This window comes from Pseudomonas sp. W5-01 (assembly GCF_046540435.1).
In the GTDB taxonomy this organism is placed as follows: Bacteria; Pseudomonadota; Gammaproteobacteria; order Pseudomonadales; family Pseudomonadaceae; genus Aquipseudomonas; species Aquipseudomonas graminis_B.
This window is the reverse complement of the sequence record NZ_JAXCIP010000001.1, coordinates 1-57,671: the sequence shown is the minus strand read 5'-3', so window position 1 is coordinate 57,671 and position 57,671 is coordinate 1. Positions and strand designations below refer to the sequence as shown.

Genomic DNA, 57,671 nt, shown 5'->3' with positions numbered 1-57,671 from the left:
GCAGATAATCGCCACTGAACCAGTCCGGCGCCGGCGTGCCGTCCCTGTGCACGACGTGCAGCGCACCGGCCGGCTCGCCGGAAAGGTTTTCCAGCGCAAACTCGGCAAGGCTCATGCGTACGGGCTCGACCAGGCCTGAGGCGACCACTTGACCACCGCTGGGAATGGCAGCGGCGATCACTTTGCGGATAACTACGTCCAGATCGGCGATCAGCAGATCCGCGGCCTCCGGGTGATCGGCGAGCATTTCACGCTGCAGTTGCTGGCTGGCGTAATCCAGCAATGGCGGAAGGTCTTGGTTAAACGTGCCGGGTGCCCCCGACGCAGCGCTCGCCACGGCAATCATTCGACGGCTGAGATCCATTCGGTCGGCAACATTGGCGTTGCGCAACCAGTCCGGAAGCGTCTCGGGGCTTTGCATCCCGGGGACGGCCGGGAGCAGAAAAGGCGTGATGTCGGTGGCAGCGGCCATACGGCGATCGAGATCAGCAAAATCTTCCGCGTCGGCGGCGTCCAGCCGGGCGATCTGCTGCAGTTGATGGGCCAGTATCGACTGAGCCAGCGCGCAGAACAGATCACCCTCAACCTCGCGCAGCGCCCAGGCCTGGGGATGGGCGACGGACTGAGGAATATCGATGCTGGCTATCAGCTCAGTCAGCGAGCCATGCCTGACCAGGAGGCCCGGCGACTGCCAGGTGAAGAACATCTCCGTGCCGCCCCAGACACCGGTCGCCGCCAGCACGGGCAGCACTGACGCCGGTGACGAGGCGTCCACTGCCTGGGGGATGCAGGCGCGAATGACATCGTCCGGATGGGCCTTGTCCAGACTCACCATGAAATTGCGCTGGGTCTGATCGGAAAAAGAAGCGAGGGGACGCAGGAAATCCCCCTCGTTTTCGGGCAACCCCGGGGTGTCGTCCAGCGCCTTCAGATAACCCTTCTTCAACGCATCGGCGAGGCGTGCCCAGAGGGTTTGCCCGTCTGCCGCCGACGCGCCCCAGAATTCCACCGTCGCTCGCTGAAACTGGTCGTTCAGGTCCAGAGCAACTGTATCGACCAGGATATTCAGTTGGTCAAGATCGATTGGCGTCGCAGTCGCGTCCCGGACGGCGGGATCGATGACAAATGTGTTGGCGCCGGCGCGCCAGCGTGGGGTTTTCCTTGTCAGAAATGCCTGCTGAAGATTTTTGAGCAGGGTTTCCGCGCGCTGAATGCCGTCGGGTCCCGTACGGGTGATGACGGAAATCTCGGGATCGATTTCAAGGTTCGGGAATTGTTGTTGCACTGCGCAATGCAGCTGCTTGATCGCGACGTCATTCAGGGTCGGTCGCCGGGAAGCCGCAGCAATCAGGTCAAATTTCGGGCTCATTTGCCGGTTAACTCGTGCAAGGGATTGAGGATCTCTCAGGGGCCTGTCAGGCACTGAGAGAATTTGCGGGGAGTTAAACCGGGAATGAGCCCATCGATGGGATACATAAATATTGTTTTCGCGTGGGCGCAGCGGGAGGTCCGTGGTCGATGGGCGGGGCGTTCTGATTGCCAACCGCCAGCTTTACACATATCGTTACAAATCTGGGGCGCCCGAGGCCAAGCGCGGGCGCCGCAGCAGAGGACGCATAAATACAACGGATCCCCCCAGCTAGACAGCTTAAGTGAGTAATTCCAGATGGCCTCGAACACGGGCAAAGGCAAGGCGATATTTCGCGTTGTGAGCGGCAACTTCCTTGAAATGTTTGACTTCATGGTCTATGGCTTTTACGCCACGGCCATCGCCAAAACCTTCTTCCCCGCCGACAGTGAATTCGCATCGTTGATGCTGTCGCTGGCGACCTTTGGCGCCGGCTTTCTCATGCGCCCGCTGGGTGCCATTTTCCTCGGCGCCTACATCGACCATCACGGCCGGAAAAAAGGCCTGGTGATTACGCTGGCGATGATGGCCATGGGTACGGTGCTGATTGCCTGCGTGCCGGGTTACGCGACCCTGGGCGTTGCTGCACCGATCCTGGTGTTGATTGGCCGCCTGCTGCAAGGCTTCTCGGCCGGGGTTGAACTGGGCGGCGTCTCGGTTTATCTGGCGGAGATTTCCACGCCGGGCCGCAAGGGCTTCTTCGTCAGCTGGCAGTCGGCTAGCCAACAGGCCGCGGTGGTTTTCGCCGGTCTGCTGGGCGTCGGCCTGAACCACTGGCTGAGCCCGGAAGACATGGGCCAATGGGGCTGGCGCGTGCCGTTCCTGATTGGCTGCCTGATCGTTCCGGCGATCTTCGTGATCCGCCGTTCCCTCGAAGAAACCCCTGAGTTCGAAGCCCGCGCGCAACACCACCGCCCAAGCCTGGGCGAAGTGGTCAAGTCGATTGGTCAGAACTTCGGTCTGGTCATCGCCGGCATGGCGCTGGTGGTCATGACCACCGTGTCGTTCTACCTGATCACCGCCTATACCCCGACGTTCGGCAAAAACGAGCTGCACCTGTCTGATCTGGACAGCTTGCTGGTGACCGTCTGCGTCGGTATCTCGAACTTCATCTGGCTGCCGGTTATGGGTGCGCTGTCGGACCGGATCGGCCGCAAGCCCCTGCTGCTGGCGGCGACCATTCTGGCGATCATCACGGCGTACCCTGCCCTGTCCTGGCTGACCGCCAACCCGAGCTTCGGCAACCTGCTGATGGTCGAGCTGTGGCTGTCCTTCCTGTACGGCTCGTACAACGGCGCGATGGTGGTTTCCCTGACCGAAATCATGCCGGTCGAAGTACGCACCACCGGCTTCTCCCTGGCCTACAGCCTGGCGACTGCGACGTTCGGCGGCTTCACGCCGGCGGCCTGTACTTACCTGATTCACGTGCTGGACAATAAAGCCGCACCGGGCATCTGGCTGAGCGGTGCGGCGGTGCTGGGCCTGATCGCCACGCTGGTGCTGTTCCGCAAGGGTCAGACGCGGATTCAGGGTGTGACAGCGGTCGGCTGATCGCCGAGAGCTATAAGCGACAAGCGGCAAGCGGCAAGCTTCAAGCAGCAAGTAAAAACAAAAACGCCCCGAACCAGTCGGGGCGTTTTTTTACTTCGCAGTTCAGCTTGCAGCTTGCAGCTTGCAGCTTGCGGCTTAGCGCTTGCCGCTGCTTTCAACCTACTTCGGGAACGCTGGCGGGTTGACCCCGGTCATTTCTTCCATCACGCGGACCACTTGGCAGCTGTAGCCGAATTCGTTGTCGTACCAGACGTACAGCACAACGCGGTTATCCATGGCGATGGTCGCTTCGGCATCCACCACACCGGCGTAACGCGAGCCGACGAAGTCGGTGGAGACCACTTCCAGGGAGTTCACGAAGTCGATCTGTTTGTGCAGATCCGAATACAGCGCAGTGTGGCGCAGGTACTCGTTCATCTCTTCGCGGGTGGTCGCAGTGCCCAGATTCAGGTTGAGGATGGCCATGGACACGTTTGGCGTTGGAACGCGGATCGCGTTGCCGGTCAGCTTGCCGGCCAGCTCGGGCAGGGCCTTGGCTGCAGCGGTGGCCGCACCGGTTTCGGTGATGACCATGTTCAGCGCAGCGCTGCGGCCACGGCGATCGCCCTTGTGGAAGTTGTCGATCAGGTTCTGGTCGTTGGTGTACGAGTGAACCGTTTCGACGTGACCGTTGACGATGCCGAACTTGTCGTTGACTGCCTTGAGCACCGGCACGATGGCGTTGGTGGTGCAGGACGCCGCCGAGATGATCTTGTCATCAGCGGTGATCTGCTGATGGTTGATGCCGTGCACGATGTTCTTCAGTTTGCCCTTGCCCGGCGCAGTCAGAACCACGCGGTCGATGCCCGGGCATTGCAGGTGCTGGCCCAGGCCCTCGGCATCGCGCCACACACCGGTGTTGTCGACCAGCAGCGCGTCCTTGATACCGTACTGGGTGTAATCCACCTCGGCCGGGTTCTTGGCGTAGATCACCTGAATCAGGTTGCCGTTGGCGCAAATGGTGTTGTTGGCTTCATCGATGGTGATGGTGCCGTCGAAAGGACCGTGGACCGAGTCGCGGCGCAGCAGGCTCGCGCGCTTGACCAGATCGTTTTCAGCGCCCTTGCGGACCACGATGGCGCGCAGACGCAGGCCGTCGCCGCCACCGGTTTTTTCGATCAGGATGCGTGCCAGCAGACGACCGATGCGGCCGAAGCCGTACAGTACGACGTCAGTGCCCTTGCGCTCACCGGAATTCTGCTGACCGATGACCTCGGCCATTTCTTCGCGGATGAACTCTTCAGGGGTGCGGCCATTGGCCTCGGCCTTGTACTTCACCGCCAGCTTGCCCAGGTCCACGGAAGCGGCGCCCAGCTTGAGCTCGCTCATGGCTTTGACGAGGGGGAACGTCTCGTGTACGGACAACTCGCTGGCGTCAGCCTGGCGGTGACGCGCAAAGCGGTGTGCTTTGAGAATCGCGATGACTGAACGGTTGATCAGGCTGCGGCCATAGATCGAACTCACCACATTATTATTGCGGTAGAGCTGACCGATAAGCGGGATCATCGCCTCGGCGAGGGCTTCACGATCGATCCATTCACCAAGACACTGGTCGGGCTTCTGAGTCACGGGAACCTTCCACATGTAGGGGCTGAAAAAAGGGACTACATTATGCACAGGCCTTTGTTTATGAGCAATCCAGACTTTTCACGACCTGGAGCACTACATAATTCCCGGCGCACAAAACTGACAGCGTCTCTGCGGATTAGTTACACTCCCCGGCTTTGCCGCAACGCCTGGAGCTTTAACTTCCGTGCCCGTTCTGCGCCTTCCGATTCTGCCTGCTGCAGCAGGCAAACAACATTGGGGTAACCTCCCCGGTGCCGCCCTGAGTCTCGCCATCGCCGAGGCTGCCAGCGCCGCGAAACGCTTCACCCTGCTGCTCACCGCAGACAGCCAGAGCGCCGAGCGACTGGAACAGGAACTGAAGTTTTTTGCCCCTGATCTCCCGGTCTTGCATTTCCCCGATTGGGAAACCCTGCCCTACGACCTGTTCTCGCCCCATCAGGACATCATCTCCCAGCGCATTGCCAGCCTGTACCGGCTGCCGGAGCTGGTGCACGGCGTGCTGGTGGTGCCGATCACCACGGCCCTGCACCGTCTGGCGCCGACCAGTTTCCTGCTCGGCAGCAGCCTGGTGCTCGACGTCGGCCAGAAGCTCGACGTCGATGCCATGCGCACCCGCCTTGAAGCCAGCGGCTATCGCTACGTCGACACGGTGTATGAGCATGGCGAGTTCACCGTCCGTGGCGCGCTGATCGACCTGTTCCCGATGGGCAGCAAACTGCCTTACCGCATCGACCTGTTCGATGACGAGATCGAAACCCTGCGCACCTTCGAGCCGGAAACCCAGCGCTCCATCGACAAGGTCGATTCGGTGCGTCTGTTGCCGGCGAAGGAATTCCCGCTGCAGAAGGAAGCCGTGACCCGCTTCAAGGCGCGCTTCCGCGAACGCTTCGACGTCGACTTCCGCCGCAGCCCGATCTTCCAGGACTTGAACAGCGGCATCACCCCCGCCGGTATCGAGTACTACATCCCGCTGTTCTTCGAAGAAACCTCCACGCTGTTCGACTACCTGCCCCAGGACACCCAGGTGTTCTCGATGCCGGGGATCGAAGCGGCGGCCGAGACGTTCTGGAAGGACGTGCGCAACCGTTACGAAGAACGCCGTGTCGATCCTGAGCGCCCGTTGCTGCCACCGGCCGAGCTGTTCCTGCCGGTGGACGACTGTTTCGCCCGCCTGAAAAACTGGCCGCGTGTGGTCGCCAGTCAGGACGACGTCGAAAGCGGCGTTGGCCGCGAGCGTTTTCCGGCGCAGGTCCTGCCTGATCTGGCGATCGAAGCCAAGGCAAGTCAACCGCTGGCGGCGCTGTCGAAGTTCCTCGGCGAGTTCCCGGGACGCGTGCTGTTTACGGCCGAATCCGCCGGTCGCCGTGAAGTGTTGCTGGAGCTGCTCGAACGCCTGAAGCTGCGCCCGAAAACCCTGGACAGCTGGCAGGAGTTCGTCGACAGCAAGGAGCGTCTGGCGATCACCATCGCGCCGCTGGACGAAGGCCTGGTGCTGGAGGAGCCGGCGCTGGCGCTGGTGGCAGAAAGCCCGTTGTTCGGTCAGCGGGTCATGCAGCGTCGTCGGCGCGACAAGCGCGCCGACAGCCACGCCAGCGACGCGGTGATCAAAAACCTCGCCGAGCTGCGTGAAGGCGCGCCGGTGGTGCACATCGATCACGGGGTCGGCCGTTATCTGGGGCTGGCAACGCTGGAGGTCGAGAATCAGGTCGCCGAGTTCCTGATGCTGGCCTACGCCGAAGAGGCCAAGCTGTACGTGCCGGTGGCCAACCTGCACCTGATCGCCCGCTACACCGGCAGCGATGACGAGCTTGCGCCTTTGCACCGTCTGGGTTCGGAAGCCTGGCAGAAAGCCAAGCGCAAGGCCGCCGAACAGGTCCGCGACGTGGCCGCCGAGCTGCTCGACATCTATGCCCGCCGCGCAGCCCGCGAAGGGTATGCCTTCGCCGATCCGAAGCTGGACTACGACACCTTCAGCGCCGGCTTCCCGTTCGAAGAAACCCCGGATCAGCAGACCACCATCGAGGCCGTGCGCGCCGACATGCTCGCGCCCAAGCCCATGGACCGGCTGGTCTGTGGCGACGTCGGCTTCGGCAAGACCGAAGTGGCCATGCGCGCGGCGTTCATTGCCGTGCACGGCGGCCGCCAGGTGGCGATTCTGGTGCCGACCACCCTCCTCGCCCAGCAGCACTACAACAGTTTCCGCGATCGTTTCGCTGACTGGCCGGTGACGGTTGAAGTGATGAGCCGCTTCAAGTCGGCGAAAGAGATCAACGCCGCCGTGGCCGATCTGGCCGAGGGCAAGATCGACATCGTTATCGGCACCCACAAGTTGCTCCAGGACGACGTCAAGATCAAAAACCTCGGGCTGGTGATCATCGACGAAGAGCACCGCTTCGGTGTGCGTCAGAAGGAACAGCTCAAGGCCCTGCGCAGTGAGGTCGACATTCTGACCCTCACCGCCACGCCGATCCCGCGGACCCTGAACATGGCCGTGGCCGGCATGCGTGACCTGTCGATCATCGCCACGCCGCCGGCCCGTCGTCTGTCGGTGCGCACCTTCGTGATGGAGCAGAACAAGCCGACCGTGAAAGAGGCGTTGCTGCGTGAGTTGCTGCGCGGCGGTCAGGTGTACTACCTGCACAACGATGTGAAGACCATCGAGAAATGCGCCGCAGACCTGGCCGAACTGGTGCCGGAAGCGCGCATCGGCATCGGCCACGGCCAGATGCACGAACGTGATCTCGAACAGGTGATGAGCGACTTCTACCACAAGCGCTTCAACGTGCTGATCGCCTCGACCATCATCGAGACCGGCATCGACGTGCCGAGCGCCAACACCATCATCATCGAACGTGCCGACAAATTCGGTCTGGCCCAGCTGCATCAGTTGCGCGGCCGGGTCGGGCGCAGTCACCACCAGGCCTACGCCTACCTGCTGACGCCGCCGCGCAAGCAGATCACCCCGGATGCCGAGAAGCGTCTGGAGGCGATCGCCAACACCCAAGACCTCGGCGCAGGCTTCGTGCTCGCCACCAACGACCTGGAAATCCGTGGCGCCGGCGAACTGCTCGGCGACGGCCAGAGCGGGCAGATTCAAGCGGTGGGTTTCACCCTGTACATGGAAATGCTCGAACGCGCGGTGAAGTCGATCCGCAAGGGCGAGCAGCCGAACCTCGACCAGCCGCTGGGTGGCGGTCCCGAGGTCAATCTGCGGGTGCCGGGGCTGATTCCGGAAGCCTATTTGCCGGACGTCCATACGCGCCTGATTCTGTACAAGCGCATCGCCAACGCCGCCGATGAAGAGGGCCTCAAGGACCTGCAGGTCGAGATGATCGACCGCTTCGGTCTGTTGCCGGAACCCACCAAAAACCTGGTGCGGCTGACGTCCCTCAAGCTGAAGGCAGAGCAACTGGGCATCAAGAAGGTCGACGCCGGGCCCCAGGGTGGACGCATCGAGTTCGCGGCCGAGACCCCGGTCGACCCGCTGACGCTGATCAAGCTGATCCAGAGCCAGCCCAAACGCTACAAGTTCGAAGGCGCCACGCTGTTCAAATTCATGGTGCCGATGGAGCGCCCCGAAGAACGCTTTGCCACGCTGGAGGCGCTGTTCGAACGCCTGACCCCACCGCCTTCCAAAAAATCGGCTTAAGGATTCACCATGGGTTTGATCCGCTCCTTCACCCTGCTGCTGGTGCTGTTTGCCCCGGCGGCCTTCGCCGATGGCGCCTATCAGGTGGAACTGATCCTGTTCCGCCAGAACGGCGAGCCGGCGGCGACCAATCAACCCGCGCCGGAAAACTGGGCCGATGGGGCGCAGCGGCTGGGCACGGACAGCCAGACGCCCACAGCGCTGGACACCCTGGTGAACAAGCTGGAATCAAGCGACGGCTATAAAGTGCTGCTGCACACCGCCTGGCAACAGGACCTCAGCGCCACGCCGAGCAAGGTGGCGATCAGTGACGGTCAGGAGCAGTTCGGGCACTTCCCCATCGAGGGGACGGTGAGCCTGGGTCTGGCGCGCTTCACTGACATCGACGCGAATTTCTGGGTCAACCAGGTGGACAGTCATGGCGTGTTGGTGACCAGCGAACGCATGCGTCAGGCCACCCGGGTCAGAAACGGAGAACTTACTTACATGGACAACGGAAGCCTCGCCATGCTGATCAAGGTTTCTCCTGTCCAGCCACCCCGCTGACGCAGGCCTAGACGTGGCGTCCAACCTGGAAAAAGCCCTCGCCCTGCCGTGGGAACCCCTGTTCAAAACCCAGTCAGTCGAGCGGGGTCTGGAGTACGCGCGGCAGAAGCGCGTCATGCTCGACCACCTGAGCGGCGATGTCGTGCGCACAGTGTGCCGGGGTTCAAGCCTGGAGAACTACACCCAGACGCTGTTGTTCAAGGACCCGGAGCGCACGCGCAATTTCATCGTCGGCAAATGCACCTGCCCGGTCAGAAACAACTGCAAACACTGTGCGGCGGCGCTGTTCTTTTTGCAGGCCCCGGAAAACAGCCCCGGGATTCTGGCAGCGGTCGATGGCGAAGCGGTTGCGCGCAGGCCGAACGTCGTCGAGCAAAAACCCAAGTTGCCCGAGCGCCTGGAAAAGAACATCAAGCCCGAGCCGCGGTTGATTCTCGCCAGCTTCGAGTACAGCGCCTACGAGCCGCGCAACGGCAAGATGCAGCGGCACATCCAGCACCGCGCCGCCCTGGCGTTTCGCTATCGCGAATCCTATGTGTCCGGCGTGCCTGCCCCGGGCCGTGGCGGCGACATCCTCTGGCATTTGCCGGACGAGACGCTGCGCATGCGCCGGCATCCGGAGCGTGAAGGCGTGTACCGCAAACAGCTCCAGGAGCTGGGCTTTCGCATTGCCACCCGGCAGAGCAAGGCGCTACCGGACAGTGCTGGCGAAATGTTCGAGCTGCCGAACGACAAGGCTTGGCTGAGCTTCATTCTCGACGAGTTGCCCCGGTTGCGCGCCGAAGGCTGGCAGGTCGAGATGAGCGAAGACTTCGGCTTCGACGTGACCCCGGTGGACGACTGGTACGCCGTGGTCGACGACGAGCCGGAGCGCGACTGGTTCGATCTGGAGCTGGGGATCATCGTCAACGGCGAGCGGCTGAGCCTGCTGCCGATCCTGATCAACCTGCTGCGCACCCACCCGGAATTGATGACCGCCAGCGGCATCGCCAAGCGTCGGGACGACGAGCAGTTGCTGGTTCAGCTCAACCATTTCACTCAGCGTGGGGGCGTGCCGATTCAGGTGGCGCTGCCTTATGGCCGATTGAAACCGGTGCTGGCGACCCTCGGCGATTTCTACTGGCGCGAGGATGGCAACAACGCCATTCGCCTGAATACTGCGGACGCCGCGCGGCTCCGTCAGCTCGATGACTTGCCGCTGGTGTGGCAGGGCGGCGACCGGCTGCGGCAGTTCTCCGAACGACTGGTGAACATCAAGGATGTGCGCGGCGAGGTGCCGGAAGGCCTGAATGCGACGTTGCGGCCTTATCAGCTGGAGGGCCTGAGCTGGATGCAGGCGTTGCGCGAGCTGGAAGTCGGTGGCGTGCTCGCTGATGACATGGGCCTGGGCAAGACCCTGCAAACCCTGGCGCACCTGCTGCTGGAGAAACAGGCCGGGCGTCTCGATCGGCCGGCGCTGGTGGTGATGCCCACCAGCCTGATCCCCAACTGGATGGACGAGGCGAAGCACTTCACGCCGCAACTCAGGGTGCTGGCGCTGTTCGGCACCCAGCGCCATCAGGATTTCAAGCGCCTGCAGGATGTCGACCTGATCCTGACCACCTATGCCCTGCTTCCGCGCGACGTCGAAGTGCTCAGCCAGCAACTGTTTCATGTGTTGGTGCTTGATGAAGCGCAATACATCAAGAATCCCAATAGCAAAGCGGCGCAGGCGGCGCGTGAGTTGAATGCGCGGCAGCGTCTGTGCCTGAGCGGTACGCCGCTGGAAAACCACTTGGGCGAGTTGTGGTCGCTTTTCCATTTCCTGATGCCCGGCTGGCTGGGGGATGCCAAGCAGTTCAACAGCAATTACCGCACGCCGATCGAAAAGCTCGGCAACGAGGAGCGCCTGGAGCACCTCAATGCGCGGATCAAGCCATTCCTGCTGCGCCGGACCAAGGAGCAGGTGGCGACCGAGCTGCCGCCGAAGACCGAGATCGTGCATTGGGTCGAGCTCAATGACACCCAGCGCGATGTGTACGAAACCATGCGTCTGGCGATGGACAAGAAGGTCCGCGACGAGATCACCCGCAAGGGCGTCGGGCGCAGCCAGATCATTATCCTTGAAGCGTTGCTCAAGCTGCGTCAGGTCTGCTGTGACCTGCGGCTGGTCAACAGTGCGCCGGTCAATCCGCGGCAGTCGAGTTCGGGCAAGCTGGACAGCCTGATGGAGATGCTGGAGGAGTTGTTTGCGGAGAATCGCAAGATTCTGTTGTTTTCGCAGTTTACGTCGATGCTGGAGTTGATTGAGGCGGAGTTGAAGCAGCGCGGGATCGCGTATTCGCTGCTGACCGGGAAGACCAAGGACCGGCGGGTGCCGGTGCAGGATTTCCAGAGCGGCAAGCATTCGATTTTTCTGATCAGTCTGAAGGCGGGGGGCACGGGGCTGAATCTGACGGCGGCCGATACGGTGATTCACTATGATCCGTGGTGGAACCCTGCGGCGGAGAATCAGGCGACGGATCGGGCGTATCGGATTGGTCAGGATAAGCCGGTGTTCGTTTACAAGATGATTGCGCGGGGGACGGTGGAGGAGAAGATTCAGCATTTGCAGCAGGAGAAGGCGGCGCTGGCGGCGGGTGTGCTGGATGGGCGCAAGGCCGGGGACTGGAAGTTGCAGGATGAGGATATTGCGGCGTTGTTTGCGCCGTTGCCGGTGGTGGCCAAAAAGGTGAAGCGCTAAGGCAGCTTATTTTTTGGATCAAGAGCGTCTGCCTGGGGGCAGACTGTTTCGCCTTCGGCGAGTTACTTGGAAAAGCACCCCAAGTAACCAAGGGTGCTTGCTCCTGGTTGGGCCCTTCCTTCGTCAGGGTACCCTCACTCCGACGACGCTCCGTGGGCCCGCGCCGAACGGACATCCATGTCCTGACGGCGCTCTCGCCGCATCCATGCGGCTCGACCCACTCCGCGTCGTCTGCGTTCGGCCTGCACCCAAGTCGCGATTGGCGGTGTCTGAACTTTTTGCGTATGAAGATCAAAAACGGTTAGTAGGACCGGCTTTGGTTTAAAGGGGACTGATTTATTTACAGCGCTTCACCGTAAATTAATCTGTCCCCGTGTCAGACAATCACAGTTCACCCCACCGCCCGCACTTCTTCTTCCGCCCATTTCACATAGTGTTTAAAGGGGACTGATTTATTTACAGCGCTTCACCGTAAATTAATCTGTCCCCGCGTCAGCCAATCCCAGCTCACCCCACCGCCCGCACTTCTTCTTCCGCCCATTTCACATAGCACACCACCACCGGCATGTCGTGTTCGGCGCAGAAGTCGATCCAGCGCAGTTGGTTGTCTTGCAGGCGGTCGCCGGGGCCTTTGACTTCGATCATTCGGTAGCGGCGTTGTTCGGGGTAGAACTGGATGAGGTCGGGCATGCCGGTGCGGTTGGCTTTGATGTCTTGCAGCAGGCGGCGGAACCAGCGTTTGAGGTGTTGCGCCGGCAGGCAATGCAGCGCTTGATCCAGCAGTTCGGGGGTCAGCGCGCCCCAGAACACGAAGGGCGATTGCAGGCCGAATTTGCTGAGGTAGGTGTCGCGGATCACTGCTTCGTAACGCTGGTCGTCGAGCTGCGCCAGGCATTCGTCGAACAGGGCTGCGCGGCGTTGGTAAAAGTCCGGGCTGTAGAGGTCACTCGGTGCGCTGTGAAACGGGTGGAAAAAAGCCCCCGGCAGTGGCGCGAAGATCGCCCGCCAACAGAGCAAACCGAACAGCGAATTGACCAGCGCATTCTCGACGTAGTGCACCTCGCTGCCCTCTTCCGCCAGGTGCTGCTGGATCAGCCGTTCGACGCTGTGATCGGGCAGCGGCAGCACGCTCAAATCAAGCCGAGTGACCGTTCGTTTCAACCGTTTCTGCACGCTGCCCTCGCCCAGCTTGCGTTTCAGACGCGGCTGTATGCGCAGCAGGTGTTGGGTTTCTTCGTCGTTCTCCGGCGCCAACTGGGCTTCCAGCAGCAACGTCATCGCGTCGAGAAATTGCTCGCTGCGTTCGAGCACGCGAATCCTGCGCACGCGGGCGCCGGGGTAGCTGGACTGCGCGTAGACGCTGAGCGCCAGCGGCCAGTCCTGTTCGCGTTCGGCCTGCTGACCGATCTTGAACAACAGCTTGGCGCGACGCATGGCCAGCCAGGGGTTGTCGGTCGTGACCGCCAGCGCTTGCGGCGCCAGGTCGGTCAATGCCATGCCGTCGTCCAGCGCCTGTCGGCAGCTGTGCAGGTGCACGCAGGTGTCGATGTCGGCGCGCTGGTTGATGCCACGGGATTCGACGGAAAACTCGACTTTCTCGTAGCGATAGATGCCCAGGTCCGCCAGGACAAACTCCGACCATTCCTGGTACAGATTGCCGAAGTACAGCAGGCGAAGCCGGTCGCACAGGGGCATGACCTGGAGGGCGAAGATCACTTCTTCAAACCCGGCAAACCAGTGCTCCAGGCGCTGGGGCGATTCGTAGATCGGCAGCAGGCGCTGCAGCAGGTCGGATTTTTTCTCGGCGCTTTTGACGCCGTGGGCTTTGAAACACTGGCCCAGCTCATCTTTGCGCAGCAGCGCGAACAGAGCGTGAATGTCCAGATGAGGCTGACCGTCGACCCAGCCGGATTCCAGCAGTGGCGCGGCGGCCAACCGGACATCGCCGATCTCGGCGTAATCCAGCTTGCTGGCGCGGAACAGCGTGCCTTTGCGCATGACCATGCGCACCAGCAAGGCCTGTGCCGGCTGCGGCAGCTGGGCAAAATCGTCGATGAAGCGACGCTCGTCTTCATCGAGCAGGTCGTCGTAGCGCTGGGCGATCCAGTTCAGGACCTGGCGGAAGTTCTCCAGGTAATAAAACGGATTGTCGAGGGGGGAAAGGCTCACGGCGAGGTCACGTAAAGGCTGACGGAAGAGCGTCAGGATACTGGTTATCCGTACAGATTCCAGCCCTGACTGCTGTAGGATGGCGCCCGCCCGATCAACGGCGCGGACCAAAGAGCGCTGCCCACCCGCTACACTCCCTTCACGCATTTTTCAGGAGATCGTCATGGCTTCCGCTGACAAACACCTCGTTTATCTCGCGGGCTTCGACGTGTTTCGCGCCGACGCCATCGAGCACGGCCGCGCGTTGAAAGCCCTCTGCGCTCGGCACGGTCTTGAGGGTTTGTACCCTTTTGATAACAAAGTGCCTGAGGGGCCGTCGCCTGAAGAGGCCGCCGCGGTCATTTGCAACGCCAATATCGCGATGATCAAAGGCTGCGACGCGGTGCTGGCCAACCTCGACCCGTTTCGCGGCGCCGAGCCGGATTCAGGCACGGCGTTCGAAGTGGGGATGGCCGTGGCGCTGGGCAAACCGGTCTGGGCGTATTTCGCAGCGAATGGCTCGTTGCGCGAGCAAATTGCCCATGACGCGGCAGGCTTCGACGCGCAGGGGTTTCAGGTGGAGGATTTCGGTTTGCCGCGTAATTTGATGCTGGCGTGTACCTGGGCTGGCAGTAGCGAGACGGCGGAGCAGGCGGTTGAGGCATTGGCTGCGCATCTGGCTGGCTGAACCCAACACTGTAGGAGTGAGCTTGCTCGCGAAGTGGTGGGTACATCCGCTGAATATCTGGCGGATGTACTGCCGTCTTCGCGAGCAAGCTCGCTCCCACAGATCCTCAGATGGCAGATCCATCTGCGGTGTCGTCATGAATTTGATACGAGCACCAACGCCCTCGTCTATTCCAGGTTCGACGAACTGATGTCCAGCTTGTCAGCGTCGGCGAACTCGTCCAGATCCAGTTCGCTCAAATCCAGTTCGCCCTCCGGGTCGCGGTCTTCGTCGGAATCGGCGTCGTTGAGGGGCGACTGATCGCCGCCGAAATGCTCGCCATCGTGGGCCAGATAGGCGATGGCGTGGGCGCCCGGCTGGCGGGTCTGTGGCTGGATCTGTACCTGCATCGTTGACGCTCCGGAAGTTGAATGTCTGTGTGCAGGCTAACCCACCCGGCGGGTTAAAAGCACCGGTCAGGACAAACTGAGGAAGGATCCGCCGTCGTCGCGCAGCATCCGCACCATGGCGTGGGCGGCAGGCGACAGATAGCCTTCGCGGCGCAGCATGACGCACAGGGTGCGTTCCATGGTGGTTTGTTCCAGCTGCACCTCGCGCAGGTCCTGCATGTTCTTGCCGAACTCCAGCGTCTCCCGGGCAATGAAACTCAGCAGACTGGTCTGGGCGATCAGTCGGGGCAGCAGGGAAATCGAGTTGGATTCGATTTGCACGTCCGGCAGTGGCAGGTCGTGGCGGGCGAAGGCGTCGTCGACCCAGATGCGCGACGAAACCCCGGACGGCGGTAACACCCAGCGATAGCGACACAGGTCGCGCATCTCGAACGGCGCCTTAAAGATCGGGTGATTACGACTGGCGATCACCACCGCTTCGTCAGTCAGGATCGGGTAGAAGGTGAACTCCTCTTCGGCGCCGCGCTGGGCGCAGATGATCATGTCGAGGTGCCCGGAGCGCAGCTGTTCGCGCAGCATGTCGTCCTGACCGATCACCAGTTTCAGGGTCACTTGAGGCGAGCGTTTGAGCAACGCATTGGTCAGCTCGGGCAGCAGGTACTCGGCCATGGTCGCCGCACAGCCCAGACGGATATCCCCTACCGCGCCACTGGCGAAATCGCGCACCTCGCGCTGGGTCTGGGCGATGCTTTGCTGCAGCACCTTGCCCCGCGCCTGCAGCAGTTCCCCCACCGGCGTGAGCTTGATTCGGCGACCGTCGCGCTGGAACAGCTTGGTGCCGAAGGACTCCTCCAGCCGCTGGATGCTTTTGGTCAACGCCGGCTGGCTGCGATTGAGTTTTTCCGCCGCCCGGCCCAGGTGACCGAGCTCGGCGATGGTTTCGAAATAGGTCAGGTCACGCAGGTCCATATATCAACCAAAGTTATCAATTCATGATTATTAGAAAATAGACTTGATCGATTGCGCTGTCGATACTGGGCGTCATTGGAAAACACCTACCAGGAATCACCAATGCTCTGGAGATCCGCGTTGCAACGCCCCGCCTCGTTCGCCCTCGCCCACCAGCACCCGCTGACCCAATGGTTGCTGCTCATCCTCATGGCCGGTAGCGCCGGCCAACTGTTCAAATACTTCCACGTCCCCGCCGCGCTGTTTCTTGGGCCCATGCTGGTGGCGATCGGCTTCGGCGTTGCCGGGGCCAGTGTTCGCCTCAACAAGCACGTGTTCCGCCTGGGTCAGGGCACCGTCGGCGTGCTGGTCGCCCACTCCATGACCGTTGGCGTTTTGCTGGCGGCGATGCAGTCGTGGCATGTGATGGTCTTCGCCACCTTGCTCACCGTCGCGTTGAGCGCGGTGGTCGGCATCGCCATGGCGCGCTGGGGCGGCATTCAGAGCAGCACCGCGGCGTGGGGGACTTCACCGGGGGCGGCGTCGGCGATGGTCGCGATGTCCGAGGATTACGGCGCCGACTCCCGGGTGGTCGCCACCATGCAATACGTGCGGGTGGTCTGCGTGGTCATGGTCGGCGCGCTGGTGAGCCGGCTGATCGGCGCCGATGCTGGCGGTTCGGACACCCACAGCAGCGACGCGCTGCTGCACGGGATGAACCTGCTCAATCTGGGGCTGAGCCTGCTGGTGATCGGGGTTGGCGTGATGCTCGGCAGTCGGTTGCCGGCCGGGGCGTTGCTGGTGCCCTTGCTGCTCGGCGGCGCGTTGCAATTGAGCGGCGTGCTGCAGATCACCCTGCCCACCTGGGTCCTGGCGGTCGCCTACGGCGCGATCGGCAGTTACATCGGCCTGCGCTTCGACCGCGTGACCATCAGCTATGTCTGGCGGCGGCTGCCCGCGATGATCGCCGGCGCGCTGGTGCTGATCCTGCTCTGCGCCCTGTCAGCCTGGGGCATCGCTGAAATCATGGGCAAGGACTTTCTCTCGGTGTACCTGGCGACCAGCCCCGGCGGCCTTGATGCCATGGCGATCATTGCCATCGACACCCATTCGGACGTCGGCTTCGTGCTGGCGATGCAGACGCTGCGGCTGTTCGCTGTGATTGTGACCGGCGCGTACATCGCCCGGCAGGTGATTCGCGTGTCGCACCGCTTTGCGTGAATCCGCTCGGCCGGGTTCGCGCCCACAGTCTCGCCCGCGCAGTCTGACGGAATCTTCATCGCTCCTGCGACCTCCAACCCTTCACACTCACTGGAGGCGGACGCCATGGCCACGCTGAAAATCGCCACGTTCAACATCAACGGCATCCGCGCGCGTTTGCCCATTCTGTTGCAATGGCTGGAAAAGGAAGCGCCCGACATCGTCTGTCTGCAGGAACTGAAGGCCGCCGATGCAGCCTTTCCCGCCGACGACATCCGCAATGCCGGCTACGGCGTGATCTGGCAGGGCGAGCCGTCGTGGAACGGCGTGGCGATTCTGTCCCGCGACAGTGAGCCGCTGGAGATTCGCCGGGGTTTGCCGGGCAATGAGAAGGACAAGCACAGCCGCTATCTGGAGGCGGCTGTTCAGGGCGTGATCGTCGGCTGCCTTTACCTGCCCAATGGCAACCCGCAGCCGGGGCCGAAGTTCGAGTACAAACTGGACTGGTTCGAGCATTTCATCAAACACGCCGACTCGCTGTTCAACAGCGAGCATCCGGTGGTGCTGGCCGGGGACTACAACGTCATCCCCACCGACAACGATATCCACAACACCCGCTCATGGCTGAAGGATGCCTTGCTGCAACCGGAAAGCCGCGCCTGCTTCGAGCGCCTGTTGGACCAGGGCTGGACCGACGCCCTGCGCGCGAAATTTCCGGACGAGCGGATTTACACGTTCTGGGATTATTTCCGCAACCACTGGAAGACCAACTCCGGCCTGCGCATTGACCACCTGCTGTTGAGCAAGGACCTGGCGCCCAAACTTAAAAATGCGGGCGTGGATCGCTGGGTCAGGGACCTGCCCCACGCCAGTGACCATGCACCGACGTGGATTGAGTTGAAGGTTTGAGCGAGATGCACCGTTCCTCAAACAACACATCACCTGTAGGAGTGTTGGCCTTGAGACTGCGCAGGATCCAGCGGACTAGGCCCGGCTCGCCAATGCCGTCGCCAGGCTTTGCTCCAGCGGCAACACCGGCAGCAGCGTCGCCTGATAGGCGTGGTACAGGTCCGGTTTGCCGGCCCAGATGTCGGCGCTGGGCTGGTTTTGCGAGTTGAGCTCGTGGCGCCAGCTGCCGTTTTCGTAGTCGATGAACAGCGTCTCGCTGAATTCCCAGAACGTCCGGTACCAGTCTTCGTATGGCTGCTCGTGGGTCCGTTGCAGCAGTGCGGCTGCGGCGGCGGCCGCTTCGGCGTGGGTCCAGTGCAGGCGATGGCGGACCACCGGGCAGTTTTCCCAGTCGAGGGTGTAGACGATCCCCGGCGCGCCATCGACGTCCCAGCCATAACGGCAGGCGTTTTCGAATAATCCCCGCGCGTCTTCCAGCAGCCAGGCCGGCGTTTCCAGCCCGGCTTTGCGCCGCGCCGCCTCCAGGTGCAGCACCAGCCTCGCCCACTCGAAGGCATGGCCGGGCGTCGTGCCGTAGGGGCGAAAACCGTCGTCGGGCTTGTCGACGTTGTAGTCGAGCATCGGCTGCCACTGCAGGGTGAAATGCTCGATCACTTGATGATTGTTGCCGGCGGCGTGCTGATGGATGACCCGCTCGACGATGCTCAGCGCCCGTTCCAGCCAGCGCGCATCGCCAGTGACGTCGGCCAGGGCGAGAAACGCCTCGGTGCTGTGCATGTTGCTGTTGGCGCCGCGATAGGCTTCTTCGTTGCTCCAGTCGCGGTCGAAGGATTCGCGCATCGCGCCCTCTTCCTCGCTCCAGAAGTGCCCGGTGATCACCTGAATCGCTTGTTCCAGCAGCGCCTGCGCGCCGGGGCGACGGGCAACCACTGCAGAGCTGGCGGCCAGGGCAACGAAGGCGTGCAGGTAGGCGTTCTTGCCGGTGTCGTCGCTGTGTTCCAGAGGCTTGGCGAACCAGCCACCGTGCTCAGCGTCGCGCAACGGCCCGGCCAGTGCGGCGATGCCGTGATCGACCAGCGCGGCGCAACCGGGAATACCGTTGATGTGGGCCATGGCGAAACTGTGGGTCATGCGGGCGGTGTTCATGGTTTCGGCCACGGCATCGGCGGGGAGCCGGCCGAAATCGTCCAGATTGCCGAAGCCTTGGGGCAGCTTCGAGGCCTTGGCAAACGCCAGCAGCCGATTGCCCTCCTGCATCAGCCAGGCCGTGTGACCCGGGGAGCGCAGCCAACTGCTGAAATCGCGATTCACGTCATCCATTGCCCTTCACCTATCTTGTCGGCAGGTTCGGCCCGCCAGGAATTATTAGTCGGGGCGAATCATGCAAGCCGAGGGCAGCGACAGGCAAGTGAATGAGGTGAAAGGCGCGGACTGTGGGACGTCTGTAGGACCGGCTTTAGCCGGGAAGACGTCATTCGCTACACCGAAAAACTGAGAGTGCTCAAACCAGCCCCTTCCCGGCTGAAGCCGGTCCTACTTGCGTGTGCAGCCTGTAGGACCGGCTTTAGCCGGGAAGCCTTTGAGGGCTTTGAACTCCGCAATCAAACCCGGAAACGCGTCACCACCTGATTCAACTCCGCCGCCAGCCGGGACAGTTCATTGCTCGACGCGCTGATCTGGTTGGCACCGGACGACGATTGCATGGACAGGTCGCGGATGTTGACGATATTGCGGTCCACTTCCCGGGCAACTTGGGCCTGCTCTTCGGCAGCGCTGGCGATAACCAGGTTGCGCTCGGAAATTTCGTTGATCGAGGTGGTGATCCGGTTCAGCGACTCGCCCGCACCCTGGGCCAGCCCCAGTGTTTCTGTGGCGCGGGTGCGGCTCACCGACATCGATTCCAGCGCTTCGGTGGAACCGCTGCGCATGGTGGTGACCATCTTGTCGATTTCCAGGGTCGACTGCTGAGTGCGGTGGGCCAGTGCGCGCACCTCATCGGCGACCACGGCAAACCCGCGTCCGGACTCGCCCGCCCGTGCGGCTTCGATGGCGGCGTTCAGCGCCAGCAGGTTGGTCTGCTCGGCGATGGAACGGATCACGTCCAGCACCTTGCCGATGTCCTTGGACTGCTCGGCCAGGGTCTGCACCAGGTCCGAGGTGTGCTGGACGTTGCCGGACAGGGTCTGGATCGAATTGACCGTGTCAATGACCCGGCTCTGGCCGTCGCGGGCCGCGGTGTTCGATTCGCTCGAGGCCTGGGACGTCGACACCGCGTTGCGCGCGACTTCCTCGACCGCCGAGGTCATCTCGTTCACCGCCGTGGCGGCCTGTTCGATTTCGGCGTTCTGCTGGTGCAGGCCGCGATGGCTGTCTTCGGTCACCGAATTCAGCTCCGTGGCGGCCGACGCCAACTGGCTCGCCGAGTTGCCGATCAGGCTCAGGGTCGAGCGCAGGTTGGTCTGCATCTGCTGCAACGCGCTCTGCAATCGGGTGACTTCGTCATTGCCTTCGACGCGAATGTCGTGGGTCAGATCGCCCTTCGCCACATATTCGGCGGCATCAACGGCTTGCTGCAACGGCCGCACGATGCTGCGGGTCAGCCACACCGCGAGCACCACGGTGGCCAGCGCCGCGATCAGCACGAACACCAGCACCACGTTGCGCGACTTGCCGTATTGCGCTTCGGCGGCCGCACCTTCGAGCTCAACCTGATGGGAGTAGAAATCACCCAGATCGCCCAATTGCGCGCCGGAGTTGTCGACGGCAGTCTTCATGTCCACCAGCAGCAGCTTGTTCAGTGCCTTTAGCTCTCCGCTTTCGGCAAGGGCGAATGACTGGGTCAAACCGCGCTGATACTCAACCAGGGTCGCGCGGAATTTGCCGTACAGCGCCTTCTCCTCCGGCGTGTCGATAAAGGCGTCGAGGCTGGTGAGTTTTTCATCGAGGATTTTCGAACGTGCGTCCATCTGGCCTTTATAAACGCTGACGTTTTTTGGATCGGCGTCGAGGGCGACCCGCAGCGAGATGGTGCGAATGCGCAGCATCGCTTCGCGGATATCGTTGACCAGACGCATGCTCGGCATCCAGTTGCTCTCGACCGCCACCTCGCTCTGTCGAATCGTCGACATCTGGCTCAGGGCGAACCAGCCGAGCAACGCGACCAACAGGGAAATCAGGGTAAACCCAAGGCCGGCGCGGCGGGCGATGGTCAGGTTGCGTAGGCTCATAGCGGGGGCTCGTTGTTGTAGGGGCGGGACGCAAAGTCGTCGTATGACCATGGCTTATCGACATTGCCGCACGGTTCTTTAGCCGTCGTCCCACCAAGAATCCGAACGCCTGTTCGAGAAAACATCGAACCCTGCCAGCATGCGGGGTCTAGACCATTGAGCCCCATACCCCATTTGAACCGAGGTGAATCATGCATCTGGAAGGTTCCTGCCACTGCGGCGCCGTTGCATTCAGCCTGACAAGCCCCCATCCCTACCCTTATCAGCGCTGCTACTGCTCGATCTGCCGCAAGACCCAGGGTGGCGGCGGTTACGCGATCAACCTGGGCGGCGACGCGAAAACCCTCACCGTCGAAGGCAAGGACAACATCGCCATCTACCACGCCAAAATGCGCGATGACGACGGTCACGAAACCCACATCAGCAGCGCCGAACGGCATTTCTGCAAGCGGTGCGGCAGCGGGCTGTGGTTGTTCAGCCCCGAGTGGCCGGCGCTGATTCATCCCTTCGCATCGGCGATCGACACGCCGTTGCCGACCCCGCCGGAGCACACCCACCTGCTGCTGAACTCCAAAGCGCCGTGGGTGGAAGTCGCCGCAGGGCCCCATGACCAGCAGTTCGAGGCCTACCCTGAAGAGTCGATTGCCGACTGGCATGAGCGGCTGAAGCTCACTCAATAATCTGCCGCGCTGGAATGAGCACAGGCGTCGGGCGTTCCTCTGGCAGTGGCTGCCGACGGAGCGCCCGCCCGACCGACCACTGGATAATTCCCTGAACCTCTCCCCCGCCGGCCGACTCCCAACTAAACGCTGATAAGCCCAATAATAAGCCCACGAGGAAGCGCACATGCCTTTGCATCGAGTCGCCACCCTGACCGAGCTTCATCGAGACCGCGGTCTCCAGGTCGAGTTTGGCGAAACCAAGGCGCTACTGGTTCTGCACGGCGAAGAAGTCCGCGCGTTTCAAGCCTTCTGCCCCCACGCCGGCGCCCCCCTGGCGGACGGCGCCATCTGCAACGGTCACCTGATCTGCCCCTGGCACAAAGCCGAATTTTCCATCGACGACGGCCACCTGTGCGAACCGCCCGCCCTGGACGCTCTTATCCGCTACCCCGTTCAACTCATTGAAGGCCACGTGCACGTCGATGACCAGCCCATGGCCGTTCACACGCCGACACTGGCCGAGGACAGCCGCCGTTTCGTCATCATTGGCGCCGGGGCAGCGGGCACAGCGGCGGCCTGCGCGTTGAGGGAAAAAGGCTTCAACGGTCAATTACAGCTCATCGACAGAGAAGCTGCGCCCGGCTACGACCGCACGGCGCTCAGCAAATTTGTGCTGTCCGCCGAAATGAAAACCGATGAAATCCCTGCCCTGCGCGACGAGGGGTTTTACCTGGATAACCGCATCGAGCGAGTGCACGGCGAGGTGATGAAGCTGGACGTCATCAACAAGCGCGTGACCCTGGCGGACGGGCGCCGCTTTGACTATGACGCGGCGCTGGTCACCACGGGCGGCGAGCCCCGCGCGCTGCCTGTGGAGGGCGCCGATCTGCCGCAGGTGCTGACGCTGCGCAGCCGCGATGACGCCAGCCGAATTCTCGCGGCGGTCCACCCCGGCAGCCATGCGTTGATCGTGGGCGACAGTTTTATCGGGCTGGAAGCGGCGTCGGCGTTGCGCACACAGGGTGTGAACGTGACGATTCTGGCCCATCACGAAGTGCTGTTTGTCCGCCTCCTGGGCGAGCGCATCGGCAAGGCGCTGGGCGCGCTGCATGAGCAAAACGGCGTGTTGTTCCGCACCCACGTCGATGTCAGTCGTTTCGAAGGCGTTGAACGGGACGGCCAGCAGGTGCTGCAGAACGCCGTGCTCAGCAATGGTGAACGACTGCAGGTGGATCTGGCGTTGGTCGGCGTCGGTGTGAGTCCGGTCACGCATTTCATCGACGGTCTTCAGCTGGAGGAGGACGGCTCACTCCCCGTCGACGACGGCATGCGCGCAGGCAAGGATGTGTGGGCGGCAGGCGATATCGCCACCTTTCCACTCAACCACCAGCCGCAGCGCATCGAGCACTGGCGGCTTGCCCAACAGCAGGCACGTATCGCGGCGGGCAATATGCTCGGCGAAGACCGGCATTACACCGACGTGCCGTATTTCTGGACCTACCATTTTGAAAAGCGTCTGGATTATCTCGGCCACGCAGAGGACTGGGACGACATTGTCTACCTGGGCGAACCGGAGCGGTTCGACTTCCTGGCGCTTTTCTGCAAGCAGAATGTGGTGGCGGCCGTGGTCAGCTGTGGGCGCGAACGGCCCATGGCGATGCTCGCCGAACGCATGAAACAACCGCTGTTCAAAGATGAAGCGCAGATGCTGATCAACCAGATCGGTGATTGAGCACGCACTTCAGCGTCATTCATTTATCCGCATACCGGAGGGCGCCATGCCTGATAAAGAGTCCAACCGCGAAGACCTCGACCACAAGCCTGAAAACGCAGGCAAGGTCGGCGAGGAACACAAACAAGCCAATCAAAGTGGTGAACAACAGCGACCACCGGAAACGGAGCATCCGGCAGACGCGACCGACGCCAAACCCTGAACGAGCGGCATCAGCCGCGGCTGGTAGCCTGCTGACGATCACTTTGCTGCTTTGCGCAGCGGCCGGTCGCAGACTGCTGAGCGGTCTCCACCTTCAGCCACCACGCCTCGCCCCGGCTTGGGTACTGCACGTAAAAAGGCTGGCCCATTTCCGGGGTGGTGATGGAGATGCTGCGGTCCCACGCCAGCGCGAGAATCCGGTCGAACGGCTCGTGCCAGGCGTGCATCGCCAGGTCGAAGGTGCCGTTGTGGATCGGCAGCAGCCACTTGCCGCGCAGGTCGATGTGCGCCTGCAGCGTTTCTTCGGGCTGCATGTGCACGTCCGGCCAGTCTTCGTTATAGGCGCCGGTTTCCATCAGCGTCAGGTCGAACGGGCCGTACTGCTCGCCAATCAACTTGAAGCCGTCGTGATAACCGGTGTCGCCGCTGAAGAAGATCCGCTGCTCGCCGTCGAGCATCACCCACGACGCCCAGAGCGTCTGATTGCCGTCGCGCAACGTACGCCCTGAAAAGTGCTGCGCCGGCGTTGCCACAAAGCGAATGCCATGAATATCGGTCGACTGCCACCAGTTCAACTGCTGAACCTTGGCCGCCGGCACACCCCACTCGATCAACGTGTCCCCTACCCCCAGCGGCGTGATGAAGTGCTCGGCCTTGTCCTTGAGCACCTGAATGGTCATGTGATCGAGGTGGTCGTAATGGTTGTGGGACAGGATCACTGCTTTCAGCGGTGGCAGGTCTGCAAGGCTGATCGGCGGCTGATGGAAGCGCTGCGGACCGGCCCACTGCACCGGCGAGGCACGGTCAGCGAAGACGGGGTCGGTGAGGAAGTATTCACCGCGCAGTTTCAGCAGCACGGTGGAATGGCCGAGCCGATAGACCGTGTTGTCGGGCGCCGCCAACAGTTGCTGGCGCGACAGCGGCTGAACCGGTATCTCGCCGGCCGGGCGGGTGTGGTGGGGCTTGTTGAACAGGGCGTTCCAGAAGATGCGCAGGGTCTTGACGAAGCCTGAGCGCGCCATCGGCTTGTGATTGAAATAGCGGCCTTCACGCCGAGTCAGGACGGGCAGCGCAGGATGTGAATCAAGGTGTTTGTCGATCGAGGCCATGAGGGTGCTGACTCCATGAAACGGGTGAAGGTGGCGCTGTGCGAGCTGCAAGCTGCAAGCTGCAAGCTGCAAGAGCATGACGTACGCCTTGCGCTTTGGCTTCGGCCGTGGCTTTAGCTTGAAGCTTAAAACTTGAAGCTTCCGGCTGCTTCTACACTACACAGTGTAGTTTCAAGCTTGCACGATGGGCAAAGAGAAGTAAACTGCCCGGTGTAATTTTCTTGCCGGGTGACTTCGTTGCCCGGCTCACCTCACAGAAGCGAATCCATGACTGCCCCACTGCGACTGACCGACCGTAAACGCGAAGCCATTGTTCAAGCGGCGATAGCCGAATTTCGCGACAACGGTTTCGAGGTCACGAGCATGGACCGCATCGCCGCCCGGGCGGAGGTCTCCAAGCGCACGGTCTACAACCACTTCCCCAGCAAGGAAGAGCTGTTTTCCGAAATGCTCCATCGTCTGTGGTCCTCCGCCGCGACGCAGACCGATGCGGTGTACAAACCCGGCGTGCCCCTGCGCGATCAACTGCGCGAATTGCTCGACGCGAAAATGAAAACCCTCGGCGACAGCAATTTCATCGACCTGGCCCGGGTGGCCATCGGCGCGACCATCCACTCCCCCGATCGCGCGCAGGTCTGGGTCAGCCGACTCAATCAGCGCGAAGAAACCTTCACCGTCTGGGTGCGAGGCGCCCAGCAGGACGGCCGCCTCAAGGCCGTCGAGCCGGTGTTCGCCGCGTCGCAGATCCATGCGTTGCTCAAGGCCTTCGCCTTCTGGCCACAAGTTACCCTCAACGAACCCCTGCTCGCGCCGGACAAGCAACGCGAAGTGGTGGAGTCGGCCCTCGACCTGTTCCTGTGCTGGTATGAAATCCCGCTCGACAAATCTCGGTCCACCACTGCCCGTTAGTCCATGGCCGCCGTGACGCGCTCGACGATCTGCCGACGGGCCAGCAAACCCTGCATGGCGCGATCAATGGCGACGCCGACGATATTCGCCGGGGCCGTGTCCGGTCGCCCCGAATCGTAAGGCGGCGCCGGTGCGTACTCCAGTTGCAGCTGAATGGTCCGGGCGGTATCCGGATCGAACACCTCGCTGATCAGCGTCAACGCAAAATCGATCCCTGCCGTCACGCCGCCGCCGGTCATCAGGTTGCCGTCGCGCACCACGCGCTCGTGTACCGGAATCGCGCCGAACTGCTCCAGCAGTGAATGGGACGCCCAGTGGGTGGTGGCGCGGCGGCCTTTCAACAGCCCGGCCGCGCCGAGCACTAAAGCGCCGGTGCAGACCGAGGTCACGTACTGAGCCGTCGCGGCCTGATGCCGGATGAACGCCAGGGTTTGCGCATCTTCCATCAATGCATCGACGCCTACCCCGCCCGGCACGCAGATCACGTCGAGGTCGATGCAGTCGGCGAAGGTCGCGGTCGGGACGAGGGTGAGGCCGGTGCTGGACTGCAGCGGCTCGAGATCTTTCCAGACCAGGTGCACGACCACGCCGGGCATGGTGGCGAAAACATCGTAGGGACCGGTCAGGTCCAGTTGCTGGACTTTGGGGAATACCAGCAGGCCGATATGCAGGGTCATGGCGTGTTCCTTATCGTTTAAACGTGGGTCATCTGAATGCGTGAGCCGAGCAGCCGGTTGCACCTGAAGGCCAGCGGCTGGACGAAAGCACTGTAGAGGGCTAGCCTCTGGCGGATACGCCATAAAGCCAACAATTCACGCCAATCTTCACAGTGAGCGCGCCATGCCCCATCAGCCCCGGCCGGTTCATGTTCTGGCCTTTCCCAACGTTCAGTTACTCGACGTCACCGGACCGCTGCAGGTGTTCGCCTCGGCCAACGTCATGGCGCAGGAAGCCGGCCTGAAAAAAATCCCCTACCGGCCCGAAGTCATCGCTCGCGAACCGGGCAGCGTGGTTTCCTCCGCCGGGCTCGGACTGCTCACTCACCCGCTGCCGTCCACGCCTTCGGACACGCTGATCATCGCCGGTGGCGGCGCGGTGCACACGGCGCTGCTGGACCCGGTTCTGGTGGACTGGGTGCGAACGCAATCCGCCAGTGCCCGGCGCGTGGCGTCAGTGTGTACCGGCGCATTTTTGCTCGCCGCGGCCGGCGTGCTGGACGGTCATCGGGTGGTCACTCACTGGGACAGTTGCGACGAACTGGCGCGGTGCTTCCCGCATCTGCGCGTCGACCCGGACCCGATCTTCATCAACGAGGACAAACTGTGGACGTCGGCCGGGGTGACGGCAGGCATCGATCTTGCGCTGGCGATGGTCGAGGCGGACCTGGGCCGCGACATCGCACTGGCCGTCGCGCGGGATCTGGTGGTGTTTCTCAAGCGCCCGGGCGGGCAATCGCAATTCAGCACGGCGCTGTCGATGCAGCACCAGACCCGCGATCAGGGGAGCCGGTTTGGCGACCTGCACGCCTGGATTCTCGACAACCTGGCCAGCGACCTGTCCGTCGGCACGCTGGCGGCTCAGGTCGGCATGAGCGAGCGCAGTTTCGTCCGCCACTACCGCGCCCACACCGGCAACACGCCAGCGCGGGCCATCGAGCAGTTGCGCGTCGAAGCGGCCCGGCGTCTGTTGGGGGACAGCGCGCTGCCAATCAAGCGCATCGCCGACCGCTGCGGTTTCGGCACGGAAGAGACATTGCGCCGCAGCTTCATGCGCGCGGTATCGGTGACGCCCCAGGCGTATCGAGAGCGTTTCAGCGCGGCATGACTTGGCCGCTACAAGCTGCCACTAATGGGTTGCAGCGACCGGGAAATCCGGGGCGCGCCTTGAGACCTGCGTGACTGAGATGCGTTACAAGGCAAGGCTCAAGGAGAAATTAATTTTCATTAATTGATATTTTTATACTGTTTCGTGTAATTTAATTTTCATCACGAAATCAGAGATAACAATAATGACTGCCTGTGATCGTCCCGCCCCTGTTCTTCTTTCGCCGCTGATGGCGCTTGCAACATCTACTGCCGAGATCGTTTTCACCGCCTGGCTGCGCACCGGTTAACGCCACTGCGCGGGGGAGTCCTGCCCTGTTTCAGCTCGACAGGCTCAGCCCCGCCGCCGCCCAAGCCCTGACCTCCTCATCTTCAGCAAGGAATCCGTTGCATGCCTCCGTCAACCGGCCTGTCTCTGTTGGTCTATGCCGCCGTCGCGATCATCGCCTTGATCGTGCTTATCGCGCGGTTTCGTCTCAATCCGTTTATCGTCATCACCCTGGTGTCCGTCGGCCTCGCCCTGGTCGCCGGGATGCCGGCCAATGCCGTCGTTGCGTCCTATGAGGGCGGGGTCGGCAAGACGCTGGGGCACATCGCGCTGGTCGTAGCGCTGGGCACCATGCTCGGCAAGATGATGGCCGAATCCGGTGGCGCCGAGCAGGTGGCGCGCACCTTGATCGACCGCTTCGGCGAGCGCAATGCGCACTGGGCGATGGTCTGCATCGCCTTTCTCGTGGGGCTGCCGCTGTTTTTCGAAGTCGGTTTCGTGCTGTTGGTGCCCATCGCTTTCACCGTCGCACGTCGGGTCGGCGTGTCGATTCTGATGGTCGGGCTGCCCATGGTCGCCGGCCTCTCGGTGGTCCACGCACTGGTGCCGCCGCACCCGGCCGCGATGCTGGCGGTGCAGGCCTATCAGGCGTCGGTCGGCCAGACCCTGTTCTACGCCATCCTCATCGGCATCCCCACGGCGATCATCGCCGGCCCGATCTACGCGCGCTTCATCGTGCCGCACATTCACCTGCCCGATGAAAACCCGCTGGCCAAACAATTTCTCGACCGCGAACCCCGCGCCCAACTGCCAAGCTTCGGCATCACCATGGCGACCATTCTGCTGCCGGTCGTACTGATGCTGCTGGGTGGCTGGGCCAACCTGATTGCCACGCCGGGGAGCGGCTTCAACAGCTTCCTGCTGTTCATCGGCAACTCGGTGATCGCGCTGCTGCTGGCCACGTTACTAAGCTTCTGGACCTTGGGGATTGCCCAGGGCTTCTCCCGGGATTCGATCCTGAAATTCACCCAGGAGTGCCTGGCACCAACGGCCAGCATTACGTTGCTGGTGGGCGCCGGCGGCGGTCTGAACCGGATTCTGGTCGACAGTGGCGTGACCAACGAGATTGTCGGTCTGGCGCAGGACTGGCATCTGTCGCCGCTGTTGATGGGCTGGCTGTTCGCCGCACTGATGCGGGTCGCCACCGGCTCGGCCACCGTGGCAATGACCACCGCGTCCGGCATCGTCGCCCCCGTCGCGCTGGGTCTGGGCTATCCCCATCCGGAGTTGCTGGTGCTGGCAACCGGCGCGGGCTCGGTGATTTTTTCCCACGTCAACGACGGCGGGTTCTGGCTGATCAAGGAGTATTTCAACATGACCGTGGCACAGACCTTCAAAACCTGGACGGTGCTGGAAACGCTGATATCGGTGATTGCTTTCGTCCTGACCCTCGGGCTGGCGCAGGTGATCTGAGTGGACATTCTTTACCAGATCCGCGCCCGTCAGGACTCTTTCAGCGCCGGGGAAGGCCGCATCGCCAGGCTGGTGCTCAGCGACGTGGCCTTTGCCGCCAGCGCCAGCCTCGACGACCTCGCCGCCCGTGCCGAGGTCAGCAGCGCCACGCTGTCACGCTTCGCCCGCACGGTGGGCTGCAAGGACCTGCGCGACCTGCGCCTGCAACTGGCCCAGGCCAGCGCCGTGGGCAACCGCTTCCTCACCCCGGAGCAGGCGCCGGAACAGTCGGCGTTTTTCACCCAGATCGTCGGCGACATCGAGTCCACCCTGCGCCAGCATCTGGCCGGTTTCGATGAGTCGCGCTTCCAGGCGGCGGTGGCTCTGCTGACGCCAGCGCGGTTGATTCACAGCTTCGGCATGGGCGGCGCGTCCAGCCTGTGCAGCGAAGAACTGCAGACCCGTCTGGTGCGCCTCGGCTACCCGATTGCCGCCAGCCGCGACCCGGTGATGATGCGCCTGATCGCCGCAACCCTTGGCCCCGAGCACAGCGTCATTGTCTGCTCACTGAGCGGGCGCACCCCTGAACTGCTCGACGCAGTGGACCTGGCCCGCAGCTATGGCGCGAAGATTCTCGCCATCACCCTGCCCGGCTCACCGCTGGCGGAACGGGCGGATGTCCTGCTGCCGCTGCAGATCGCCGAAACCAATTTCATCTACAAACCCACCGCCGCGCGCTACGGCATGCTGCTGACCATCGACGTGCTGGCCACCGAACTGGCACTGACGGCGCCCGACGCCAACCGCGAACGGCTGCGACGGATCAAACTCGCGCTGGATGACTACCGCGGCGGCGACGAAGGCCTGCCCCTTGGAGACTGACCCCATGCTTTACGACCTGATCATTCGCGACGCGCTGGTGATCGACGGCAGCGATGCCCCCGGTTACCGCGCCGATGTGGCCATCTGCGACGGCCGCATTCAGCGCATCGGTAACCTCCGCGACGTCTCAGCCCGCGAAGAAATCAACGCCGCCGGCCGCGTGCTGGCCCCGGGTTTCATCGACGTGCACACCCACGACGACACCGTGGTGATTCGCCAGCCGGCGATGCTGCCGAAGATCACCCAGGGCGTGACCACGGTGATCGTCGGCAACTGCGGCATCAGCGCCTCGCCGGTAACGCTCGCGGGCGATCCGCCGGACCCGATGAACCTGCTGGGGCCCGCCGCCGCGTTCGTTTATCCGCGCTTCGTCGACTACCGCAACGCGGTGGATGCGGCGCGGCCGGCGGTCAATGTGGCGGCGCTGATCGGCCATACCGCCCTGCGCAGCAATCACATGGACGATCTTTTTCGAACGGCGCGCGCTGATGAAATCAGCGCCATGCGCGGGCAATTGCACGACAGCCTGGCGGACGGCGCGCTGGGCCTGTCCACCGGTCTGGCCTACGCCTCGGCTTACTCGGCCGAGACCGACGAAGTCAAGCAGCTGGCCGAGGAGCTCACGGCGTTCGGCGCGGTGTACACGACCCATCTGCGCAGTGAGTTCGAGCCGGTGCTGGAGGCCATGGACGAGGCGTTCGCGATCGGCCGTCACGCCCGGTCACCGGTGGTTATTTCCCACATGAAATGCGCGGGCGCCGGCAACTGGGGCCGCAGTCCGCAGCTGCTGGCGTCCCTGGAAAACGCCGCGCTGAGCCACCCGGTGGGCTGCGATTGCTATCCCTATGCGGCCAGCTCTTCAACGCTGGATTTAAAGCAGGTGACCGATGCGTTCCCGATCACCATCACCTGGTCGACGCCGCACCCGGACCAGGGCGGCCGCGAGCTGAAGGACATCGCCGCCGACTGGGGACTGTCGCTGGTGGAGGCCGCACGAAAACTGCAACCCGCTGGCGCCGTGTATTACGGCATGGACGAGAACGACGTGCAGCGGATCATGAAACACCCGCTGTCGATGATCGGTTCGGACGGACTGCCGGAAGACCCCTTCCCGCACCCGCGCCTGTGGGGTGCGTTTCCCCGGGTGCTCGGGCATTTCAGTCGGGATCTGGGGCTGTTCCCGCTGCACACCGCTGTGCACAAGATGACCGGACTGACCGCCACACGCTTCGGGCTGCATGATCGCGGATTCGTGCGCGAAGGGTATTGCGCGGATCTGGTGTTGTTCAACGCCGAAACCGTGCGCGATGTGGCGGATTTCAAAGAACCCAAGCGCGCTGCCGAGGGGATTGATGCGGTGTGGGTGAACGGGCATTTGAGCTACGCCGAAGGCAAACCGCAGGGGGAACGGCAAGGGAGGTTCTTGCCGCGCAGTGGGTCGTTGGTGGGTGGGTTTGGTTGATTCTGTAGGACTGGCTTTAGCCGGGAAGACGCCCATGTAGACGCCATCAATTACGGGGTGTCACGCATGACGCTTTCCCGGCTGAAGCCGGTCCCACTAAAAGTGCGTGGTCCTACTCAGAGCATGCGCTGTGCCAGTGGACTGGCTTTAGCCCACCACCACCCCACGGCATTCGCCAAACCCGATACTCACTTCACCGTCCTTGCGGCAGCGCGCTTTGAGGATCACCTCATCGCCCGCTTGCAGGAAGGTCCGCGTCTCGCCGTTGGACAATTCGACGGCGCGTTTTCCGCCTTCGGTCATTTCCAGCAAGCTGCCGAGCTGACCGGGTTGCGGGCCTGACAAGGTGCCGGTGCCGAAAAGATCGCCCGCTTGCAGCTTGCAGCCGTTGACGCTGTGGTGGGCCACCATCTGCGCGACGGTCCAGTACATGTTCAGCGTGTTGCTCAGGGCCAACCGTTGCGGCGCGACGCCCTGCTCTTTCATCCGCGCGGTAAGCAGCAGCACTTCCAGCTCGATGTCCAGCGCGCCCCCGGCCTGATCCTGCTCGTCGAACAGATAAGCCATCGGCTGCGGGTCACCCTCGGGACGCGTCGGTTGGGCCGCACGAAACGGCGCCAGCGCCTCGGCCGTGACCACCCATGGCGAAATGCTCGTGGCAAAACTCTTCGACAGAAACGGCCCCAGCGGCTGGTATTCCCAGGCCTGCAGGTCCCGGGCCGACCAGTCGTTCAGCAAGCAGAAACCGGCGATGTGCTCACCCGCCTTGCCGATGGGGACAGGCTCGCCGGCCTCGTTGCCCTGCCCGATCCACACGCCCACTTCCAGTTCGTAATCCAGGCGCTTGCTCGGCCCGAAGTCCGGTGTCTCGGCGCCCGGTTTCAAGGTCTGTCCGCTGGGGCGCCTGACCAGCATCCCCGACACACCCAGCGTCGACGCCCGGCCGTGATAAGCGATCGGCACGTATTTGTAGTTCGGCAACAGCGGATTATCCGGGCGGAACAGCTTGCCGACGTTCATCGCGTGATGAATGCCGACGTAAAAATCGGTGTAGTCGCCGACCTGCGCAGGCATGTGCATCTGGCAGTCATTCATCGGCACCAGCAGACGATCCCCCATGGCCTGCAAGCGTTCACGCTGCAGTGTTTTTTCGTCCAGCAAGTGCAGCAATTCGTTGCGCAGGGCCTGACGCGACGAACCACCCAGGGCGAAAAAGTCGTTCAACTGCCCGCGACAGGCGGCTTCGACAGCCACCCGCGCGGCGCCATTGAACAGGCTGGCCTCAAGGGCCGTCTGCAGGTCCAGAACGAAATCGCCGATGGCCACGCCGCCGCGCTTGCCGAAACCGGGGCGGCTGAACACGCCCAAGGGCAGGTTTTGCAGGGGGAAATCAGGATGGTCGTTGGCGCTGGTCACCCAGCTACGCGGATGCTGTGGAGTGCTCATCGTTGGCTGTCCGTGTCAAAAGGCTTGAACGTTCTGGCGATGCCATCCCAGCAGGCATCGTAGTCGCTTTGCAGCTGTGGGCATTCCAGCGCGTGATAGCTGGGGCGCAGAACTTTGCCGGTCTCGAACATGAAGGCCATGGTCTGCTCGATCTTGTGCGGCGTCAGCTCGGCGGCGATGGCCTTCTCGGCGCTGGCATTGTCCGGGCCGTGGGCGCTCATGCAGTTGTGCAGCGACGCGCCGCCGGGCATGAAACCTGCAGCCTTGGCGTCGTAGGCACCGTCGATCAGCCCCATGAATTCGTTCATCAGGTTGCGGTGGAACCACGGTGGCCGGAAGGTGTTTTCCGCCACCATCCAGCGCGGCGGGAAAATCACAAAATCGACGTTGGCCTGACCGTCGACAACGCCCGGCGAGGTCAGCACGGTGAAGATCGACGGATCGGGATGGTCGTAACTCACGGTGCCCAAGGTGTTGAACAGCCGCAGATCGTATTTATACGGGACGTTGTTGCCATGCCACGCGACGACATCGAAGGGGGAATGACCCAGCGTGGTGGCCCACAGTTCGCCGAGAAATTTCTGCACCAGCACGGTGGGCTGTGCGCTGTCTTCAAAATGCGCGTGGGGGATCTGGAAATCCCGGGGATTGGCCAGGCCGTTGCTGCCGATCGGCCCGAGGTCCGGCAGGCGCAGGGGGCAGCCGTGGTTCTCGCAGATATAGCCCCGCGCTGTGCCGTCGAGCAACTCGACGCTGAATTTCAAACCACGGGGCAGCACGACGATTTCCTGGGGTTCAATGTCGAGCAGCCCCAGCTCGGTGGTAATGCGCAATCGGCCCTGTTGAGGGACGATCAGCCATTCGCCGTCAGCGCTGAAGAACGCGCGCTGCATAGAAAGGTTGGCCGTGTAGACGTAGACGCTTACGCCCTCGGCCTGTTCGGCAGACGAGGTGCTGGCCAGGGCATGCAGGCCGTCGATGAAATCGGTGGGTTCGGCGGGGATGTCGAACGCATTCCAGCGCAGGCGATTGGGTGTGACCGGGCCTTGCTGCTGACCGGGGATCTGCCGCTCAAGGCGCTGAAAACGAGGGTGCGCGGCGGAGGGTTGAATGCGATAGAGCCAGGAGCGTCGGGCTTCGGCGCGGGGTACGGTGAACGCGGTCCCGGAGAATTGCTCGGCGTAGAGGCCCAGCGGGTGACGCTGCGGCGAGTTCTGCCCGTGGGGCAAACCGCCCGGCATCGCCTCGCTGCTGAATTGATTGCCGAATCCGCACTGGTAGCGCAGGGACTCGGACCGGGGTGCTGTCGACATGACGACCTCTTATTGTTTTTATCGTAAGCGTGTTACGCATAACGTAATTTGAGTTTGCAGAAGGGTCAAGCTATAAAGCAGCCTTTCCAGACCGGGGGCCTCCCTTCCATGACCGACGATTCCACCCCCGCCACCGCGCCGCGCCAGCAGAAAGTCCAGTCGGCTGAGGTCGGCGTCGGCATCCTCAAGGCGCTGGCCGAACTGGCGCCTGCCACGTCACTGTCGAAACTCGCCGAATACGTCGGCATGCCGGCCAGCAAGGTGCATCGCTACCTGCAAGCGCTGGTGGACAGCGGTTTTGCCGAACAGGACCCGGCCAGCAACCATTACCGGCTGGGGCGCTCCGCCTTGCAGGTCGGGCTGGCGGCACTGAGCCAACTGGATGTGCTGAAGACCTCTGCTCCGGCCCTGATCGCCCTGCGCGACGAACTCAACGAAACCTGCTTTCTGGCCGTGTGGGGCAACAAAGGCCCGACGGTGGTGTACGTCGAGCAGTCGCTGGGGGCGGTCACCCTGGTCACGCAGATCGGTTCGGTGCTGCCGCTGCTCGGTTCGTCCACCGGGCTGGTGTTCGACACCTTTCTGCCGCCGACCGAAACCGCCGCGTTGAGAGAGGCGGAATCGGCCTCGTTGAATGCAGCGCAGTTGAAGGAGATCGATCGGCACGTCCACGAAATCCGCAGCACCGGGGTGCATCAGATTCACGGGATGTTGATGGCCGGCGTCAACGCGGTGTCGTCGCCGGTGTTTGCCATGGGCAACAAGCTGGTGGGTGTGGTGACGGTGGTGGGTTCGGCGTCGGTGTTTACCGATCAGCGCCAGGCGACGGCCGCGCAGAAACTGCTGCAAACGGCACAGGCAATCAGCGCGCGAATGGGTGGGGAAATGCCGCGGGTGGAGTGACTGGTCAGGATCCCAAAGGGCAGGACCGCGCTCCCACTGACGGACCGCGTTCCTCGTGTAGGACCGGCTTTAGCCGGGAAGACGTCGGCGGTTACGCCACAACATTGATGGTGTTCAAACCGGCCCCTTCCCGGCTGAAGCCGGTCCTACTAACGGACCGTGTGCATCTAGTGGGACCGGCTTTAGCCGGGAAGACGTCGGCAGCCACACCACAAAACTGATGGTGTCCAAATTGGCCTCTTCCCGGCTGAAGCCGGTCCTACAGACATATCGCGTGCACCAAATCGGGCTGCGTACTTCAATCCACCGCCAACACTCCCCTGCGCACTTGATCGCGCTCGATCGACTCAAATAGCGCCTTGAAATTGCCCTCGCCGAAGCCATCGTCGCCCTTGCGCTGGATGAATTCGAAGAACACCGGCCCCATCAGGGTTTCCGAGAAGATCTGCAACAGCAGACGCTGACTGCCGCCTTCGGAGTTGCCGTCCAGCAGAATCCCCCGCGCTTTCAGCTCATGCTCGGGCTCGCCGTGGTTGGGCAGACGGCCTTCGAGCATTTCGTAGTAGGTGTCCGGCGGCGGGGTCATGAAGCGCATGCCCAGCGCCTTGAGCCGGTCCCAGGTGTCGATCAGGTTTTCGGTGAAGAACGCGACGTGCTGAATCCCTTCGCCGTTGAACTTCATCAGGAACTCTTCGATCTGCCCGGCGCCCTTGGACGATTCCTCGTTCAGCGGGATGCGGATCATGCCGTCCGGCGCGGTCATCGCTTTCGAGGTCAGGCCGGTGTACTCGCCCTTGATGTCGAAATAGCGCAGCTCGCGGAAGTTGAACAGCTTCTCGTAGAAGTTCGCCCAGTAGGCCATCCGCCCGCGATAGACGTTGTGGGTCAGGTGATCGATGAATTGCAGGCCGGCGCCCTTGGGGTGACGGTCGACGCCTTCGAGGTACACGAAGTCGATGTCGTAGATCGAGGTGCCTTCACCGAAACGGTCGATCAGGTACAACGGCGCGCCGCCAATGCCCTTGATTGCCGGCAGGCGAAGCTCCATCGGCCCGGTGCCGATTTCCACAGGCTGGGCGCCGAGTTCCAGCGCGCGCTTGTAGGCCAGTTGCGAATCCTTGACCCGGAAGGCCATGCCGCACACGGAAGGACCGTGCTCCGCAGCGAAGTAGGACGCTTCGCTGTTCGGCTCGTTGTTAAGGATGATGTTGATCGCGCCCTGACGGTAGAGCGACACGTTCTTGGAGCGGTGATGGGCGACTTGGGTGAAGCCCATGATCTGGAACACCGGCTCCAGCACGTTCGGGGTGGGCGAGGCGAATTCGATGAATTCAAAGCCCATCAGGCCCATCGGGTTTTCATAGAGATCAGTCACGGTCTTGCTCCTGCTAAATAGTGAGAGGCACAGCGGCTCGAATCACGATTCAGCGGGTGGCGCGCAGGAAATCCCCCGCACGCTGCGGGCGAGAAAGTCGCCGAAGATGAGTTGCAGACCGAAGCTTTTCATGGGGGAAAGATTACTCCGGCGTGTCCGATTGCGCATCGGGATGGGCGGTCTGAAACGCGGGATGCTGCAAGGCCAGCGCTTCGACCCGGCAAATTCGCGGGAACGGGATCATGTCTACGTTGAAGCGCCTTGCCGCATACACCTGGGGCAACAGGTACACATCGGCCAGGCCAACCGCGCCAAAGCAAAACTCAGTGTCGCCAATCAGTGCCTCCACCGCAGCGAAACCTTCGCCGATCCAGTGGCCGATCCAGGCCGTCACGTCGCCTTCGTCGTGGCCCATGCCGCGCAGGCGATTGAGCACCGCGACGTTGTGCAGCGGGTGGATGTCGCAGCCGATCAGGGCGGCGACCTGCCGATGGCGCGCGCGGTCGAGCAGCGCGTCGGGGAGCAATGCAAGTTCAGGGGATAATTCTTCGAGGTATTCGATGATCGCCATGGACTGGATGATCACCTCGCCGTCGTCCAGCCTCAAAGAGGGAACGCGGCCCTGGGGGTTGATCGCCAGATAATCGGGCGTGTGGTGTTCGCCGCCGTCACGGATCAGGTTGACCGGCAGTGCGTTGAACGCGAGACCTTTCAGCGCCAGGGCAATGCGCACCCGGTAGCTCGAGGTCGATCGGTAGTAGGTGAAAAGATCCACGGGAATGGCCTGTTATTGTTGTTTTGGTTTTCACTACGGCGTAAGCGACTTACGCAATGCGTAAGCTGCGGCAATACGGGATGGGTGTCAAGCCAAGGTCCACACGCGTAAACCTCCCGCGTGGCTCAGGCCCAGCCCTCCAGTCGCAGGGTGGCGCGCACCAGCCGTTGCTCCTCGCTTTCGATCTCCCGCAGGTTGTCGCAGATGTTCTGGATATGCGCCACGGCCGCTTTGCGCGCCTGCTCAGGCAAACGACCGGTCACCGCGTTATAAAGCCGAGCGTGATGGCGATCGATCTGCCGCTTCTGGGCGTCACGGTGATAGAGGTTGTTGACCGAGGCGAACACCGTGTTCAGCAGCAGATCCGTCAACGAACGCAGGGTCTGCACCAGCACCGGGTTGTGGGACGCTTCGCAGATGGCCAGGTGAAACGCATGGTCGAGCCGCGCGTGTTCGGACGCGGGCAAGGGGTGATCGTGGCCGGCGACCAGTGCGTCGTAGGCGCGGGTGATCAGCACAAAATCCGCGTCAGTGCCGCGCAGCGCCGCCAGCCGCGCGGACTCCCCTTCCAGCAGGCTGCGCACTTCGAACAGGTCATACAGCGTGCGCGGCTGGGAGGCGAACAAGTGCATCAGCGGCGAATTGGCAGTCAGCCCGAGCCCGCCCATCTGTGCGACGAACGAGCCCTTGCCCTGGCGGGTTTCGATGATGCCCCTGGCGCGCAGCAGCTGCAGGCCCTCGCGCAGGGCAGTGCGCGACACACCGAGCTTTTCGGTCAGCCGCCGTTCGGAAGGCAACAGCTGACCGACTTTAAGCACTCCGTCGACAATCAGCCGCTCAATGCGCTCGCTGACCACATCGGCGACCTGCTGCGGGCGTTGGGCTTGAGTGGTTTGCATGGTTCGGACTTCCTTGAGTGCTTTAAAAGACTAGGCCAGGCACACTGAGCACTGGTATGACCACGGGCAACCCTAAAAATAACGAATACCGCGCGCCGAGCTATCTCACTGATAAAAAAGGCAATTGGCCGAAAATTTCATCACCTCTCTTCAATAAACTGGTTCGACCACCGCTCCACCCGGTAGACACTAAGCCCCGCTGAGCCAATGATGCAAGCCAGCCATTCACGTTCCGTCACGGAACGGGCCTCCAATAAAAACAAGACAGGGTTGCGAACCCATCATGAATATCCTGTACGACGAACGTGTCGACGGCGTTCTGCCGGTCATCGACAAACAACTGTTGCTGCACGCGCTGCAAACCCGCCTGCCTGATCTGGACATCCTCCACCGCGAGGAAGAACTGCGCCCGTACGAATGCGACGGCCTCTCCGCGTACCGCACGACGCCGATGCTGGTGGTGCTGCCCCAGCGCATCGAGCAGGTGCAGACGCTGCTCAAGGTCTGCCATGAGCGCGGCGTACCGGTGGTGGCGCGGGGTGCCGGGACCGGATTGTCCGGCGGCGCCCTGCCGCTGGAAAAAGGCGTGCTGCTGGTGATGGCGCGTTTCAACAAAATCCTGCACATCGACCCCGCCGGGCGCTATGCCCGCGTGCAGCCCGGTGTGCGCAATCTGGCCATCTCCCAGGCCGCCGCGCCTTACGACCTTTATTACGCGCCGGACCCCTCCTCGCAAATTGCCTGCTCCATCGGCGGCAACGTCGCGGAAAACGCCGGCGGCGTGCATTGCCTGAAATACGGCCTGACCGTGCACAACCTGCTCAAGGTCGACATCCTCACGGTCGAGGGCGAGCACATGGTGCTGGGCTCCGACGCGCTGGATTCACCGGGCTTCGACTTGCTGGCGCTGTTCACCGGTTCCGAAGGCATGCTCGGCGTGATCACCGAAGTCACCGTCAAACTGCTGCCCAAACCCCAAGTGGCGCGCGTGCTGCTGGCCGCCTTTGACTCGGTGGAAAAAGCCGGGCGCGCAGTGGGTGACATCATCGCCGAAGGCATCATCCCCGGCGGCCTGGAAATGATGGACAACCTCGCTATTCGCGCCGCTGAAGACTTCATCCACGCCGGCTACCCGGTCGACGCCGAAGCCATCCTGCTGTGCGAACTCGATGGCGTGGAAGCGGATGTTCATGCCGATTGCGACCGGGTTCGTGCTGTGCTGGAAACCGCCGGGGCCACCGAAATCCGCCAGGCGAAGGACGAAGCCGAGCGCGTGCGCTTCTGGGCCGGGCGCAAGAACGCTTTCCCGGCAGTCGGTCGGCTGTCGCCGGATTACTACTGCATGGACGGCACCATCCCGCGTCGGGAATTGCCCGGCGTGTTGAAGGGGATTTCCGCACTGTCGGAAGAATACGGCCTGCGCGTCGCCAACGTTTTCCACGCCGGCGACGGCAACATGCACCCGTTGATCCTCTTCGATGCCAACCAACCCGGTGAACTGGACCGCGCAGAGGCATTGGGCGGAAAGATTCTGGAGCTGTGCGTGAAAGTCGGCGGCAGCATCACCGGCGAGCACGGCGTGGGCCGCGAGAAGATCAATCAGATGTGCGCGCAATTCAACAGTGACGAGCTGACGTTGTTTCACGCGGTAAAAGCCGCGTTCGATCCGGCCGGCACCCTCAACCCCGGCAAGAACATCCCCACCCTGCACCGCTGCGCCGAATTCGGTGCCATGCACGTGCACATGGGCAAGCTGCCCTTCCCTGAACTGGAGCGTTTCTGATGGATGCCCAACGTCAGCCAGCCTTCGTGGCCCAGGAGCGCGATGCGAGCGACGCACTGCTGGAACAGGTCAATCAGGCGATTCAGTCCGCCCTGCCGCTGCGCATTCAAGGCGCCAACAGCAAGGTATTCCTGGGTCGTGAGGTGGCCGGTGACGTGCTCGATACGCGCATCCACAGTGGCATCGTCACCTACGACCCTACCGAACTGGTGATCACCGCCCGCGCCGGGACGCCGTTGTCGGTGCTGAATGCCGCGCTGGAAGACGCCGGTCAGATGCTGCCCTGCGAGCCACCGAGCTATAGCCGTGGCGATGCAGACGCTAGCGGCGCAGGCGACGGGACCGTGGGCGGGATGGTTGCAGCGGGTTTATCCGGGCCGCGCCGGCCGTGGTCAGGCTCGGTGCGGGATTTCGTTTTGGGCACGCGGGTGATCACAGGTCTCGGCAAGCATTTGCGCTTCGGCGGCGAGGTGATGAAAAACGTCGCCGGCTACGACCTGTCGCGCCTGATGGCCGGCAGTTTCGGTTGCCTGGGCCTGATCACCGAAGTCTCATTGAAAGTCCTGCCCAAGCCGCGACTGTGCACCAGCATTGCGCTGGAAATGGACAGCGCCACCGCCCTCGCCCGCCTGGCGCAATGGGGTCAGGAACCCTTGCCGATCAGCGCCGCCAGCCATGACGGCCGCGTGCTGCGCTTGCGTCTTGAAGGCGGCGAAGGTTCGGTCGCGGCGGCCCATGAACGCCTGGGCGGCGAATCCATCGACCCGGCTTATTGGCGCGCGCTCAACGAACACCGCCTGGAGTTCTTCACCGATGGGCGGCCGCTGTGGCGCCTGTCATTGCCCGTCAGCACGGCGGCGCTGGACCTGCCGGGGGATCAATTGATCGACTGGGCCGGTGCGCAACGCTGGTTGAAATCCGACGCCAGCGGCAGCGAGATTCGGCGGATCGTCAGCGCTGCAGGTGGTCACGCCACCTGCTTCAGCCACGGCGTCGACGACAGCCCTTTTCAGCCGTTGGCCACGCCCTTGCTGCGCTACCACCGCCAGCTCAAGGCGCAACTTGATCCGCACGGAGTTTTCAATCCGGGCCGAATGTACGCGGAGATCTGAACCATGCAGACGACCCTGAGCGAACACGCCAAGAGCCTGCCCCGTGGCGAGGAAGCGGAAAGCATTTTGCGCAGCTGCGTGCACTGCGGTTTCTGCAACGCCACCTGCCCGACCTATCAGTTGCTCGGGGATGAGCTGGATGGACCGCGCGGGCGCATTTACCTGATCAAGCAAGTGCTGGAAGGCAAGGAAGTCACCGAGAAAACCCAGTTGCACCTAGATCGTTGCCTGTCCTGCCGCAACTGTGAAACCACCTGCCCCTCCGGCGTCGATTACCACAACCTGCTGGACATCGGCCGGGAGGTGGTCGACGCCGCCGTGCCGCGCCCCCTCGGCCAGCGCCTGCTGCGGGACAGCCTGCGGGCCGTGGTGCCAAACGCCGGCCTGTTCAAATCCCTGACCCAGTTGGGCAATTCCTTCAGGCCCCTGCTGCCCGGCGCATTGAAGACCAAGCTGCCGGGCAACATCCGCCCCGCCAAGGCCCGGCCAACACGGCAGCACGCGCGGCAGATGCTCATCCTCGAGGGCTGCGTGCAACCCGGCTTGTCGCCCAACACCAACGCCGCCACCGCAAGGGTGCTCGACCGAATGGGCATCAGCGTCACATCCATTGCCCAGGCCGGTTGCTGCGGCGCCGTGGATTACCACTTGAATGCGCAGGAACAAGGCTTGCAGCGCGCACGTCGGAACATCGATGCGTGGTGGCCAAGCATTCAGGCCGGTGCCGAGGCCATCGTGCAGACCGCCAGCGGTTGCGGCGCCTTCGTCAAGGATTACGGCCACCTGCTGCGCAATGACCCGGCTTATGCGCAAAAAGCGGCGGCCATCAGCGAACGCACCTTGGACCTGGTTGAGGTGCTGCGCGCCGAACCCCTTGAACAGCTCGGCGGTTGCACGCGCCAGACCCTGGCCTTCCATTGCCCGTGTACGCTGCAGCACGCGCAGAAACTCGGCGGCGCCGTTGAGTTGGTGTTGACCCGATTGGGCTTCAACCTCACACCGGTGCCCGACAGTCACTTATGCTGCGGCTCGGCCGGCACCTATTCGGTGACTCAGCCAGTGCTGGCGAAACAGCTGCGTGACAACAAGATGAACGCGCTGGAAAGCGGCAACCCGGACGTGATCGCGACGGCCAACATTGGCTGTCAGACGCATTTGGCCAGCGCCAACCGCACGCCGGTCAAACACTGGATCGAACTCATCGAGGACGCCTTGCCTCCAAGTTGATTGCAGGCGCCCTGGCTCCGTATCAGACGCACACTCATGACACCCTTTGCCTTCAGGAGAACTGCATGAAAACCAAATCCGTACTGACCCAGACCGAAGTCACCCAGATCCTCGCCGCAGCACGCACCGAGGCGCAGAACAACGGCTGGGCCGTGTCCATCGCCGTGACGGACGACGGTGGTCACCTGCTGGGCTTCGAGCGCCTGGACGGCTGCGCGCCGATTGGCGGGTACATCGCCATCGAAAAAGCGCGCACCTCGGCGTTGGGTCGTCGTGAATCCAAGGGGTATGAGGAAATGGTCAACGGCGGACGTACCGCTTTCGTCACCGCGCCACTGCTGACGTCGCTGGAAGGCGGCGTGCCGGTGATCATCGACGGAGAGACCATCGGCGCGGTAGGTGTGTCCGGCGTCAAAGCCGACCAGGATGCGCAAGTGGCCAAGGCCGGGGTGGCGGCGGTGAGCGCGCAATAACGCCCGCCGCGACCGCCTGCCGCAACGCTGCAAACCCAATTCATGATGGAGACCGAGATGACCGAGTTCGTCAATTGCCACAACCTTAAAGTGGCGGCCAACCTCAAGCGCTTTGTCGACGAGGAAGTGATTCCCGGGACAGGCCTGACCCCGGAGCTGTTCTGGGCCGATTTCGACTCGCTGGTCCACGACCTCGCCCCGGTCAACCGCGAACTGCTGAAAGAGCGCGACCGCCTACAGGCTCAGCTGGATAAGTGGCACAAATCCAACCCTGGCCCGGTCACCGACATGCCGGCGTACATCGCCTTCCTCGACAGCATCGGCTACCTCAAGCAGGTACCGGCGCAGGTCCAGGTGTCCACCAACAAGGTGGACATCGAAGTCAGCGAGCAGGCCGGCCCGCAACTGGTGGTGCCCGCTGCAAACGCCCGTTACGCCCTTAATGCCGCCAATGCGCGCTGGGGTTCGCTCTACGACGCACTGTACGGCACCGATGCCATTTCCTCGGCGAACGGCGCCGAGATCAAAGCCGGTTACAACCCGCTGCGGGGCGAGAAAGTCATCGCCTTCGCCCGCGCCCTGCTCGATGAAGCCGCGCCCCTGGCCACCGGTTCCCACGTCGGCGCCAAGGCCTACGCGGTCGACAGCGGCGAATTGCTGGTCACCCTCGCCGACGGCAGCCCGTCGCGCCTTGCCCAGCCCGAGAAATACGTCGGCTATCAGGGCGAGCCGCGCCAGCCGAATGCGATCCTGCTGAAGAACAACGGCTTGCACATCGAAATCCAGATCGACCCCGCCAGCCCCATCGGCGCCACTGACCCGGCCGGGATCAAGGACCTGCTGCTGGAAGCTGCTCTGTCGACCATCATCGACTGCGAAGACTCGGTCGCCGCCGTCGATGCCGACGACAAGCTGGTGATCTACCGCAACTGGCTGGGCCTGATGAAAGGCGACCTGACCGAAGCGCTGGTGAAGAACGGCAAGACCATCACCCGTCACCTGAACGCCGACCGCCAGTACACGGCCGCCGACGGCAGCGCGATCACCCTGCACGGGCGCTCGCTGCTGTTCATCCGCAACGTTGGCCACCTGATGACCAACCCGGCGATCCTCTACGACGGCAACAAGGAAATCCCCGAAGGCATTCTCGACGGTGTCATCACCAGCCTGATCGCCTTGCACGACTTGCATAACCGCACCAATTCCCGCGCCGGCAGCGTCTACATCGTCAAACCGAAGATGCACGGCCCGGACGAAGTGGCGTTCGCCAACACGCTGTTCAGCCGCATCGAAGACGCGCTGAAGATCCCGCGTAACACCTTGAAGATGGGGATCATGGACGAGGAGCGGCGCACCAGCGTCAACCTCAATGCGTGCATCGAAGCGGCATCGTCGCGGGTGGCATTCATCAACACCGGCTTCCTCGACCGCACCGGCGACGAGATGCACAGCTCGATGGAAGCCGGGCCGATGCTGCGCAAGGGCGACATGAAAGCCACGCCGTGGATCAAGGCGTATGAGCGCAATAACGTGCTGGTCGGCCTGGCTTGCGGACTGCGCGGCCGTGCGCAGATCGGCAAGGGCATGTGGGCAATGCCGGACCTGATGGCCGACATGCTGGAGCAGAAGATCGCGCACCCGAAATCCGGCGCGACCACCGCGTGGGTGCCTTCGCCAACCGCGGCTACCTTGCACGCGCTGCACTACCACAAAGTGGACGTGAAAGCGGTGCAGCAGGAGCTGGAACAGGTCGACCTGGACAGCATCAGCGAAGACATTCTGCTGGACCTGCTGAGCATTCCGGTCGTCGAAAAGGCGGAGTGGAACGAGGATCAGATTCGCGAGGAAGTTGAAAACAACGCCCAAGGGCTGCTGGGTTATGTGGTGCGCTGGGTGGAGCAAGGCGTTGGCTGTTCGAAGGTGCCGGACATCCACAACGTCGGCCTGATGGAAGACCGCGCGACGCTGCGTATTTCCAGCCAGCACATCGCCAACTGGCTACGCCACGGCGTGGTCTCCGAGGACTACGTGAAAGATGCATTGAAACGTATGGCCAAGGTGGTCGACCGGCAAAACGCCGGTGACTCGGCCTACACGCCAATGGCCGGCAATTTCGAGAAGTCAGTGGCCTTCCAGGCCGCCAGCGCGCTGGTGTTCAAGGGCCGCGAACAGCCGAGCGGCTACACCGAACCGCTGCTGCATGAGTTCCGCCTCGCATTCAAGAAGGAGCATTGATCCAAGGGTGCGAGCGAGCTACGTGCTCTCCCGCACCACCAGTTCAAACCCCAGATCCACCTGCGCCTCTTGAACCGTGCCGTCCAGCAAGCCGAGCAATAATTGTGCGGCGCGCTGGCCGACCTGTTCGCGCGGGGTGCGGATGGAGGTCAGGCGCGGCACCATGTGCGCCGAGCCCGGCAGGTCGTTGAAGCCGATCAGCGACACCTGCTCCGGAATACGAATGCCCCGCCGCAGGGCTTCCAGCGATGCACCCTGGGCCAGGTCGTCATTGCAGAAAAACACCCCGTCGACGTCCGGATGGGTTTCCATCAAACGGGCGAACAACTCACTCCCCAAACCGATGGACGACGGCAGCGGCGACGCCAATTGCAGCGCTTCGTCATACAGCCCTTCCTGCTCCAATGCGCCGCGAAAGCCGACGCCCCGTTGAATCACCCGTGGATCAAGCTGCGCCGACACATAGGCCAGCCGCCGCCGGCCACGACTCAACAGATGCCGCGCCGCCTCGGCACCCGCCTGTTGCTGGGAAAACCCTACGCAGGGCTCGGCGCGGCTCGGGTCCAGCTCCATCATGTGCACGCAAGGCACCCCGCTGGACGCGAGCAACTGCTGCGCCGCCACGCTGCGATCAAACCCTGTCAGCAGAATCCCCCGCGGCCGGTGGGACAGATGACTGCGCAGCAGGTTCTCTTCTTCTATAGGCGAGTAGTGATAATTACCGATCACCACTTCCAGCCCGCGCGGGCGCAGAACCGTTTGAATCGCCTCAAGGGTTTCGATGAACAACTGGTTGGACAGCGACGGCACCAGCACCACCACCGACTGACTGTGCGAAGACGCCAGCGCCCGGGCGGCAGGATTGGTGACATAGCCTAGACTCAGCGCAGCAGCGCGGACTTTTTCCACCAGCTCCGGCGCCACAGTGGCCACGCCACGCAAGGCCCGGGACGCGGTAATCGGCGAGACGGCGGCCAGTTTGGCGACTTCGTTGAGGGTGGGACGACCGGTGGAGCGGGAACCAATACGTGTCATGCGTTGCCAACTGATTGGAAGAAAGCTGCGGGGGTTGCGATTGTGTGGGATGGGCTCTAAGGTAGCGCTATCTCACGGAGGCCCGCAACTTTTCGATCGATTCCACGACCGGGTTTTGCATCTCATGGATCAGCGAGATACCCATAACAATGACTACACCTGGAAACAGTCTCGCCGGACTTGCACACCATTCGGCGAAGACAGCGCTGTCTCCGGGACGAGGTTTTTATGACTACTGCTCCACATGCTATTTCCGCCATCGTGGTAATGGGTGTTTCCGGCTGCGGCAAGAGCGCCGTCGGCGAGGCCATCGCTAAAAACAGCGGCGGCCGCCTGATCGAGGGTGATGCGTTCCATCCTCCTGCCAACATCAAGAAGATGACCGACGGCCATCCCCTCGACGACAACGATCGCGCCGGCTGGCTGACCCGCCTCGGCGAAGAAGTGGCCGCCGCTGTGAAGAACGGCGAAAAACCTGTCCTGACCTGCTCCTCCCTCAAGCTCATCTACCGCGAACGTCTGCGTGCAGCCGTGCCGGAGCTGGGCTTCGTGTTTCTGGAGCTGACCAAGGAACTCGCCACCGAACGCTGCTCCCATCGCCCGGGCCACTTCATGCCGGCCAGTCTGGTCGACAGCCAGTTCGCGACCCTCGAGCCTCCGTATAACGAGGACCGCACACTGGTGGTGGACGCGACCCAATCGATCGAGGCCATCGGTAAGGAAGCGGCCACGTGGTGGAGCGAGTCTGGCTCCGAGGCTCAAACCCCATCTGTCACCGCGCGCACCGGCTCTTGATCCTCGATCAGGCGTGAGCGGCAAAGGTAGCGCTGTCTCTGATGACGCTGCCCTTGCTTCACAGGGCAGAGAGCGACAGCGTCAAGCAGCAGCTCCAAAAAAACAAAATACAACGGAGAGACACCCCCATGTTCGGTATGACTCAAGACACGTATCTGCTGGTCGATGCGTTGGTGACCATCATTGGCCTTGTGCTTCTGATCACCAAGTTCAAAGTCCACCCCTTTATTGCATTGACCATCGCTGCCGGTTTTCTCGGGCTGACCTCCGGGATGCCGGTCGACAAAGTGATGAAATCGTTCCAGGACGGTTTCGGCGGCGTGCTGGGTTTCGTCGGCATCATCCTCGGCCTGGGCACCATGCTCGGCAAGCTGATGGCCGACTCCGGCGGTGCTGACCAGATCGCCCAGACGCTGATCCGTCGCTTCGGCAAGGACCGCGTGCACTGGGCCATGATGTTTTCGGCGTTTCTGGTGGGCATCCCGCTGTTCTTCGAAATCGGCTTCGTGCTGCTGATCCCGCTGGTGTTCATCGTTGCCCGTCGCAGCGGCGTGTCCATCGTCAAGATCGGTATCCCGTTGCTGGCCGGTCTGTCGGCCGTCCACGGTCTGGTGCCTCCGCATCCGGGTCCGTTGCTGGCGATCGGCATCTTCAACGCCGATATCGGCAAGACCATTTTCTACGGTCTGATCGTCGCGTTCCCGACCGCCATCATCGCCGGCCCGATCTACGGTAAATGGATTGCCAAGCGCATTCCGGGCAACCCGTCGAAAGAGCTGATGGACCAGATTGCCAAGGAATCGACCAACGACAACCTGCCAAGCTTTGCCATCACGCTGGTGACCATCCTGCTGCCGGTGTTCCTGATGCTGCTCAAGACGTTTGCCGACGTTGCGCTGCCAGCCGGTCACATCTTCCGCATCTGGATGGACTTCATCGGTCACCCGATCGCTGCTCTCCTGTTCGCCCTGCTGCTGGCGTTCTACACCTTCGGTTCGGCCCGTGGCTTCAGCCGCGATCACATCATCAAGCTGCTCGACCAGAGCCTGGCGCCAGTGGCCGCGATCGTGCTGATCGTCGGTGCCGGCGGTGGCTTCAAGCAGATGCTGGTGGACAGTGGCGTCGGTAACCTGATCGGCCACATGGCCGTGCAGGCGCAGATCTCGCCGATTCTGCTGGCGTGGCTGGTGGCTGCAGTGATCCGTATCGCCACCGGTTCCGCGACCGTCGCGACCATCACCGGTGCCGGGATCGTCGCGCCGGTGGTTGGCATGATCCCGGGGGTGAACCGCGAACTGCTGGTTCTGGCAACCGGTGCCGGTTCGCTGATTCTGTCCCACGTGAACGATGCGGGTTTCTGGCTGGTCAAGCAGTACTTCAACATGACCGTGGCTGAAACCCTGAAAACCTGGACCGTGATGGAAACCATCCTGTCGGTGGTGGGCATCATCCTGATCATGCTGCTGTCGCTGGTCGTCTGATGCATTGATCGCGGCATATTGACGCGGCCATGCCTCCCTGTTGCATCCATGCCCACCCCCGCGGTGGGCATGTTATTTCAGCCCCCCTCGCCCCCTTCCGCTCCTATCCCGATGTCGACGTCCGAGTCTTCAGGTCTGATAAACCGGGGCTTGATACAAAACCGTTCACACATCCCCTCATCAATTCGATTAAAGTTACGGCGTTTTGCCGGTACTCATTTCGGAAGTCTCCTACACTCCGTTCTGAGAACTCGTACGGGGCAATCTAATGAAAATTTCATCACCGGCCCGCATGAGTTCTTTGCAATAAAGGCTAAAGGAGTGTGGAATAGGCGCCGCGCGGAATCCGGCTATCAAACGATGGCCGATTTGCACGGGAATTTACCGCCAGTATCAGGCAAGATTCCCCTGCCGTTCGACCCAGGAGCGGCGCTAACTGTGACAAGACGATGAACCTGGGGAATTAAAATCGTACCAATGGCGTCATACTGATGAACGCATTTGGATGCAATCGGCAATCACCACCACCCAAAGGCTCACGCCAGCCTCCCGGTAGAGGCGCTTCATGAGGCCATCAAGGAAAAGATTATGTTGATACTCACCCGCAAAGTCGGCGAAAGCATAAACATTGGTGACGACATCACCGTTACCATTCTGGGCGTTCAGGGTCTCCAAGTCCGTCTTGGCATCAACGCTCCGAAAGATGTTTCAGTGCACCGCGAAGAAATCTACAAGCGCATCAAGGCCGAGGCTGCACCCGACCAGGATCCGCAATAAACCCTCCGGTTTATGCTTATTCGATTACTGTCAGCGGCCACCCGGTGCTGACAGATCGGCGACGGCGACTGACCAGACGCCGTTTTTTTTCGTCTGAACTTTGGATCCATCGAAGTCGCCCACGCCGATAACTAAGCGCGAGCGAACACACAGATCCAGCGTATTGGGCGATGCACTTCCAGATGCCGCGACAAGTTGTCAGGCATCCGGAATCGCCAACTAAAAACGGCCGACCTCCATAAGAGATCGGCCGTTTTAGTTGCTGAGTCGTTTGACCCGATCAGCCCGAGGTATTCAGGTGGCTGGCGATGGTGTCTTTGGCCTGCAGCCTTTTTTCCTTGAGCTTCTTCAACTCATCGTCGGGAATATCGCCCGCCTCTTCGGCGCTGACAATATGGATGTCCAGCTCATTGTAGTGCTCGACCAGGGCATTGAGCTTCGCGTCGGTGCCCTTGCGCTTGGCGAGCTCGTCTTTGGTGATGCTCAGCTCCGCGTACAAATCGTGCTTAACCGGCATGGGATGCCTCTCCTCTGATGACTGACGTAGGAATGTTGAGGGTAGCCCAGCCTAAAGGTTCGGCGTTTTTGTCGATGTGAATAACGCGTTTTGACATGCACGATCCTGCGCAACGGGCTACGGTGTCTCTCCAGCCCTTTTATGCCACTTCAAGGATCGACCATGACCTCACCGTTTTCCCGCTCTCTTCTCGCCAGCGCGCTGGCCTTCGGTATCGCCTTCTCCGCGGCAGCGCCTGCTTTTGCCGAGCCCGATAAACAGATTCAGGCGGATGCCGAGCAATCCAAGGACGACGCGCTGAAGCTGCTGGAACAATTGGTCAATATCGATACGGGCTCCGGCTACGAGCCGGGACTGACCCAAGTGCGTGACATCGTCGTCGCCCAGCTCAAGGCGCTCGGTGCGACCATCGAGATGATCCCCAACACCGCGCCGGACAAGAGCCAGCATGTGGTCGCGACGCTAAAAGGGAGCGGCAAGGCGAAGATACTGCTGATGGCGCACATGGACACCGTGTTCAAGGAAGGTTCCGCCGCCGCCCGCCCGTTCCACATCAAGGACGGCCGTGCGTACGGGCCAGGGGTGATGGACGACAAGGGCGGCATCGTTGCCGGGCTTTACGCGCTGAAGATTCTGAAGAAGCTCGACTTCAAGGACTACGCGCAGATTACCTTCCTGCTGGACGCCAGCGAGGAGACCGGTTCCGCCGCCGCCACCGCGCTGATCCAGAAGGTCGCCAAACAGCACGATGTGACCCTGAACCTGGAGCCGGGGCGCCCCGCCGACGGTCTGGTGATCTGGCGCAAAGGCAGCGCCACCGCAGTGGTTGAGGTAAAGGGCAAGGCGTCCCACGCCGGCGTCGCGCCGGAACTGGGGCGCAACGCGGCCATGGAGGTGGCGCATCAGATTCTGCAACTGGGCAAGCTGGGCGACGCCGAGAAGAAGACCACGATCAATTTCACCGTGCTCAACGCCGGCGATCGCACCAACGTCATCCCCGATCAGGCCACCGCCAAGGCCGATGTGCGCGCCGCCGTGCCGGAAGAGTTCGACCGCATCGAGAAGGATCTGGCGCGGGTGTCGGCTGACAAACTGATCCCGGACACCCAAGTGACCACCCGCCTGGAGCGTGGTTTGCCACCCATGCCGCAGACGCCGGAAACCGACAAGCTGGTTGATATCGCCCAGGGCATCTACGGCGAGATCGGCCGCAAACTGACCATCGAAGGCAGCGGCGGCGCGGCCGATGCGAGCCTCTCGGCCGGGGTCGGCGTGCCAACCCTGGATGGCTTCGGCATCGTTGGCGGCAATATTCACACGCCCGAGGAATACGCGGAAGTCGACAGCGTGTCGCCGCGCATCTACCTGCTGACGCGGATGATCATGGAGCTGGCGACGCACACTCCGGGCAAGTGACCGACGCCTGGTCGCCTCTCGGGCAAAAAAAATCCCGGGCTGCCTAACCAAAGGAGCGCCGGGATTCAGCTGTTGCAATGTGCCTCAGGATTGCGCGTTGATCAGCACGGGCCAGAGGAACGGCAAACGTTCTTCGCTGCGACTGGACACCAACCGTGGCGCCGCAGCGACCGGCTGCAGTGCCGGGGTCTGCAAGCGGGTCAGGACCGAATCGATCACCACGCCGCTGGCGTCGTGATGGAACTGCCAAACCCCGTAGATGCGGCCGTCAAACGATGCTTCGCTGCCCAATCGCGGATCAACCCCCAGCCCGGCCCCCAGGCCGAACAGGTGCAGGCCGTGCAGGCGCTGACCGCTGGCGTCGAGCGGGCAACCCGTTGGATCTGAATCCAGCCCGCCCTTGACCTCCATCAGCGTGATGGCCTCACCACTGGCATGACTCAAGGCTGGCAGCAACGGCTGATAGCCCGTGCACTGCACGACGATGTCGGCTTCCGCCAGCGCCAGACGGGCGCGCTCGAACTGATCGGTCGGACCCTGATGGGTTTGCAGCAGCTGGACGCGCACGCCGGTCTTGCCGATCTGGCCTTTGGACAGGGCTTCACGCCCCACGTCCAGCGCCCGATAGCGCAAGCCGCCTGACCGGTTGACCCGCCCCGACACCGGGCAGACATCCCTGACCCCATCGAACACATAGCCTGCATCCAGCGCGGCCTGAGCGGTTTCGTAAAACAGGCGGATCGGCGAACGGTGGACCAGCGTGACCTCCTCCAGGCCGGCAAACTCCAGCGCGTCGGCCAGGTTTTCCAGCACCGAGAACGCACTGTGGGAACCGCCCACGACGCACACCCGGCCCTTGGCCGCCAGCGTCTTCGCGAAGAGGTGGCGCAGTTGCACGGCATTCATTCTCAGCAGCGCATCGGCGCTCTCGATCTGCGCCGAGGGCGGCACCGCGAGGCCTTGATCTGCCAGGCTGTCGAGGAGATGCTGCGGGTCCTGCCAACCCCCCAGATTGAGGACGACTGCACGGCTGCGAACTCGCTGACTGCGGCCATCGGACTCGACCCACACCTGATAGTCATCGCCGTCGCGCACGATCTCGGTGATCGTCGTGCTGCTCCATAACTTCACGCCGTACCGCTCGACGATAAAGTCGAGCACCAGCGTCGAGGCTTCCGCCAGCAGCTCGGCGACGTCCGCCAATTGCGGCGCACTTTGCGCCTGACGACGGATGCGCCAATAAGCGGGCGAATGTTCGAGGGGTTCGAATACATCACGCAAAGCCGGGTCGCGCAGGCAATCCAGGAACACATCGCCCACCGAGTTGGCGGTGATCCGGTAATCGCCCAAACGACCCGTGCCCGGCGTGGGACTTGCATCGACAATGATTAAACCTTCCTTGGCCAGTTCTGGCATGGCGCCACTTTTCAGTGCGTTGAAAAGCAGTCCCATTCCCGCAGGTCCGGCACCCCCTACTACGCAACCGCAAACGGTTTCCAGATGATCTCCTTGCATAACTGTCACTCCACGCTGGGTCGTTACCGTATCGCCACGTGCGTTATAAACCGCCGCACTTGCGTGCGCGTTCAACCGCTATCGCTGAGGCGATGTCTGGACTTTCAAGTTGAAAAATAAAGGCGCTGTTATTGAACTATTGCACTCGGCAGGCATGACAACCGCGGTGATTTGCGTCACGTTTGCGGCTCTGGAAGGTCGGACGATCAATGCGCGGTCGATCAATCGGCGCAGGCTCTGACACGCTGCTTGCCGGGTGGCGGGGCCTTTTCCGAGCCTGCCCGGGTGCCTACTCTTTGCGCTGCTCTTTTCAAGGTTTCTTCAGGGACGCTACCGCCAACTCGTCGCGCGTCTGCAAAGATTAATCCCGAAAAGAGAAGTGTCGACGCTTGCACTAAGTGCAGATCATCAGACTTGAAAACGTAAAGTGATGGTTGCAAATAACCGGCGAAGTGTCAATTTTCCGAGAAAACGTCCAGCGCGACAATCTCGATACACAACCCATTGTTTAGAATAGGTTTTTTAAATATGACGCCATTATTCCGTCGCACAGGCAGGCGCCCATGGATTTATAAAATAAGAGCCTTTCGCAATTTAATCTCAGATCTCATGTCGTTGACGGATATAAGCGGCTTTCTTCGCAACATGCGACGTGCTTTTAGTGTCACGCTCCGATTGTACTGTCCTATAACCGTTTAAGTGCCGTCGTGTTTATTGACGTCAGAATTATCGACCCCGGTAATCACCATCACTCTCCCGAAAAGCACGGGCACGCACTGGCGTATCGGATGAATGGAGAACTATCGTCAGCAGCGATGAGAACTATTCCGGCCTGCCATGTCTCCATTGTCATGCTTGAACACTTTCCAATGGACAGAGAGAGGTGACCTTATGAATGCTGATAAAACCCGTCGGTCCAGCATCGCCGAAATTGATTATTCGCGGGACACGCTGTTTGGGCCTATCCCCATGCAGGCAACCTGCCGAGTGCGGCTTACTACCATAGAGCACGACGGCCACCGCCTGCGCGAGCTGACGATCATCGGTGACGTGCCGGACTATCTGCCCAAGTCAGCCGTCATCCGAGTTGCAATGGATGGCCGCATCGAAGCAGGGCCTGTTCGCGAGCACTATGCGGTTCAAGACAATGGCGAAGAGCAGTTCAAACTGCTCTTCGAAAATGAGCACCGTCGCCGGATGCATTGAGAAAGGTGGTGCCTACTGCGCGCTGTTATGCACGTGGATCGCCTGAGCGATGCCCGTTGGCTTGCCGGACCGCGGATCAGGTGTCGTGAGGGGTGAAGGGCCAAGGGGCGAAGACGGCGCGCTAAACAGCAGGGCCGCTGCTGAAGCCGACGCCTGTTCAGGCGTGGCGGAATCGGCGCTCGCAGCCTGATCCGGCAAAATGGCGGCGCCGTAGCGCAGGCCTTCCACCTGAGGTTTGACTTCCAGCACAGGCTCCGGTGGCAGGAGCTGTTGCCGTTCCAGGGAAGTCATGGGCGGTCGGAAGCTGGCATTTCGCATTTCCAGCTGCTCCAGCATCGTGACGATCGTCGCGGCGCCCACCACCACAATGCCCAGCAGGCCGCCGACGCCGATCATGACCTTGCGCCGACGGCGCAAGGGTGCCGCTGGTCTCTGCTCTTGTACTGCCTCAATCTCGGGTTGCGCCTGCGCCATGCAAATCCTCAATATCCCGCCTGGCCTCTCAGGGCCGATGCTCACCAACATAAGGCCGAACGGCGATTATTGCTAGAGCCCTGCGCTCAGCTCGCCAGGGAATGGGGGTAATGCCTGGCCTTTGCGAGCTCGGCCTGAAGCTCCCGGATCAGCGCGCACAAGGCGTGGCTGTTATCGAGTGAGTCCAAGGCAATATTGGAAGCGAACAGTTCGACGTGCTCGGTCGCGGGGTCGATGACTTCAACCGTCATCAGGTCCCCCAATACGGTGCAGTGACACCGCAGGGGCAGAAACGCGCTTTCTATAATGCTGCGCAGTTCCAGGTTAGAGAGCGTACAGGCAATCATCGTCAATCCTCCACAGGCAGGACTGGTTGATGCGTTCAGCCGCTCGCCAGACTATCAATATCCCATTCCACGAAGGTGGAGAAGTTTCCCGTACCCCGTCCGCCATCCGGCAATCAGGGATATTCACCTTATACGCCGCGCCCCAAAGTGAGGCAAACAGCTGCCTGCCACACGCAAATGGCTGCGCACGAGCCAAGTTGCTCGAGGAAAAACGATTCACCGGATTGGAAACGCCGCGGCTCATCGCTTAATTGGCGGAATAATGGGATTTATCGCCCGGGAGGGGCCGAGGGTTGTGCTCATCCGTTCGTCGGGCAGCCGTGAAGCGCCCGACGACTGGCGTCATTAAGCGGTCTGTGGGTCAGCTTCGAGGCAACTTGAGATGGATAAGGGCCACGCGCGCGCCTCGCTTGTCCAGGCGCTCTTCAATGGCGAAAGGCTTGAAACCGAGCTTGGGGTAGAAGAGCAGTCCGGGGACGTTATGGTTGAAGCAGGACGCGGTCAGCTCCGCCGCTTCGTGTTTGCCGAACGCCAACTCCATCATGCAGCCGATCATGTAGCGACCAACGCCTTTTGAGCGAAAGCGCGGATCGATGATGACGTTGCCCATGGAACAACGGCCTCTGAAATCGTATCGGGAGAAGTTGGCGAATCCGACTACTTGGCCGTCCAATTCGATGACGGTGTTGTCCGAACGCTGCGCGATGGATTCATTGAGCTGCTCCGGTGTCAGCGGGAACACCGCCTTTGGAAACATATAGAAGAGCTCATCAATGCTCTGGGGCATGTCGCAGATAAAAGGGACGTCTTTTTCTTCCAGGGGGCGATGGACAAACATGCTGGGTTACCTCTCGAAGAAACAGGAGCCGTGGGCGGACTATGGCTGTCAACCTGCGGGGCTGATGTTATGAGACAACGTCCACACATAAATGTGCCGGAATGTTGCGCGTTGACGGAATCCGTCGCAAAGGATTGTCGCAAACCTTTGACAGGCATGGAAATCCATTGACCGGGCAGAACGCATCCGTGGATTTATCAGGTTCATGCATTTTGCACGAACACATCAAAACCCCTATTCCACAAGCAATTGATTTTATTGGTTTTTTTAAAGTAGCGGTCGCTGGCACAGGCAGTGCACCGTAATGGGGAGAAGCACAACATCATTCGCACGGAGCAGCACAATGAACGTCTCACCTGATTCTTATCCTGCCGCTGTAGAAGAATCCTCCTCGGTCTCAGGCGTGTCCTGGGGGGCCATCTTCGCGGGTGCCGCCGGAGCCGCCGCGCTTTCCTTAATCCTGGTCCTGCTGGGATCGGGCCTCGGTTTCTCGGCGATGTCGCCTTGGGCCAACGAAGGTGCCAGCGCGAAGACCATCGGTATTTCCACGGTCGTCTGGCTCGCACTGACGCAGATCGTGGCCTCGGGTCTTGGCGGTTACCTCGCCGGCCGCCTGCGCGTCAAATGGGCCAATATGCACGGTGACGAAGTTTACTTCCGTGATACTGCGCACGGCTTCCTGTCGTGGGCAGTCGCTACGCTGGTCGCTGCCGTGTTGATCGTCGGTTCGGTCAGCGGCATCGTCGGCAGCGGCGTGAAAGCCGGCGCTACCGCGGTTGCCGGTGTTGCAGGTACTGCCGCCACCGCGGCCGGTTCTGCAGCGGGCAATACCAGCAGCGATCAGTATGGCTATTACATCGATTCGCTGTTCCGCGATGATCGCCCTGCCGCCGTCAGCGATGATGCTGCGCACGGTGTTGTGGTACGTATCTTCACCAAAACCATGGCCAACGATGGTCAGCTGGCCCCGGAAGACCGTACTTACCTGGCACAGCTGGTCGCTCAGCGTACCAACATGAGTCAGGCCGATGCCCAGGCGCGGGTTGATCAGGTTTATGGTCAGGCCAAGCAGGCTGTGGCTGATGCCAAGCTGAAAGCTCAACAGGCTGCCGACGCTGCCGCGAAGGCTGCTGCAACCGCTGCGCTGTGGACTTTCGTTTCGCTGCTGTGCGGTGCGTTCGTCGCGAGCCTTGCTGCCATCTGGGGTGGTCGTCGTCGTGATGCGGTGACGTATGTCGAAACCCGTGCTTATTCCAATACTTCCAGCATTCGCTGATTAAGGAGAGTCATCATGCGTTCACTACTTCTGTGGTTCCTCGGCATTCCAATCCCGATCATTATTTTGATTGCGCTGTTTGTGCATTGATTGAGTGATTGATTAAAGGTCCGCGCTGTTCTCCCCGAGGCAGCGCGGATTTTTTTGGTCTTCGGTAAATGAAGTTGTCCGTTGGAGAGATCAAGAGCGTCTGCCTAAGGGCAGACATTTCGCCTTCGGCGACTTACTTTTGAAAAGCACCAAAAGTAAGCAAAAGTGCCTGCTCTTGGTTTGGCCCCTCGTTCCTCGGGGTTCCCTCACTCCGACGACGCTCCGTGGGCCCGCGCCGAACGGACATCCATGTCCTAGCGGCGCTCTCGCGGCATCCATGCCGCTCGGCCCACTGCGCGTCGTCTACATTCGGCCTGCACCCAAGTCGCGATTGGCGGTGACTGAGCTATTTGTGCATGAAGATCAAAAGCGCGTTTTAAGCAGATCAAAGGCTTCCCGGCTGAAGCCGGTCCTACCGTCGGAGCCGATTTCAATGGATGCATGCGCTGCCTTAGTGGGACCGGCTTTAGCCGGGAAGAGGCAAGCCCAGCCGCCAACAATTTTGCTGATAGCACCTCCTGCCTGTGGGAGCGAGCTTGCTCGCGAATGCTGTACTCCAAACACCAGAAATCCGGTGAATGTACTGACCCGTTCGTGAGCAAGCTCACTCCCACAAATCCTCAGCGCTTGATCTGCCGTGCTTTGCCCCTGATCTGCTTTGGATCTGCTTTGGATCTGCTTTGGATCTGCTTTGGATCTGCTTTGGATCTGCTTTAGATCTGCTTTAGATCTTGATCTTCGTACGCAATAGATCAGACGCCGCCAATCGCGACTTGGGTGCAGGCTGAACGCAGGTCTCGCGCAGTGGGCCGAGCGGCATGGATGCCGCGAGAGCCGCCCCCCGCCATGGATGGCGGATGGCGGCGGGCC

48 protein-coding genes and 1 pseudogene (1 of these 49 running past the window's edge) are annotated in these 57,671 nt (G+C 61.9%); 28 read left to right on the top strand and 21 right to left on the bottom strand.

Annotated features, from left to right (window positions below; genetic code table 11):
• On the bottom strand, nt 1-1,369 hold the 5' end (the start) of the coding sequence (locus SLW75_RS00245) for a dermonecrotic toxin domain-containing protein (RefSeq protein ID WP_410933198.1). Its footprint begins 3,218 nt before the window's first position; only the first 1,369 of its 4,587 coding nucleotides appear in the window; the start codon lies at nt 1,367-1,369; its stop codon lies off the left edge, out of view.
• 297 nt (nt 1,370-1,666) lie between these two features.
• On the opposite strand from SLW75_RS00245, the gene SLW75_RS00240 reads away from it, so the two are divergent.
• The gene (locus tag SLW75_RS00240) at nt 1,667-2,959 is read left to right on the top strand and encodes an MFS transporter (protein WP_065989595.1); all 1,293 of its coding nucleotides are present in this window, start codon (nt 1,667-1,669) and stop codon (nt 2,957-2,959) included.
• Between the two features lie 159 nt (nt 2,960-3,118).
• Here SLW75_RS00240 and SLW75_RS00235 read toward each other — a convergent pair whose 3' ends face one another.
• Nucleotides 3,119-4,582 carry a glyceraldehyde-3-phosphate dehydrogenase gene (locus SLW75_RS00235; protein WP_065989594.1) on the bottom strand — a complete coding sequence of 488 codons (1,464 nt, stop codon included), beginning with the start codon at nt 4,580-4,582 and terminating at the stop codon, nt 3,119-3,121.
• A gap of 169 nt (nt 4,583-4,751) precedes the next feature.
• Here SLW75_RS00235 and mfd point away from each other — a divergent pair, with 169 nt between their 5' ends.
• From mfd to SLW75_RS00220, 3 genes are read left to right on the top strand one after another with little or no spacing between them, the layout of a single operon-like run.
• Nucleotides 4,752-8,216: a transcription-repair coupling factor gene (gene mfd, locus SLW75_RS00230; protein ID WP_410933197.1), complete on the top strand. Its 3,465-nt coding sequence runs from the start codon at nt 4,752-4,754 to the stop codon at nt 8,214-8,216.
• Between the two features lie 9 nt (nt 8,217-8,225).
• Nucleotides 8,226-8,762, top strand: coding sequence for a CsiV family protein (locus SLW75_RS00225; protein WP_410933196.1), 537 nt, complete (start codon nt 8,226-8,228; stop codon nt 8,760-8,762).
• A gap of 13 nt (nt 8,763-8,775) precedes the next feature.
• Entirely contained in the window at nt 8,776-11,484 is a 2,709-nt protein-coding gene (locus SLW75_RS00220; RefSeq protein ID WP_410933195.1) for a DEAD/DEAH box helicase, read from the top strand.
• A 507-nt stretch (nt 11,485-11,991) separates the two neighbouring features.
• Here the strand turns inward: SLW75_RS00220 and SLW75_RS00215 are convergent.
• Nucleotides 11,992-13,653, bottom strand: a complete 1,662-nt coding sequence (locus SLW75_RS00215; RefSeq protein ID WP_410933194.1) for a VRR-NUC domain-containing protein — start codon at nt 13,651-13,653, stop codon at nt 11,992-11,994.
• A 163-nt stretch (nt 13,654-13,816) separates the two neighbouring features.
• On the opposite strand from SLW75_RS00215, the gene SLW75_RS00210 reads away from it, so the two are divergent.
• On the top strand, nt 13,817-14,320 hold the full coding sequence (locus SLW75_RS00210; RefSeq protein ID WP_410933193.1) for a nucleoside 2-deoxyribosyltransferase: 504 nt from the start codon (nt 13,817-13,819) through the stop codon (nt 14,318-14,320).
• Nucleotides 14,321-14,487: 167 nt separating this feature from the next.
• Here the strand turns inward: SLW75_RS00210 and SLW75_RS00205 are convergent, their stop codons facing one another.
• Nucleotides 14,488-14,709: a hypothetical protein gene (locus tag SLW75_RS00205; protein ID WP_065989581.1), complete on the bottom strand. Its 222-nt coding sequence runs from the start codon at nt 14,707-14,709 to the stop codon at nt 14,488-14,490.
• A 66-nt stretch (nt 14,710-14,775) separates the two neighbouring features.
• The gene (locus SLW75_RS00200; RefSeq protein WP_065989580.1) at nt 14,776-15,678 is read right to left on the bottom strand and encodes a LysR family transcriptional regulator; all 903 of its coding nucleotides are present in this window, start codon (nt 15,676-15,678) and stop codon (nt 14,776-14,778) included.
• 102 nt (nt 15,679-15,780) lie between these two features.
• On the opposite strand from SLW75_RS00200, the gene SLW75_RS00195 reads away from it, so the two are divergent.
• On the top strand, nt 15,781-16,878 hold the full coding sequence (locus SLW75_RS00195) for an AbrB family transcriptional regulator (protein WP_410933192.1): 1,098 nt from the start codon (nt 15,781-15,783) through the stop codon (nt 16,876-16,878).
• Nucleotides 16,879-16,983: 105 nt separating this feature from the next.
• Nucleotides 16,984-17,766, top strand: a complete 783-nt coding sequence (locus tag SLW75_RS00190) for an exodeoxyribonuclease III (protein WP_410933191.1) — start codon at nt 16,984-16,986, stop codon at nt 17,764-17,766.
• A gap of 75 nt (nt 17,767-17,841) precedes the next feature.
• On the opposite strand, the gene SLW75_RS00185 is transcribed toward SLW75_RS00190, so the two are convergent.
• The 3 genes and pseudogenes from SLW75_RS00185 to SLW75_RS00175 all read right to left on the bottom strand — a co-directional run.
• The gene (locus tag SLW75_RS00185) at nt 17,842-19,086 is read right to left on the bottom strand and encodes an AGE family epimerase/isomerase (protein WP_410933190.1); all 1,245 of its coding nucleotides are present in this window, start codon (nt 19,084-19,086) and stop codon (nt 17,842-17,844) included.
• Between the two features lie 281 nt (nt 19,087-19,367).
• The gene (locus SLW75_RS00180) at nt 19,368-20,231 is read right to left on the bottom strand and encodes a methyl-accepting chemotaxis protein (protein WP_410929565.1); all 864 of its coding nucleotides are present in this window, start codon (nt 20,229-20,231) and stop codon (nt 19,368-19,370) included.
• Nucleotides 20,226-20,993, bottom strand: a pseudogene (locus SLW75_RS00175) (MCP four helix bundle domain-containing protein); the annotation flags it as partial. The pseudogene SLW75_RS00175 and the gene SLW75_RS00180, both read right to left, overlap by 6 nt.
• A gap of 191 nt (nt 20,994-21,184) precedes the next feature.
• Between SLW75_RS00175 and SLW75_RS00170 the strand changes: the two are divergent.
• The 3 genes from SLW75_RS00170 (at nt 21,185) to SLW75_RS00160 (ending at nt 23,589) form a co-directional block, all read left to right on the top strand.
• Nucleotides 21,185-21,673 carry a GFA family protein gene (locus tag SLW75_RS00170; protein WP_065989566.1) on the top strand — a complete coding sequence of 163 codons (489 nt, stop codon included), beginning with the start codon at nt 21,185-21,187 and terminating at the stop codon, nt 21,671-21,673.
• Between the two features lie 166 nt (nt 21,674-21,839).
• A complete protein-coding gene (locus tag SLW75_RS00165; protein ID WP_410933189.1) occupies nt 21,840-23,387 on the top strand; it encodes an FAD-dependent oxidoreductase in 1,548 nt (515 codons plus the stop codon).
• Between the two features lie 46 nt (nt 23,388-23,433).
• Complete coding sequence (locus SLW75_RS00160; protein ID WP_167355798.1) at nt 23,434-23,589, top strand: hypothetical protein; 156 nt, start codon at nt 23,434-23,436, stop codon at nt 23,587-23,589.
• Nucleotides 23,590-23,599: 10 nt separating this feature from the next.
• On the opposite strand, the gene SLW75_RS00155 is transcribed toward SLW75_RS00160, so the two are convergent.
• Complete coding sequence (locus SLW75_RS00155; protein WP_410933188.1) at nt 23,600-24,697, bottom strand: MBL fold metallo-hydrolase; 1,098 nt, start codon at nt 24,695-24,697, stop codon at nt 23,600-23,602.
• Nucleotides 24,698-24,964: 267 nt separating this feature from the next.
• Here SLW75_RS00155 and SLW75_RS00150 point away from each other — a divergent pair, with 267 nt between their 5' ends.
• Nucleotides 24,965-25,606, top strand: a complete 642-nt coding sequence (locus tag SLW75_RS00150; RefSeq protein ID WP_065989556.1) for a TetR/AcrR family transcriptional regulator — start codon at nt 24,965-24,967, stop codon at nt 25,604-25,606.
• Here SLW75_RS00150 and SLW75_RS00145 read toward each other — a convergent pair.
• The gene (locus SLW75_RS00145; RefSeq protein WP_065989554.1) at nt 25,603-26,283 is read right to left on the bottom strand and encodes a DJ-1/PfpI family protein; all 681 of its coding nucleotides are present in this window, start codon (nt 26,281-26,283) and stop codon (nt 25,603-25,605) included. The two genes, SLW75_RS00150 and SLW75_RS00145, sit on opposite strands and share 4 nt — an antisense overlap.
• Before the next feature lie 163 nt (nt 26,284-26,446).
• On the opposite strand from SLW75_RS00145, the gene SLW75_RS00140 reads away from it, so the two are divergent.
• The 4 genes from SLW75_RS00140 (at nt 26,447) to SLW75_RS00125 (ending at nt 31,493) form a co-directional block, all read left to right on the top strand.
• On the top strand, nt 26,447-27,430 hold the full coding sequence (locus tag SLW75_RS00140; protein WP_410933187.1) for a GlxA family transcriptional regulator: 984 nt from the start codon (nt 26,447-26,449) through the stop codon (nt 27,428-27,430).
• A 390-nt stretch (nt 27,431-27,820) separates the two neighbouring features.
• Nucleotides 27,821-29,170 carry a gluconate:H+ symporter gene (locus tag SLW75_RS00135; RefSeq protein WP_065989551.1) on the top strand — a complete coding sequence of 450 codons (1,350 nt, stop codon included), beginning with the start codon at nt 27,821-27,823 and terminating at the stop codon, nt 29,168-29,170.
• On the top strand, nt 29,171-30,031 hold the full coding sequence (locus SLW75_RS00130; RefSeq protein ID WP_410933186.1) for a MurR/RpiR family transcriptional regulator: 861 nt from the start codon (nt 29,171-29,173) through the stop codon (nt 30,029-30,031).
• Nucleotides 30,032-30,035: 4 nt separating this feature from the next.
• Nucleotides 30,036-31,493, top strand: coding sequence for an N-acyl-D-amino-acid deacylase family protein (locus SLW75_RS00125; protein ID WP_410933185.1), 1,458 nt, complete (start codon nt 30,036-30,038; stop codon nt 31,491-31,493).
• Nucleotides 31,494-31,640: 147 nt separating this feature from the next.
• On the opposite strand, the gene fahA is transcribed toward SLW75_RS00125, so the two are convergent.
• Nucleotides 31,641-32,939: a fumarylacetoacetase gene (gene fahA, locus SLW75_RS00120; RefSeq protein WP_410933184.1), complete on the bottom strand. Its 1,299-nt coding sequence runs from the start codon at nt 32,937-32,939 to the stop codon at nt 31,641-31,643.
• Entirely contained in the window at nt 32,936-34,252 is a 1,317-nt protein-coding gene (gene hmgA, locus SLW75_RS00115) for a homogentisate 1,2-dioxygenase (protein WP_410933183.1), read from the bottom strand. The genes fahA and hmgA overlap by 4 nt, the downstream gene beginning before the upstream one ends.
• Before the next feature lie 108 nt (nt 34,253-34,360).
• Here hmgA and SLW75_RS00110 point away from each other — a divergent pair, with 108 nt between their 5' ends.
• Nucleotides 34,361-35,155 carry an IclR family transcriptional regulator gene (locus SLW75_RS00110; RefSeq protein ID WP_410933182.1) on the top strand — a complete coding sequence of 265 codons (795 nt, stop codon included), beginning with the start codon at nt 34,361-34,363 and terminating at the stop codon, nt 35,153-35,155.
• Nucleotides 35,156-35,453: 298 nt separating this feature from the next.
• Here SLW75_RS00110 and hppD read toward each other — a convergent pair whose 3' ends face one another.
• The 3 genes from hppD to glcC all read right to left on the bottom strand — a co-directional run bounded on the left by hppD (nt 35,454) and on the right by glcC (nt 38,204).
• Complete coding sequence (gene hppD / locus SLW75_RS00105) at nt 35,454-36,530, bottom strand: 4-hydroxyphenylpyruvate dioxygenase family protein (protein WP_410933181.1); 1,077 nt, start codon at nt 36,528-36,530, stop codon at nt 35,454-35,456.
• A 142-nt stretch (nt 36,531-36,672) separates the two neighbouring features.
• On the bottom strand, nt 36,673-37,305 hold the full coding sequence (gene maiA, locus SLW75_RS00100; protein WP_410933180.1) for a maleylacetoacetate isomerase: 633 nt from the start codon (nt 37,303-37,305) through the stop codon (nt 36,673-36,675).
• A gap of 125 nt (nt 37,306-37,430) precedes the next feature.
• Nucleotides 37,431-38,204 (bottom strand): transcriptional regulator GlcC, encoded by a 774-nt coding sequence (gene glcC, locus SLW75_RS00095; RefSeq protein ID WP_192134293.1) that lies wholly within the window; start codon nt 38,202-38,204, stop codon nt 37,431-37,433.
• A 283-nt stretch (nt 38,205-38,487) separates the two neighbouring features.
• Here glcC and glcD point away from each other — a divergent pair, with 283 nt between their 5' ends.
• The 5 genes from glcD (at nt 38,488) to SLW75_RS00070 (ending at nt 45,034) form a co-directional block, all read left to right on the top strand.
• Entirely contained in the window at nt 38,488-39,987 is a 1,500-nt protein-coding gene (gene glcD / locus SLW75_RS00090) for a glycolate oxidase subunit GlcD (RefSeq protein ID WP_410933179.1), read from the top strand.
• A complete protein-coding gene (gene glcE, locus SLW75_RS00085) occupies nt 39,987-41,099 on the top strand; it encodes a glycolate oxidase subunit GlcE (RefSeq protein ID WP_410933178.1) in 1,113 nt (370 codons plus the stop codon). Before glcD ends, glcE begins: the two co-directional genes overlap by 1 nt.
• Before the next feature lie 3 nt (nt 41,100-41,102).
• Nucleotides 41,103-42,326, top strand: a complete 1,224-nt coding sequence (gene glcF / locus SLW75_RS00080) for a glycolate oxidase subunit GlcF (RefSeq protein WP_410933177.1) — start codon at nt 41,103-41,105, stop codon at nt 42,324-42,326.
• A gap of 65 nt (nt 42,327-42,391) precedes the next feature.
• Nucleotides 42,392-42,799: a heme-binding protein gene (locus tag SLW75_RS00075; protein ID WP_065989530.1), complete on the top strand. Its 408-nt coding sequence runs from the start codon at nt 42,392-42,394 to the stop codon at nt 42,797-42,799.
• 57 nt (nt 42,800-42,856) lie between these two features.
• Nucleotides 42,857-45,034 (top strand): malate synthase G, encoded by a 2,178-nt coding sequence (locus tag SLW75_RS00070; RefSeq protein WP_410933176.1) that lies wholly within the window; start codon nt 42,857-42,859, stop codon nt 45,032-45,034.
• A gap of 18 nt (nt 45,035-45,052) precedes the next feature.
• Here the strand turns inward: SLW75_RS00070 and SLW75_RS00065 are convergent, their stop codons facing one another.
• Complete coding sequence (locus tag SLW75_RS00065; protein ID WP_410933175.1) at nt 45,053-46,069, bottom strand: LacI family DNA-binding transcriptional regulator; 1,017 nt, start codon at nt 46,067-46,069, stop codon at nt 45,053-45,055.
• A gap of 267 nt (nt 46,070-46,336) precedes the next feature.
• Between SLW75_RS00065 and SLW75_RS00060 the strand changes: the two genes are divergently transcribed.
• The 3 genes from SLW75_RS00060 (at nt 46,337) to csrA (ending at nt 49,122) form a co-directional block, all read left to right on the top strand.
• On the top strand, nt 46,337-46,864 hold the full coding sequence (locus tag SLW75_RS00060; protein ID WP_410933774.1) for a gluconokinase: 528 nt from the start codon (nt 46,337-46,339) through the stop codon (nt 46,862-46,864).
• A gap of 128 nt (nt 46,865-46,992) precedes the next feature.
• Nucleotides 46,993-48,345, top strand: a complete 1,353-nt coding sequence (locus SLW75_RS00055) for a GntP family permease (protein ID WP_065989522.1) — start codon at nt 46,993-46,995, stop codon at nt 48,343-48,345.
• Nucleotides 48,346-48,933: 588 nt separating this feature from the next.
• A complete protein-coding gene (csrA, locus tag SLW75_RS00050) occupies nt 48,934-49,122 on the top strand; it encodes a carbon storage regulator CsrA (protein ID WP_065989520.1) in 189 nt (62 codons plus the stop codon).
• Nucleotides 49,123-49,402: 280 nt separating this feature from the next.
• Here csrA and SLW75_RS00045 read toward each other — a convergent pair whose 3' ends face one another.
• Nucleotides 49,403-49,639, bottom strand: a complete 237-nt coding sequence (locus SLW75_RS00045; RefSeq protein ID WP_410933174.1) for a DUF465 domain-containing protein — start codon at nt 49,637-49,639, stop codon at nt 49,403-49,405.
• A 162-nt stretch (nt 49,640-49,801) separates the two neighbouring features.
• Between SLW75_RS00045 and SLW75_RS00040 the strand changes: the two genes are divergently transcribed.
• The gene (locus SLW75_RS00040; RefSeq protein WP_410933173.1) at nt 49,802-51,055 is read left to right on the top strand and encodes a M20/M25/M40 family metallo-hydrolase; all 1,254 of its coding nucleotides are present in this window, start codon (nt 49,802-49,804) and stop codon (nt 51,053-51,055) included.
• 84 nt (nt 51,056-51,139) lie between these two features.
• On the opposite strand, the gene SLW75_RS00035 is transcribed toward SLW75_RS00040, so the two are convergent.
• Nucleotides 51,140-52,507 (bottom strand): pyridine nucleotide-disulfide oxidoreductase, encoded by a 1,368-nt coding sequence (locus SLW75_RS00035; RefSeq protein ID WP_410933172.1) that lies wholly within the window; start codon nt 52,505-52,507, stop codon nt 51,140-51,142.
• Between the two features lie 954 nt (nt 52,508-53,461).
• On the opposite strand from SLW75_RS00035, the gene SLW75_RS00030 reads away from it, so the two are divergent.
• A complete protein-coding gene (locus tag SLW75_RS00030) occupies nt 53,462-53,776 on the top strand; it encodes a hypothetical protein (RefSeq protein ID WP_065989512.1) in 315 nt (104 codons plus the stop codon).
• Nucleotides 53,777-53,788: 12 nt separating this feature from the next.
• Here the strand turns inward: SLW75_RS00030 and SLW75_RS00025 are convergent, their stop codons facing one another.
• The 3 genes from SLW75_RS00025 to SLW75_RS00015 form a co-directional block, all read right to left on the bottom strand.
• On the bottom strand, nt 53,789-54,250 hold the full coding sequence (locus SLW75_RS00025; RefSeq protein WP_296313611.1) for a hypothetical protein: 462 nt from the start codon (nt 54,248-54,250) through the stop codon (nt 53,789-53,791).
• Between the two features lie 86 nt (nt 54,251-54,336).
• The gene (locus tag SLW75_RS00020) at nt 54,337-54,597 is read right to left on the bottom strand and encodes a DUF1652 domain-containing protein (protein ID WP_410929546.1); all 261 of its coding nucleotides are present in this window, start codon (nt 54,595-54,597) and stop codon (nt 54,337-54,339) included.
• 361 nt (nt 54,598-54,958) lie between these two features.
• The gene (locus SLW75_RS00015; protein WP_065989503.1) at nt 54,959-55,435 is read right to left on the bottom strand and encodes a GNAT family N-acetyltransferase; all 477 of its coding nucleotides are present in this window, start codon (nt 55,433-55,435) and stop codon (nt 54,959-54,961) included.
• A 101-nt stretch (nt 55,436-55,536) separates the two neighbouring features.
• Between SLW75_RS00015 and SLW75_RS00010 the strand changes: the two genes are divergently transcribed.
• Both SLW75_RS00010 and SLW75_RS00005 read left to right on the top strand, forming a co-directional pair.
• The gene (locus SLW75_RS00010; protein ID WP_410933171.1) at nt 55,537-55,740 is read left to right on the top strand and encodes a hypothetical protein; all 204 of its coding nucleotides are present in this window, start codon (nt 55,537-55,539) and stop codon (nt 55,738-55,740) included.
• Nucleotides 55,741-55,778: 38 nt separating this feature from the next.
• Nucleotides 55,779-56,711, top strand: a complete 933-nt coding sequence (locus SLW75_RS00005) for a hypothetical protein (protein ID WP_065989501.1) — start codon at nt 55,779-55,781, stop codon at nt 56,709-56,711.
• The last annotated feature ends 960 nt before the right edge of the window (nt 56,712-57,671 follow it).

Bases quoted from the DNA above. Each gene is read 5' to 3' on its own strand.
- SLW75_RS00070 (WP_410933176.1), top strand. From the start codon at position 42,857: ATGACCGAGTTCGTCAATTGCCACAACCTTAAAGTGGCGGCCAACCTC.
- SLW75_RS00055 (WP_065989522.1), top strand. From the start codon at position 46,993: ATGTTCGGTATGACTCAAGACACGTATCTGCTGGTCGATGCGTTGGTG.
- SLW75_RS00210 (WP_410933193.1), top strand. From the start codon at position 13,817: ATGGCTTCCGCTGACAAACACCTCGTTTATCTCGCGGGCTTCGACGTG.
- glcD (WP_410933179.1), top strand. From the start codon at position 38,488: ATGAATATCCTGTACGACGAACGTGTCGACGGCGTTCTGCCGGTCATC.
- fahA (WP_410933184.1), bottom strand. From the start codon at position 32,939: ATGAGCACTCCACAGCATCCGCGTAGCTGGGTGACCAGCGCCAACGAC.
- SLW75_RS00170 (WP_065989566.1), top strand. From the start codon at position 21,185: ATGCATCTGGAAGGTTCCTGCCACTGCGGCGCCGTTGCATTCAGCCTG.
- SLW75_RS00240 (WP_065989595.1), top strand. From the start codon at position 1,667: ATGGCCTCGAACACGGGCAAAGGCAAGGCGATATTTCGCGTTGTGAGC.
- glcC (WP_192134293.1), bottom strand. From the start codon at position 38,204: ATGCAAACCACTCAAGCCCAACGCCCGCAGCAGGTCGCCGATGTGGTC.
- SLW75_RS00030 (WP_065989512.1), top strand. From the start codon at position 53,462: ATGAATGCTGATAAAACCCGTCGGTCCAGCATCGCCGAAATTGATTAT.
- hmgA (WP_410933183.1), bottom strand. From the start codon at position 34,252: ATGTCGACAGCACCCCGGTCCGAGTCCCTGCGCTACCAGTGCGGATTC.
- SLW75_RS00040 (WP_410933173.1), top strand. From the start codon at position 49,802: ATGACCTCACCGTTTTCCCGCTCTCTTCTCGCCAGCGCGCTGGCCTTC.
- SLW75_RS00065 (WP_410933175.1), bottom strand. From the start codon at position 46,069: ATGACACGTATTGGTTCCCGCTCCACCGGTCGTCCCACCCTCAACGAA.
- SLW75_RS00020 (WP_410929546.1), bottom strand. From the start codon at position 54,597: ATGATTGCCTGTACGCTCTCTAACCTGGAACTGCGCAGCATTATAGAA.
- SLW75_RS00060 (WP_410933774.1), top strand. From the start codon at position 46,337: ATGGGTGTTTCCGGCTGCGGCAAGAGCGCCGTCGGCGAGGCCATCGCT.
- SLW75_RS00190 (WP_410933191.1), top strand. From the start codon at position 16,984: ATGGCCACGCTGAAAATCGCCACGTTCAACATCAACGGCATCCGCGCG.
- csrA (WP_065989520.1), top strand. From the start codon at position 48,934: ATGTTGATACTCACCCGCAAAGTCGGCGAAAGCATAAACATTGGTGAC.
- SLW75_RS00185 (WP_410933190.1), bottom strand. From the start codon at position 19,086: ATGGATGACGTGAATCGCGATTTCAGCAGTTGGCTGCGCTCCCCGGGT.
- glcF (WP_410933177.1), top strand. From the start codon at position 41,103: ATGCAGACGACCCTGAGCGAACACGCCAAGAGCCTGCCCCGTGGCGAG.
- SLW75_RS00045 (WP_410933174.1), bottom strand. From the start codon at position 49,639: ATGCCGGTTAAGCACGATTTGTACGCGGAGCTGAGCATCACCAAAGAC.
- SLW75_RS00155 (WP_410933188.1), bottom strand. From the start codon at position 24,697: ATGGCCTCGATCGACAAACACCTTGATTCACATCCTGCGCTGCCCGTC.
- SLW75_RS00200 (WP_065989580.1), bottom strand. From the start codon at position 15,678: ATGGACCTGCGTGACCTGACCTATTTCGAAACCATCGCCGAGCTCGGT.
- SLW75_RS00195 (WP_410933192.1), top strand. From the start codon at position 15,781: ATGCTCTGGAGATCCGCGTTGCAACGCCCCGCCTCGTTCGCCCTCGCC.
- glcE (WP_410933178.1), top strand. From the start codon at position 39,987: ATGGATGCCCAACGTCAGCCAGCCTTCGTGGCCCAGGAGCGCGATGCG.
- SLW75_RS00005 (WP_065989501.1), top strand. From the start codon at position 55,779: ATGAACGTCTCACCTGATTCTTATCCTGCCGCTGTAGAAGAATCCTCC.
- SLW75_RS00140 (WP_410933187.1), top strand. From the start codon at position 26,447: ATGCCCCATCAGCCCCGGCCGGTTCATGTTCTGGCCTTTCCCAACGTT.
- SLW75_RS00160 (WP_167355798.1), top strand. From the start codon at position 23,434: ATGCCTGATAAAGAGTCCAACCGCGAAGACCTCGACCACAAGCCTGAA.
- SLW75_RS00150 (WP_065989556.1), top strand. From the start codon at position 24,965: ATGACTGCCCCACTGCGACTGACCGACCGTAAACGCGAAGCCATTGTT.
- SLW75_RS00075 (WP_065989530.1), top strand. From the start codon at position 42,392: ATGAAAACCAAATCCGTACTGACCCAGACCGAAGTCACCCAGATCCTC.
- SLW75_RS00010 (WP_410933171.1), top strand. From the start codon at position 55,537: ATGTTGCGCGTTGACGGAATCCGTCGCAAAGGATTGTCGCAAACCTTT.
- SLW75_RS00110 (WP_410933182.1), top strand. From the start codon at position 34,361: ATGACCGACGATTCCACCCCCGCCACCGCGCCGCGCCAGCAGAAAGTC.
- SLW75_RS00225 (WP_410933196.1), top strand. From the start codon at position 8,226: ATGGGTTTGATCCGCTCCTTCACCCTGCTGCTGGTGCTGTTTGCCCCG.
- SLW75_RS00125 (WP_410933185.1), top strand. From the start codon at position 30,036: ATGCTTTACGACCTGATCATTCGCGACGCGCTGGTGATCGACGGCAGC.
- SLW75_RS00135 (WP_065989551.1), top strand. From the start codon at position 27,821: ATGCCTCCGTCAACCGGCCTGTCTCTGTTGGTCTATGCCGCCGTCGCG.
- SLW75_RS00165 (WP_410933189.1), top strand. From the start codon at position 21,840: ATGCCTTTGCATCGAGTCGCCACCCTGACCGAGCTTCATCGAGACCGC.
- SLW75_RS00025 (WP_296313611.1), bottom strand. From the start codon at position 54,250: ATGGCGCAGGCGCAACCCGAGATTGAGGCAGTACAAGAGCAGAGACCA.
- SLW75_RS00235 (WP_065989594.1), bottom strand. From the start codon at position 4,582: ATGTGGAAGGTTCCCGTGACTCAGAAGCCCGACCAGTGTCTTGGTGAA.
- SLW75_RS00205 (WP_065989581.1), bottom strand. From the start codon at position 14,709: ATGCAGGTACAGATCCAGCCACAGACCCGCCAGCCGGGCGCCCACGCC.
- SLW75_RS00035 (WP_410933172.1), bottom strand. From the start codon at position 52,507: ATGGGACTGCTTTTCAACGCACTGAAAAGTGGCGCCATGCCAGAACTG.
- SLW75_RS00180 (WP_410929565.1), bottom strand. From the start codon at position 20,231: ATGCAGACCAACCTGCGCTCGACCCTGAGCCTGATCGGCAACTCGGCG.
- SLW75_RS00145 (WP_065989554.1), bottom strand. From the start codon at position 26,283: ATGACCCTGCATATCGGCCTGCTGGTATTCCCCAAAGTCCAGCAACTG.
- SLW75_RS00015 (WP_065989503.1), bottom strand. From the start codon at position 55,435: ATGTTTGTCCATCGCCCCCTGGAAGAAAAAGACGTCCCTTTTATCTGC.